Source organism: Duganella paludis (assembly GCF_054461335.1).
In genome coordinates this window covers 1868832-1926502 of record NZ_CM136922.1, presented here as the reverse complement: position 1 = coordinate 1926502, position 57671 = coordinate 1868832, and the positions used below count along the sequence as shown (strand labels likewise).

Here is a 57671-nt window from a genome sequence, read left to right as displayed (position 1 = left end):
CGCCCTGTTCCCGGACGAATACCGCATGCTGGGCAAGCACATGTTCGGCGGCGCCACCTTCTCGTCCAACTTCTTCCTGTGGAACGAAGTCGGCTATTTCGACACCAGCGCCGAGACCAAGCCGCTGCTGCACCTGTGGTCGCTGGCGGTGGAGGAACAGTTCTACCTGGTGTGGCCGGTGGTGCTGTGGCTGTCCTTCAAGCGCCGCTGGGCACCGTGGAAGCCGGCGCTGCTGCTGGGCGTGCTGTCCTTCATCGTCAACGTCTCCGGCGTCCACAACTACGCCAGCGCCACCTTCTACTCGCCGGCCAGCCGCATGTGGGAGCTGCTGCTGGGCGCCATGCTGGCCTATATGAGCGTCTACCAGCGCAGCGTGCTGTTGGGCGTGCGCCGCGCCGACGCCCCGACCTGGTTCGACCTCGACGGCGCGCGCGTGCGCCACTGGGCGGCCGCCACCGGCCTGCTGTTGATCGTGCTGGGGCTTGCCCTGGCCAACCCGGGCAAGCATTTCCCCGGCTGGTGGGCGCTGCTGCCGGCGCTGGGCGCGCTGCTGCTGCTGGCGGCCGGACCGGGCACCTGGATCAACCGCCATGTGCTGGGCAATCCGGTGATGGTGTGGGTCGGCCTGATCAGCTATCCGCTGTACCTGTGGCACTGGCCGCTGCTGTCCTTCATGGCCATCATCGAAGGCAAGATGCCGGGCGTGCCAGCCCGCGCCACGGCCTTGCTGCTGTCGGGCTTGCTGGCCTGGCTGACCTATTTGCTGCTGGAGCGGCCGCTGCGCAGTCCGCGCAACGGCGCGCGCAAGGTGGCCGTGCTGCTGGCGTTGCTGGTGGCGCTGGGCGGCTGGGGCGCCTGGATCTACCGGGGCGAGGGCTTGCCGCAGCGTGAAGCGGTGACCGAAAGCGCGGCGCAGATGCAGCAGCTCAAGGTGGTCGAGGACGTGCCCAAGGCGCAGGCCTGCAAGCGCCGCTACGGCTTCGATTCGGACTTCGAGTATTGCGTGCTGGACCGCCCGGACGGTGAGCCGACGGTGGCGCTGATCGGCGACAGCCATTCCTACCATATCCTGTTCGGCCTGACCCGCCATTACCGCGCCCAGGGCGAGAACCTGTGGCAGTTGGGCACGCGCCGTCCGTACTGGGATGTGCCGGTCGGCGACGATCCCTACCAGAAGATCACGCCGCGCATGCTGGACGCCGCCTTGAACACGCCGAGTGTCAAGATCGTGATCCTTGCCACCGTCGCCCGCCTGGGCGGCGGCACGCCCGAGGGCCTGGCGATGATGGACCTGTTCCGCAAGACGGTGCAGCGCTTCGTCGCCAGCGGCCGCAAGGTGATCTGGGTGAACGATACGCCGGCGTTGGACTTTGAGCCGCGCTCGTGCATCAAGCGCGCCGGCGTCGCCACCTCGCAGACGCGGCAGGATTGCAGCGTCGCGCGCGCCGACTACGAGCAGGGCATTGCCGACCACCAGAAGGCGGTGGCGACGGTGTTGAAGGACTTCCCGCCGTCACAGGTGCAGGTCATCGATACCTCGGTGCCGTTGTGCGACAAGCAGCGCTGCCACGCGATCATCGACGGCAAGCTGCTGTACCGCGACACCCACCACCTGAGCAACGCCGGCGACCTCTACGTCGGTGAAAGCCTTAGCCGCCAGTTGCAGCAGCTTGCACCGGCGCCGGCAGCGGCTGGCAAATAACCGGGCCGTTGACGTAGCGCCAGCCGTGGTTGACGTCCTGGACGTCGTTGCCGGCGGCCGGCGTCAAGCCGGCCCCGCACAGCATCCGCACCGATTCCGGCGTGGCCGGGTGGTACAGGCTCTTGGCGGCGCGGCCCTTGTAGACGAAGCTGTAGGCCTCGCGCTCGTCGATATAGCTGTCGATATGCCTGACGCGCTCGGCGAACAGTTCCGGGTCCGGGTTGTACCAGTGCGGCGCATGCACCATCACGCGGATCGCGAGCGGGCTGAACTCCACATAGCGGAAGCCCTGCAGCGCTTCGCTGACCGCGCATTGGACCACCAGCACCGGCAACACCGCCAGCAGCCAGCGGCGGCGCTCGCGCAGCAGCCACACCATGGCGGCCAGCAGCGGCATGGCGCCCCAGCTCGCGTAGCGCATCACGCCCTGCGCGCCGGAATTCCAGTTGATGACCGGCAGCGCCGGCAGCGCGATAACAAAGGTCAGCGCGGCGCAGAGTAGGGTGGTGCGCCAGCCCTGGCGCCAGGCCCAAGCCAGCAGCAGTATCAGCAGCGCCGGCACGCCGATTAGCATGCCCTGGCTGAGGTCGAGGAACAGCGAGTGCAGGCGCGCCGCCGTCGCCAGGTAGGGTCGCGTGAATTCCCGGCCGATGATGCTGGGCGTGCCGAACTGGATCAGGTTCCACAGCGGCGCGCTCAGCGCCAGCAGGGTGCCCAGCAGCAGGCCGGCCAGGTGGCGGGCGTCGGGTATGGCCACGCGCAGGCGTGCACGCCAGCCGCCGTTTACCGGCCAGTGCTGGGCCAGCCGCAGCAGCGGCAGGAAGCCGAAGGTCAGGATGATGGCGGGATTCTGCATGGCGCCGATGGCCACCATCAGGCCCGCGCGCAACGGCGCGCCGCTGCCGTACAACAGCAGTCCCATCAGCAGCGCGGCCGCGCTCACCACTTCCGGATTGCTCCAGCGCAGATAGCCCCACAGGCCGCAGGTCAGGAACAGGCCGAACGCGGCCAGCGCCTTGAAGTTATCGTCCAGCACCCGGCGCAGGGTCAGGCCCAGCAGCAGCACAAAGAACAGGTTCAGCGCCAGATAGCATTTGAACGGGTCCAGCCCGGCCAGCGGCAGCAGCTTGAACGGCACCACCGCCAGCGCCGAATAGGCGAAGTAGTGGATGGCGTACGCCGCGCCGCCTTGGCCCTGGGCGAACGGCAGGTGCACCACGCCGGGTTGATGGCGCAGGTCGTTGCCGATTTCCGCCAAGGCGTCCTTCATGAACGGCAGGCGGCGCAGGGTTTCGTCCAGGTCTCCCAAGCGCACCTCGGGCGTGGCGTGGTTGGCCAGCGCCACTGTGGTGACCGTGTATTCCGAAACGTCGCCGTTGTGGATGGCCGGCCAGGTCAGCAGCTTGTACACCAACAATGCCAGCAGCGCCAGCGCATACAGCCAGCGTGAGGTGCGCAGGAAGGTGGTGAGGCGCAGCATCAGTGGGCGTCGTCGTCGGTGATGGTGATGTATTCGAAGCCGATGCCGAACTGGCGCGTGTCCTGGCTCAGGCCCAGCATGGCCTGCGAGGTCGGCTGCGGAATCTTGAAGGTGATGACGCGGGTCTGGCCATCGGTCTCGAAATGCAGCGTGGCTTTGCCGTTCGCGGCCGGCATGCGCATCACCTGCTGCTGCGCGCCCACCGTCACGATCACATCCTTGTCGATATTCGGGCCGAAGGCGCGGCCTTCGAACTGCAGCGCCAGGCGCTTGGGCAGGGCGCGGCCGTACTCCATCGTCACCTGCGGTTCCTGCGACCAGGCGCCCCAGGTATCGGGCCAAGCCAGGCCGTCGATGCGGCCATAGTCGCCGAACGACTGGCTGAAGCCGATGCGCTGGCCGAGCGCGCTCTTGGCCGGTTTCTGGAACAGCAGCAGCTCATCCTTGCGGCCGATCACGCGGGCATCCGGCGGCGGCTGGAACTGGCCGATGGCCAGCACCCATTGGCGGTCCTCCGCCACCTGGTTCCAGTCCATCGGCTGGTTGGCCGGCACCGACAGTAACTCCGTCCTCGGATTTTCCACGAAGAAGCGCGCGCGGTGCAGCACGGCGATGTCGCTGCCGACGATCACCATGCGGTCGCTCTGCTCGCGGGTCAGGTAGTGGTGCGCGAACAGGCCGGCCTTGGAGGCCGGGTCGGCCCAGCGCGACAAGCGCACTTCGTGCGCCGTGCCCCAGGCGCAGATCAGGGTCGTGACCGGCAGCACCAGCAGCAGGAACAGGCGCAGGCCGAGCTGTTGGCGGTAGATCCAGGCCAGCAGCGACAGCAGCGACAGGCCGACGATGATGTTGAACAAGTCCTTGCGCATCGACAGCACGCGCAATTCCGGGGTATCGATCACGCCCGGCGTGAACCACAGCAGCAGGTGGGCGCGGCAATGCCAGAGCAGCAGCAGCACCACGGCGCCGATCAGCAGGCGCAGCGGCGTCTTCAGCGGACGCGCCGGCGCGTAGGCGGCGGCGGCCGCGCACAGCAGCAGCAGCGGCAGGGCGAAGTCGTAGTAGCGGGTGTGGATGCGGGCCGAGGTGTCGCTCACCGCCAGGCCGGTGATGGAGGCGGTGAACATGATGGTCAAGCCCAGCAGTGAGCCGAGCATCAGCACGCTGTACACGGTGATGGCTTGCAGCCGCTGTTCCTGGGCGTGGGCCGGCCGCAGGAAGTTGAAGGCGCCGCACAGCGCCGCCAGCGGCACCGCGAACAGGGCGGCCAGCAGCATCAGGTGGCCTTGCAGGTTGTGCCAGGCGAAGCCCAGCAGCTGGATGATCGGGTAGTGGCTCTTGGCGGTGTAGGCGGCCTGGCCGGCGTACAGGGTGCCGAACAGGTCGAGGCCGTTGGGGCCGGCCAGCAGGTAGCCGAGCGCGAAGCGCAGCGCCAGCGCGCCGGCCAGCATCACGCCGGCCCACAGCAGGCCGCGTCCCAGCCAGCCCTTGCCGCCCTGGGCGTGCGCCGCGTACAGCACGAACAGCGCCAGCGCCGGGATCAGGAACAACGCATGCAGCTTGACCAGGATGGTCGCGCCCAACAGCAGACCCAGCACTAGCGCGCGGCGCGCCGACGGCTGTTCGTACAGGTGGAGCGCGGCCCAGCTGAGGATCCAGAAAGCGCAGTAGTACATGGCTTCCGGCATGAAGAACGGGGTGTAGGCGTTGTTCGGCGCCAGCACGGCGGCCAGCGCGATCAGGGCCGACGGCCAGGCCGGCGCCACGCGCCGCGCCAGCAGGTAGATGCACGGCGAGGCCAGCACGTACAGCAGGGTGTTGAGCAGGCGGTTGCAATCGAGGTAGCTGTCGCCGCAGTAGTTGGTCAGCTTGAACAGCTGGAAGTACAGGTAGGACGGCACCGGCGCATCGGCCATCGGCAGCATGCGGGTGGCGCTGCTGTAGCTCCACTCGTCGATGAACACGATCGGATAAATGCCGGCGTTGCGGAAGAACAGGAAGATGAACACCAGCAGCAGCGCCCCCGCCAGGAGGGCGGGAACGCGACGCGGATCGGTCAGGTAGTCAGGTAATTTCATTGAAGGCAGTGGTTAATTGGTGGCAGGCGTAGGAGCGACCGCAGCGGCCTCGCCGATTTCAACGCTGATGAGGCCGATGCCGAGGCGGCGCTGGTCGTTGCCCGCGCCCACTTCCAGCGGCGTGGTCGGACGCGGCACGCGGATGCGCAGTTCGCGCTGCTGGCCGTCGGTCTCCAGGCGCAGGAACACTTCCTGCGGATTGGCCGGCAGGCGGAAGGTGGCGCCTTCGCCCTTGTCGTCGCCCGCGTGCAGCGTGAACGGCAGGCCGGCGTTGGGGCCGAAGGCGCGGCCGTTGATCAGCACCGCCAGGTGTGGCGGCAGCGGCTTGGCGAAACGCAGGGTGACCACGTCGGCGTTCGACCACACGCCCCACGGTTCGGCGTCGGCCAGGCCGGTCACGCCTTCCAGCGCGCCGTTGGCCAGCGGCTGCGACATCGGGATTTCAAACAGGCGGCGGCTGCCCTGGTTCAGGCGCACCAGCGCGTACTCGTTGGTGGCCACCAGCGGCGTCAGCTCCGGCGGCAGGCGGTGCGGGCCGACCACCAGCAGCCAGCGCTGGCGGGCCGGCGTCTGGGTCAGCTCGAACGGCGCGCCCGGCTGCAGCTCGATAGTGGTCGAGTGCGCGCTGTCGACATGGAACTGGGCGCGCATCATGCCGGCCAGGTCGGCGCCGGCGATGCTCAGGGCGTCGCGGTCGGCGGCATCGAGGAAGCTGTGCGCAAAGCGGCCGGCCTTGTCGTAGACGGACGGCTGCTGCAGGCGTTGCAACATCGTGACATTGACCGCCTCGCCGGCCAGCGCGGCCAGCGGCAGCAGCACCATCAGGTACAGCGGCGCGGCGCGGCGCGGTTGCGCCACCCACAGCGCGACCAGCGCCAGCGTCAGCGCGGCCATCAGGTACAGCGGCAGCGGGCTCTTGCCGGCCAGGCTGAACAGCTCGGGGCTGTCGATGGGCGAGGTCAGGTAGGCCGGCAGCAGGAAGCGAGCTGCCAGCGCCACCAGCAGCGCCAGCGGCGCGGCCAGCAGGGCGCGCGTGCGCAGGCTGGCGTGCGCGCCATGGCCGGCCACGGCCACGCCGGCGATCATCAGCAGCGGGAAGGTGAAGTCGTAGTAGCGCAGGTGCAGGCGGATGATTTCGTTGGGACCGGCGTCGGCGATGGAGGCGGTGTAGGCCACCGTCATGCCCAGCGCGCAGCCGAGCATGAGGAAGGTGTACAGCAGCAGGGCGCGGCCGTGGCGGCCCAGCGCGGTGCGCACGGCGGCGCTGGCGGCGGCGCTGGCGATCATCAGGATAGGGAAGCCGAACAGCACCAGCAGCGCCATCGCATGGCCCTGGAAGTTGCGCAGGAACGGCGCCAGCAGGCGGCCCAGGCCGTGCCCGCTATTGTTGACGTGGCCGCCGTAGAAGCTGCCGAACAGGTTCAGGCCTACCGGTCCGGCCAGCAGCCAGGCCAGCGCGGTCTTGACCGCCAGCGCGGCCACGGCGGCCAGCACGGCGGCGGCCAGGCCCGGAATCAGCCAGTCCTTGCGGCTGGCGCTGAAGCGCGCGTAGACGATGAACAGGCACAGCGCCGGCAACAGGAACAGCGCGTGCACTTTTACCAGGCACAGCAGGCCGAGCAGCACGCCGCCCAGCAGGCCGTAGGCCAGCGTCGCGCGCCATTGCGGGCGCAGCGCGCCGCTGCGCAGCAGGGTGTAGGTCAGCACCCAGAAGCCGAAGTAGTACATCGCTTCCGGCATGAAGTAGGCGGTGTAGCTGCTGATCGGCGACAGCAGCGCCAGCACGGCGATGGCGCCGGCGGCCAGGCGGCCGGTCAGCGGTCGCGCCACCAGGTAGATGAAGGGGGCGGCGGCCACGAACAGCACGGCGTTGAGCACGCGCGCGCATTGCAGGAAGCCTTCGCCGCAGGCGTTGGTCTGGCCGAACAGCTTGAGGTACAGATAGGACGGCACCAGCGAATCGCTCAAGGGCTGCAGACGGGCGAATTTGCTGTACAGCCATTCGTCGGCGAACACCACCGGATAGGCGCCGGTGTTGCGCAGGATCAGGTAAAGCAGCACGGTCAGCAGCGCCAGCGGCAGGCCGTAGCTGGCTGCGGCCTGCCGCTGGGTTGGGGTCAAGCGGAACACAGTCATATTATCTTTCTAGCATTTCGGGCCAAGGGCGGATGATAGCGTCAGCGGGACAAATGGGCAATCGTCGGCGCCGCCGCCTGCACCGGTTGCGACTGCGGCTGCGGCTTGGCCGGCACCAGGCGCAGCAGGGCATTGCGCACCAGGTTCGACAGGCCCTGCTCCAGCAAGTGGTGCGACAGCGCCGCCAGCGGCAGCGCGCAGGCGGTCGAGATGAAGATGAAGCCCCAGGTGTGCGACAGGTGGCCGAGGCCGTAAGCTTCCATCGCGCGCCGCACCAGGCCGTGCGCGATCAAATGGGTCAAGTACAGCGAATACGAGATCGCGCCCAGCCACAGGAAGAAGGGCGGCACCGGAATGCGCACGGTCTTGCTGGCCAGCGCCATCAGCGTCACCATCAGCGCCAGCGGCCAGCCCCACTGGGTCGGGCCATGGATCACGGTGGCGCCGGAATAGATGGCCCACAGCGCAAACGCCACGCCCAGGCCCAGCGCATGCCAGGCCAGCTGGCGGTTGCCGATGCGGAACCAAGGCTGCAGGTACAGCCAGCCGATCAGCACGCCGGCGACGAACTCCAGCACGAAGGGACTGGTGACGATGCTCAGGTAGCCGACCGAATAGCCGAAGTCGCGCGAAATGCTCATGTCGTAGGCGCCCAGTTGCGGGGCGATCACCGTCAGTGCCACCCAGGCGGCCAGGGCCACCCAGCGCAGGCGGCGGAACAGCATGCTGACCACGAACATCAGGTAGAAATACATCTCGAACAGCAGCGTCCAGCCCTGTTCCAGTGACAGCGAGAAGTACGGCATGTAGCGCGGATTGGCCGGCACCATGGCGATCGAGTGCCAGAAGGTGGCGCGCTTGGCGGGGTCGTGGAAGTACTCGACGCCGCCGCTGAGCGCGAAGATCGCCACCAGCGTCACCACCGCGTACACCGGCCACACACGGGCAAAGCGCTTGATGGCGAAGCGGGCCACCTCGGCCGGGCTGCCGTCCGAGCCGGCGGTGGAATAGCACATGATGAAACCGCTGATCAGGAAGAACAGGTCGACCCCGCTCGCGCCGGGCATGAGCAGTTGCTGGGCCAGCCCGAAGCCCTCGGTGTTGAGCAGGGCGTAGCGGGCGTGGCACAGCACCACCAGCAGGGCGGCGATGCCGCGCAACATCTGGATCCAATCCAGGTTTTTTTGGTTGTTCATTAAGGTATTCAGGATGGCAAGTTTAAGGCGACGCCAATTCTAACTGTATTTCAGCAGTGAAATATAGCCAAATGTCACGGCGGTCGTCGCTGCGGTTAAAAGGTGGCGGCTAGCACCAGGACCAGGCACAGCGCCAGCACCGCCAGGCTGACCTTGTCCCGGCTGACATACAGCACCGGGTCTTCGTTGACCTGGCCACGGAAGGCCAGCGTCCACAGCCGGCCCAGCCAGAACACCAGCAGCGGCACGATGCCGAGCAGGAAATACGGGTGGCGGTACATGGTCAGCACGGTCTGCGAATTAAAGTACAGCATGAAAATCAGCACCGACAGGAAAGCGCTGTTGATGCCCATGGTGCTGATCGGCGCCTTGTCGGCGACGGTGTAGCCGCGCCCGCTGCTCTTGTCCTGGCCCCGGCTGTGCAGGTTGAACAGTTCGCTGTAGCGCTTGAGCAGTGCCAGGCTGAGAAACACGAAGAACGAAAACGCCAGCAGCCAGAACGAGGGCGCGATCAGGGTGGCGGCGCAGCCGCCGAGGATGCGCACGGTGTACAGCAACGCCAGCGTGACGATGTCGATCATCAGCATGCGCTTGAGGCGCAGCGAGTACGCCAGCGTGGCCGCGAAGTAGATGCCGACCACCGCCAGCAGCAGCGGGTCGAACAGCGCGCACAGCGTGAACGCGGCCAGCGCCAGCAGCGGGCTGGCCGCCAGCGCCAGCGGCAGCGGCAGCGTGCCGGCCGCCAGCGGGCGGCGGCGCTTGTCCGGATGGCGGCGATCGTCGTGGGCGTCGAGCGCGTCGTTGAGCAGGTAGGCGCTGGAGGCGCACAGCGAAAACGCCGCGAAGGCCAGCAGCGACTGCGCCAGCGCGCCGGCGTTGAGCGCGTGCCCGGCCAGCATCGGCACGAACACCAGCAGGTTCTTGAGCCACTGGCGCGGCCGCATCGCCCGCCACAGCGCAGCCAGCGGCAGGGCGCGCATGCTGCCCATGTGCTGGGTTTGCCTGCCGTCGGCCAGCCGGAACGGGCTGCGTGTCACGGAATACGCGTGGCGACTGCTCTGCCAGACCGCCAGGTCGGCGCGGCTGTTGCCGATGTAGTCGTAGCCATGCGCGCCGTACAGCCGCACCAGCGCGTCGGCCTTGGCGCGCGATGTCAGGTTGACGCCGCCGGCCGAGGCCAGCACCTGTTCGAACGGGCCGAGGTGGGCGGCCAGGCGCTCGGCCCAGCGCTGGTCGGCGCCGGTGGCCAGCACCAGCCGGCGGCCTTGCGCGCGCTGGCGCTCCAGCTCGCGCTGCAGGGTCTGGTCATACGGCAGCGCGCCCGGTTCCAACGCGATGCGCTCGGCCAGCGCGGCCTTGAAGCCGGCCTTGCCGAGCAATAGCCAGAGCGGCAGGCGCCAGGCTTGCCAGAAGTGGTGCTTGAGGAATAGCAGCAGCGCTTCCCACAGGGTGTCGGAATAGCACAGCGTGCCGTCGAGGTCGACCACCAGCGGCGGTTCGCCGCGCAGCTCGGCCGATCCGGCAGCGGCGCCGGCGCTTGCATCAGCCGTCATTGCTGGTGGCCGCCGTTGGCGCGTTGGCGTTGCGCCGCCAGCCAGCCGGCCATGTCGCGCTGCATCGCGTCCCAGGTGTAGAAGCGGCGGTTCTCGTAGTACAGCGGGCCGTCGTGGGGGCGCTGGTCCAGGCGCGCCAACGCCACCGGCTGCAATTGCTGGCAGCCGTGCCGCAGGTAGTGCCACAGCACGAAGGGGAACAGGCCGAGCCAGGTTTTCCACTGGCTCGGGTAGCGTCCGAGCCGCGCCAGGTGGCGCAGCCGCGCCGGCCAGCCGATGGCGCTGCGCTCGACCGCGCCGTTGGCCGCCAGCGGCGCCAGCACGTTGAACCACGGGCCGCTGCGCTGGAAGGCGTTGTACAGCGAATACTGGCGCACGCGCTCGCCCAAGCCAAGGCCGGCGGCCGCGTGGGCGGTGAGGAAATGCAGGGCGTCGTGGTCGTGGTGGCCGCCTTCCCAGGCGGTCACGCAGATCAGCTCGACGCGCTGGAAGCCGCCCAGCCAGTCCGCCAGCCAGGCGCCGGCCGCGTCCATATTGCGCGGCAGGGTGCCGTCGACGATGCCGAGTTGGTCGCCGGCAAACACCACGTCATCCGCCGCCACGCCCATGGCGGTCAGCACCGCCAGCGATTCGGCGTTGCGGCGCGCGGCGCTGCCGTGGGCGCCGGCCGTCAGATAGGCGCAAGCGACCCGGCGGCCCTGCCGCAGGCTGGCCTCGATGGCCTGGAACACGCCGTATTCGTCGTCCTGGTGGGCGAACAGGAACAGCGCGGCCGGCTCGTTGATGGCGTTAGTAGGCATCGAAGTCGAGGAAGCTGAAGCGGATCGCGGCCGGATCGAGCTGCGCCACGCGGCCCGACAGCGAACGGTAGATCAGGTTCAGCGGCGAAGGGCGCAGCCGCGCCGGGATGGTCGGGTAGCCGGTGAAGCGGCGTTCGGCGTCCGGCACCAGGCCCAGGTACAAGCGGGCCGGCGCCCAGGCGCCGTCGGTGGCGGCGGCCGCCTGCGCCAGCGCAGGGTCGGCCGGCAGCGCCAGTTCGCCGTAGGCGCGCGTCAGTGGCAGGGCGGCGGCGTCGAAGCGCCACAGCGCGCCGTTGCGGCGCATGCGCACCGGATTGTCGGGATTGGCGCAGCGCCAGGCCAGCGCTGTCGGCGAGCGCACGCGTTCGAAGCTGGCGGCCACGCCCTGGCCGTGCGGCGGCGTGCCGACGCCGCCGACGCCCACGCGCGCTTCCAGCGGACGCACCAGCTGGAAGCCGAGCTTGCGGATGAAGCCGGGCGTGCTGTTGGCGTTGGCCACGCCGTACACGGCGTCGTAGCCCTGTTCGCGGGCGCTGTCGTAGGTCAGCGCGGCCAGCTTGGTGAACAGGCCCTTGCCCTGGTAGTCCGGGTGGGTCGCGGTATTCAGCGACAGCAGCACGCGCACTTCCTGGCCGCCGACGGTGGCCATGCCGGGCACGCACACGTAGTGCGCGGCCAGGCGTTCGCCGTCCCAGGCGTCATAGCCGGCCACGCCGCCGTCCGGATTGTCGGCGTACAGCCAGCGCAGATACGCGGGCGTGAACTTTTCCGTGCCGGGGAAGCAGGCGGCGAACAACTGGCCGTACAGCGCCAGCGCGGCGTCGTCGCAGCGCACCGGCGCGAAGGTCAGGGTCGGAGCAGCAGCGGCAGGAGCAGCGGCAGGAGCAGGAACGGCTTGCGTTTCTTGATTCATTTGAATACCCAGTATTTACTCAAAAGAAAACCGTTGGCGGCTACCAGCGGCAGCGAAAGGAGTTTGCCGACCAGCGGCATGCCCAGCAGCGATTGCGCCAGCGCCACCACGGCCAGCGTAATGGCGTAGTTGAGCGCCACCACGCAAGCGTAGCGTAACAGACTGTGACGCTGGGTCATGCGGCTGAAGGTGACGCGCGCATGGAAGGCGTAGTTGACCATCAGGCCGGCCGCGAAGCCGGCGCTGGTGGCCACCGCCAGCGGCGCGGCGCCGGTCGACAGCAGCAATTGCATCAGGCCGATATCGACCAGCGCCGACAGCACGCCGCCGGCGACGAAGACCATGAACTGGCGCTGCAGGAAGAACAGCCGCTCAGGCATGGGTCTTCCGGCCCAGGCCCAGGCCGGCGGCCAGGCGCAGGTGCACCGGGCGGCGCGGCACCGAGGCGATGTCGTAAGCCAGGAAGGCCAGGATCAGCTGCATGCCCATCAGCACCGGCAATGCCGACAGCATGACGGTGCCGGCCGAGGTCGAGACGTTGGCGCGCGCCGAAGCGATCCAATGGCTGAGGCCGTACACCGAGCCGGCCACCAGCATGACCAGGCCCAGCGGCAGTTCGATCGAGGCCAGCGACATATTGCGCAGGTAGTAGTTGTAGAAGATGCGCTTGCCGAAGTTGCGCACGTGCTTGAACAGGAATTCGGTGACGATCTTGGAGATCTTCAGGTTGCTGACCTCGTCGCCATAGTGGGCGTCCATCGGCACGTCGACCACCACCGCGTTGATGGTGTTGAGGCGGAACAGCATGTCGGTCTCGAAGAAGTAGCGGCGGCTGACCTTGGCGAACGGGATGTGGCGCGCGGCCCCGGCGTGGATGGCGGTGAAGCCGTTGGTCGGGTCGAACAAGTCCCAGTAGCCGGACGACAGCTTGGTCATCAGCGACAGCACGGCGTTGCCGAACAGGCGCATCGGCGGCATCTGGCTGATCTGCTCCAGGTCGAAGAAGCGGTTGCCCTTGGTGTAGTCGGCCTCGCCGTTGACGATGGGCGCGATGAAGCTGGGGATCAGGCGCGCGTCCATCTGGCCGTCGCCGTCGACCTTGACGATGATGTCCACGCCGTCGGCGATGGCGGCCTGGTAGCCGGTCATCACGGCGCCGCCGACACCCTGGTTCTCCTCATGCTGCAGCACCTTCACGCGCGGGTCGGTGCAGTGCTGGCGCACGAAGGCGCCGGACTGGTCCGGGCACTTGTCGTCGATCACGTAGATGTGGTCGACCTCGGGGCCGATGCCGGCGATCACGCCGATGATGTGGCGCGTGACCTTGTAGCTGGGGATGACGACGGCGACGGCCGGACGTGCGGGAAGAGTGGCGCTCATGCGGAAGGGCTTTCTGTGCTTTCGGTGTTAAGTGAGGGGCTGAACAGCAGGGTGCTCAGCTGGCGGGCGTTGTCGGCCCAGGTGCGGCCGGCGATACCGGTCGAGGCCGGGGCCTTGCCGTCGGCGTGCAGCGTCAGCCACAGGCGCACGGCCGCCGCCAGTTCGGCGCCGCCGCCCTGGTAGTAGTGGGCGTGCTGCTGCGCCACTTCGCGGAACACGGGGATGTCGCGCACCAGCAGCGGCCGGCGGTGGTGGGCCGCTTCGATCAGCGGCAGGCCGAAGCCTTCGCCTTCGCTCGGCACCAGCAGGCAGGCGCTGTGCTGGTACAGCTGTTCCAGGTAGGCGTCGCTGACGCCGTGCAGCCAGAGCAGGCGGCGTCCCAGTTCCGGATGGCCGCGCAGGCGCGCCATGATGGTCGGAATGGTGCGGCGCTGGTCGTCCGGCAGGCCGCGCCAGCCTTCGCCGCCGACGATCACCAGGCGCGCATCGACGCCCTCGGACCACAGCTGCTCGAAGGCGTCGAGCGCCTGCAGGTGGCCCTTGCGCGGCTCGATGGTGCCGACCATCAGGAAGCTTGGATGGGCGGCCAGGTCGGCCAGCACGGCGGCGGCGTCGTCCGGCAAGGCTGTCGCGGCGGCGTCCGAAGCGGCAGGGGCCGCAGCGCCGGCCGAGGCCGACAGGTCGGCGCCGTGGTGCAGCACGGCGAACTGCGGCAGCGGGCGTTGCGGCGCGTGCTGCGTCAGCCAGGTGCGCGTTTCGTCGGCCACTGCGCCGCTGATGCAGACCAGGCGGTCGGCGTCGGCGCTGATGGCGTGCAGCCATTCGCCGAACTCGGCGTCGGTGTTGGGCGGGAAGAATTCCGGACGCAGCACCGGCAGGATGTCGTGGATCAGGAAGTTGATCTGCACGCCGGCGGCGCGCCAGCGCGCGTACAGACCGGCGCGGCTCGCTTCGATCACGGCGCGCGGGAAGAAGTCCGGGCTGTAGAACACGTCGCCGGCGCCGATCACCACTTCGTCGTCGTGCACGCCGCCGCTGTCGGTGCCGGCCAGCTCGTGCTGGTAGCGGCGCGCGTGGCGGTAGTGCCAGCCGCCTTCGTCGCTCAGGTAGACCGGCAGCACCTGGAAGTCCTTGCCTTCGGCGCGCAGCAGTTCCAGCAGCTGCGCGCGCACCACGCGCTGGATGCCGGTTTTCAGGTCATGGCGGGCGATGGCCGAAACGTCGACCAGCAACTGCGGCGTCAGGCTGTCGGCGGCCAGGCTGCCGTGGCTGCCGCCGTGGATGGTGGCGTCCATCAGTTGCTGCGCGGCCTGCTGCCAGGTCAGCCAAGGCATGCCGGCCGATTGCGGCGCGCGGCCTTGCGCGTGCAGGTCCAGCCAGGCTTCGATGGCGTCGGCCAGGTCGGCCGGCGCGGAACCGTCGAAGTAGTAGGCGTGCTCGCCCGCCACTTCGCGGAACACCGGAATGCCGCGCGCGATGATCGGCAGGCGGTGCTGGGCCGCTTCGATCAGCGGCAGGCCGAAGCCTTCGCCTTCCGAAGCCGCCAGCAGCGCCGCGCAGTTTTCGTATAGCTTGAGCAGCATTTCGTCGGACAGGCCGGACAGCCAGAACAGGCGCTGCTCGCGCTGCGGATGATTTTCCAGTTTCTGCGCCAGGTTGTCGACCATCCAGCCGTTCTTGCCGACGATGACCAGGTTGACCGCCACGCCCTTGGCCCACAGCAGATCGCAGGCGGCCAGCGCCTGGGCCTGGCCCTTGCGCGGCTCCAGCGTGCCGACCATCAGCAGGGTCGGTGCTTCTTTCAGGGCTGCCATCACGCGCTCGGCGTTGGCCGGCAGGCCGCTGCTCGGGGCGCTGGCGTCGATGTCGGCGCCCAGGTGGAAGTGGCTCAGCTTGAGCGGGGCGACGCGGCGGTTCGGCCGCTGCGACAGCCAGGTGGCCAGCTCGTCGGACACGGCGCGCGAAATCGTGACGATGCCGTCCGAAGCCAGCGCGATGGTGTCGAGGAAGTCGCCATAGTATTTTTCAGCGCCGAAGGGGAAGCATTCCGGGCGCAGCATGGGCAGCAGGTCGTACACCACGAACCACACGGCCACGCCACGGCGACGCAGCGCCAGCAGTTGCGGCTGGTTTTGCGTGGTCATGTTGGTGGCCAGGTCGAGGCCGAGGAAGGTATCGCCGGCGCGCACTTCGATCGGCGCGTCTTCGGTCACCGGCGCGGTCCATGGCGCGCCCACGCCCAGCATCTGCTGGGTGAAGCGGCGCGCGTAGCGGTAGCTGCGGTTGCCGCCGTCGCTGTACACCGGTTCGACGCGGTAGCCGGCCGGCGGGGCGTTGAGCAATACCAGCAGGATGCTGCGCACCACGCGCTGGATGCCGGTCTTGGGATCATGCTGGACCAGCGCCGAGATATCGATCAGCAGCTGGCGCGGCGTGGTTGATGGCTGGTTGGCGGCCAGCGCCGTGGCCACCGACGCCAGTTGCACCTGGTCCGGATGGCCGGGCAGCGCGCCCAGCGCCGCCAGGGTGCGGCGGTAATGGGCTTGTGCGCTGCTGCGGGCGAAGTCTTCGATGGCGTCGTAGTACTGGCGGCCGACGGTGGCCGGCGCGTGGTGCACGCGCACGTGCTCGCGGCCGGCCGTGGCCAGCGCGGCGCGGCGCGCCGGATCGGCGTGCAGCTGCGCCAGCGCGGCGCTCAGCTGGGCGTCTTCGAACAGGTCCGGCAGCTGCACCAGCACCTCGGCTGGGATCGAGGCGGCGGCGCCGTGGGCGTTGATGATGGTCGGCACGCCGTGCAGCAGGCAGTCCAGCACCGAGGCCGAGGTTTCGCCGCGCGTCTGGGTGCGCAGCTGGACGGCGGTGTCGCTGGCGGCCAGGTAGTTGCGGTAGTCGTCGGCGCTGGCGAAGCCGGTGATGCGGATGCGGGCGGCGGCCGGGCTGGCGGCGATCTTGGCCAGCAGCTCGGCGCCGTATTGGCCGCCTTCGTTTTCACCGACGAACACCAGCTGGCAGTTCGGCTGCTGCGCCAGCGGCGAGGCCAGCCAGGCGTCCAGCAGGCGGTGATTGAGCTTGGTCGGGCCCAGCATGCCGAAGCTGCAGACCAGGAAGTCCTGGTCCTTCAGGCCCAGCGCGGCGCGGGCGGCGGCGCGCGCCTGCGCGGGCGCGTCGAGGTCGGCCTGGCCGCGCAGCAGCGGCAGTACCTGCCACTGGTCGGCGCTGCCGGGACCGTACCATTGTTCGGCCAGCGTGCGCGAGAACTCGGCGTGGACGATCACGCCCTCGGCCTGGTCCAGCACGGTCTTATTGCAGGGGAAGGTCCAGATCGACGGATTGCGGCCGTGCTCCTTGTGCGACAGCAGGCCGGTGTGGCCGTGCGAGGCGTACAGCGCCTGCAGGAAGGCTTGCTCCTGCACGCCGTCGCGCTCCATGTTGTCGAGCACGCCGCTGAGGAAGAAGTCGTGCAGCACCACCACGCCCGGATGGCGTTCCAGCAGCGGGAACATGTACTGGTGGGCGTTGGAGTTGCCGAAGTGGTAGAGCAGGCGCGTGAAGCGCTGCGCCTGCTGCTCGAACTGCGCCGGCGTCAGCAGCGGCAGGCGCTGGCCCAGCGGGGTGGCGGCGATCGCGGCGAGGCTGTCGTCGGCCACCACCAGTTCGATGTCGTAATACGCTTCCAGCTCGGCGATCACTTCGGCGCTGTAGTCGGCGATGCCGGATTTTTGCGGCGGCAGCGGCGAGATGTAGGCCAGGCGCGGACGGCCGGCGGCGGCGCCGTCGCGGTGTTCCACGGCGGCCTTGTGGGCGTTTTCAAATTGCTGCCACAGGCGCGCGGCCAGGGCCTCGGCCTGTGCTTCGGCGCCGTCCGGCAGCTCGACCACCAAGGCGGCGTGGCGCAGGCATTCCTGCTGGCGTTCGTCGCCGGCTTCGGCGCTGCTGTAGATCATCAGCGCGTGCTCCGGGCCGGGGCCGTAGACGGTGTCGCTGAGCGGGATGTCGAACAGGCCGGGCGCGAACACGGCGTCCGGATTCAGGCTGGCCAGGAAGCCGTCGCGCACCAGCACGGCGGCCTGCTGCGGCCAGCCGCCCAAGGCGGGCGTGGCGTAGCTGAGCAGCTGTGGCGGCGGCAGCAGGCCGTCGAAGGCCTGGCGCAGCGCGTCGATCTGTTGCTGCTGGCTGGCGGCGTAGGCGATCAGCACGGTGTGCGGGACGGGACGGGCGGCGGCGCCGCGCACCAGCGCTTGGGCCAGCGCCAGCACGGCGGCCGGCGAGCGGGCCGCGCCGTTCTGGCAGGATTGGAGGTCGATGACGAGACGCATATTCAGTTCTGTTGGGTTTGGCGTGCGCGCTGCAGATCGTCGAGCGCCTTGCGGGCCGACTGCGGCATTTCGCGCAACTGGTGCGGCACGTCGGCGGCGCCGGCGGCCGGCGCGGCGCCGATGTGCAGGGTGTGCAGGGTGCGGGCGACCAGCGTGCGCAGGATCTGCGAGCGGGCCACCACCGGCAGCAGCAGGCGGCGCAGCCACTGGCGCGAGGTCAGCCAGCGCACGCCGCTGCGGGTGGCGTTGTGCGCCTCGCGCTTGAACTGGTTCGGCAGGCTGTTTTCGCCGCGCTGCATGAGCGTGCGCAGCGGCGCCGTGATGCGCCACGAACTGCTGGCGTAGACGGCCAGCAGGCGTTGTTCCATCTCGGCGCCCCAGGCTGCGGCCTGGTGCATGGAGGCTTCGAATTGCTGGGACTGGGCTTCGGCCTGGCGCAAGTCCGCCTGCAGTTGCAGGATCTGGCCGAGGCGCTGGTGCAGGTCATGGTCGCGCTGCGCCAGTTGCAGGCCGTGCTGGTGCTGCTGCTGGGCGGTTTCCAGTTCGTGCAGATTGCGCTGCTGGGCCAGCAGCAGTTCGTGCGCGCGCTCCTGCTCGGCCTTTTGCAGCACGTGGTGGTGCGCCATGTCGGTCAGCTGTTGTTCGTGGTTCTGCACCACCTGCGCCAGTTGCTGTCCGTGCTGTTCCTGCAGGCGCGTCAACTGCTGCTCGTACTGGCGATGGTGCTGTGCTAGCTGCTGCGCCTGCTGTTCGATGTCCTGCGCATGCTTTGCGCGGTCCTGCTCGTGCCGCTGCAGTTCGCGCTGCAAGTCCAGCTCCAGTTCGGCGCGGCGCGCGGTGGCCTGCTCCAGGCTGGCGCCGTGCTGCTGCGCCAGCTGCCAGGCGGCGTCCACCTGCTGTTCCAGCGCGGCGCCACGGCTCCAGGCCTTGTCCAGGTGGTGCACGATGAATTCGTCGAACACGTTCGGCTGCAGCTGCAGGCCGGCCGCCAGTTCGGCATGCTCGTCGGCCACGTAGTAGCGGTTCAGGCCGTCGAACCAGGCATACTGGTAACCGTGCTCCGTGAGCATGGCTTCCCAGGTGCTGTGGTTGCTGTCGCGGCTGTTGGGCATGATGGCTTCCACCACCACGATCCACGGCCGCCAGGCGGCGAAGTCCATGCCGCGCAGGACGTCGGCTTCGAAGCCTTCGACGTCGATCTTGAGGAAGTGCACCGGGCCGCGCACGTGCTCGCGGCAGATTTCGGTCAGCGTCAGCAGCGGCACCGTGTGCTCGACCACCTTGTGGCCGTGGGCGCGGTGGGCTGCGGCCACGCCGGCGTCGGTCGAGGCCCAGCCGTTGACCTCGGGCAGGTCGAACAGGGTGATGCTGCCGCTGGCGGCGCCGGCCGCCACGTTCAGGTTGATGTCGCGCGGACGCTGCTCGAGGAAGGCGGCGCGGTAGGACGGCATCGGCTCGACGTTGATGCCGCGCCAGCCGTGGTCGTAAAAGGCCTTGGTGACCGAATGCAGTTCCGGGTCGTTGGCGCCGACGTCGATGTAGAAGCCGTTCGGCACGTGCTGGAGCACGCGCCACAGCAGCACGTCCTCGAAATTCTGGGCGTAGGAAATGAAGCTCATGTGCTTTGTATGGTGATGTCCGGGTCCAGCCAGGCGGAACCCTCGAAATGCGGCCGGCGCATGTTCACCACGGTGAACACCAGCGCCAGGTCGCGCCACTCGTAATTGTTGACCAGGTGGGTCGCGGTGCTGACGATGGCGGTGGCGATCGAATAGCTGCCGGCGCCCAGGTTCATGTCGAACGCGAAGCGGTAGGTCACCTGCTGGCCGGCCTGCATGTCTTCCAGCGGCAATTCCTTCAGGTGGGTGTTGGTGCCGTACATGGGCTGGCCCAGGCGGTCCTTGATCATGTAGCCGAGCACCATGCGCGGAATCGGCGCGTGCACCGCCACCGTCACTTCCAAGGTCACCGGCTCGCCGACGTCCACCACTTCGACCGCCTCGCCGGCGGCGTTGACCAGGGCGATGCGGGCCACGGTCGCTTCGCCGGTGCCGGAAATCACCTGCAGCTTGCCGGCGTCGGTCTCGGCCAGGCGCAGGGTGCTGTTCTCGCGCTCGGCGATCATGGCGTTGTAGTAGTCCATGATTTCTTCCGGCTTGCCCTGGCGCGCCAGGCGGCCGCCGTCGAGCAGGATGGCGCGGTCGCACACCGACTGGATCGCCTGCTTGTCGTGCGACACCAGCAGCAGCGTGGTGCCGAGGCGGCGGTACTGGCGGATGCGCTCGAAGCTCTTGTGCTGGAAGTAGGTGTCGCCGACCGACAGCGCTTCGTCGACGATCAGGATGTCGGGACGGCGCGCGGTGGCGACGGCGAACGCCACGCGCATCTGCATGCCGCTCGAATACACGCGCACCGGCTGGTCGAGGTAGTCGCCGATTTCGGCGAAGGCTTCGATGTCGGGCATCAGCGCCGTGATCTCGTCGACCGACAGGCCGATCAGCTGGCCGGCCATGTAGACGTTCTGGCGGCCGGTGAAGTCCGGGTGGAAGCCCATGCCCAGTTCCAGCAGGGCCGCCACCTTGCCCTCCATGTAGACGCTGCCGGTGGTCGGATGGGTGGTGCCGGTGATCAGCTTGAGCAGGGTGCTCTTGCCGGCGCCGTTGATGCCGATCAGGCCGACCGCCTCGCCGGGCGCCACTTCGAAGCTGACGTCCTGCAAGATCCATTTGAGCTGGTGGCGCGGGCCGTTGAACGGCGTCAGCCATTCACGCAGGCGGGCGCCGCGCGTCGCATATTGTTTGTAGGCTTTGCCGAGTTGGCTGACAACGATTTTACCCATCAGAGTTCATCCACCATTTCGCCGGCGCGGCGGCGGAACAAATGCATGCCCAGCGCGCACAGCAGCACCGCCAGCACGGCGGCCGGCAGCAGTTTTTCCCAATGCGGCGCCTGGCCGCTGACCAGGATCGCCTGGTAGGACTGGATCACGGCCGCCATCGGATTCCAGTCCAGCATGCCGTGTACCTTGGCCGGCAGGATGCTGGCCGGGTAGACGATGGGCGTGAGCCAGAACCAGAACTGGATGAAGATCTGGAAGAACTGGCCGACGTCGCGGAAGAACACGTTGAGCACGCCGAGCACCATGCCGAGGCCGATGGCCAGCAGGATCTGCAGCAGCAGCACCGGCAGCAGCAGCAGGAACACGGCGCCGGGGAACTGGCCGCTGGCCACCAGGAAGATGGTGAACAGGCCGAAGATGATGCCGAAGTTGAGCAGGGCGTTGAGCACCACGATCACCGGCAGGCAAATGCGCGGAAAACTGATCTTTTTGATCAGGTTGGCTTGTTCGAGGAACATGTTTTGCGCGCGCGAGGTGATTTCGGCAAACAAGCCCCAGGTCAGGATGCCGGCGCACAGGTAGACGCTGTAGCCGTATTCGCTGGTGTCGCCGGGCAGGCGGCTTTGCATCACCTGCGAGAAGATCAGGGTGTAGACCAGGATCATGGCGAGCGGGCTCAGCACCGTCCAGGCGGCGCCCAGCATGGTGTTGCGGTATTTGGCCTGGAATTCCCGTTGTACGCTGCCGAGCACGAAGCCGCGATAGCGCCACAATCCGCGCAACATGGCGCCCGCCATCATGCGGCCGGCGCCTGCGGCGCCGGAAGGAAAGAGGGGTGTCGGAAAGATACGGTAGTCATAACAAGCTGCGGGGCGGCCGGGCCGTCCGGGGATGGATCAGCCGGCAATTATAGCGCAGGCCTTGTTACACTGGTAACGTGTTACAGCTTGTCACACAGTAACTTCGGGCGCCTCGCTACTCGGCCTGGGCCAGTTTTTGCAGCGCTTCGGGGTTCTTGATCAGCAAGCGGTGTGGTTCTTTTTGCACGATACCTTGTTGGGCCAGGGTCAGCAGCGCGCGGGTCACGGTTTCGCGGCTGGTGTTGATCATATTGGCAATATCCTGGTGGGTGGGCAGGTTTTCCACCACCGCGCCGTTGGCATCGCGCTTCTGCATCAGGATGATGAAGTTGAAGATGCGCTTGGTCGTATTGTTGATGCTGAGCAGGGCGCGGAACTCGGAGTCGCGCTGGATCTTCTGCGCCAGGTGGCGCAGCATGTGCGCCGCCACCGACGGCGAGTGCGAGAACAGGCGCATCGCCACCGGCGCCGGCAGGAAGGCCACCAGCACATCGCTCATGGCCACCACCGAGGCGGAACGGGTGGTGCCGTTGATCAGGGCGATTTCGCCGAAGAAGTCGCCCGGCACCAGCATGCGCAGGCCGATCGCGCGGCCGTCCTCGGTGATGTCGATCACTTGCAGCTGGCCGGCCAGCAGGAACAGCAGGCCGTCCCCCTGGCCGCCCTTGTGCAGCACGACTTCCCGTTTGGCGTAGGTGCGTATCCGTAGCTCGCTTTTCAGCGGGATGATTTCTTCGTCCGAGAGCTCGGCCAGCAGCGGAATCTTGCGCAAATGGATCTGGATTTGCCGCTCTTCACTGGCAGTTTGCTCGGTCGCGGTATCTGGGGCGGGTGGGGACGTCATGGCGAGATTGTAGCGCGTTCGGGGTGGAGCGTCTCAGAATGGTAGCCACAGCCAGCCGATTAGGCCGGCGCTGGCCAGGCCGGCCGCGTTGGCGGCCAGGTCGCGCCAGCTGAAGTTGCGGTCGGGGACCAGTTGCTGCAGGCACTCGATGAGCCAGCTCAGCACCAGCAGCCCGGCCAGCAGCAGCGCGCCTTCGGCGGTGCTCGAGGCCAGCGGCAACGCCAGCAGGCCCAGCGCGCCGAAGCCGGCGAAGTGCATCAGTTTGTCGTTCGGCATCGACGCCGGCAGCCAGCGGTTGGGCACCAGGCAGCCGGCCGTCAGCACCAGCGCGCCTGCGATTAACATTCCGAGATTCCAGCCCATGGTCCTGCCCGCGACAAAGTTTAAAGGTCCAACAGCGGGCTTACATGCCTTGCCATTGCCAGCTCAACTGCAATTGGCGGTCATTGTACTGAAAGATCGAGATATTTTCCCGATTTCGCACATGCCGCGCCTCGAGCTGCAAGGACTGGGTGGTGGTCAGCGGATAGGTCAGGGTGGCGCGCAGCATCTGGGTGGTCTGCTGGCGCGTAACGTCGATGAAGCCGGGCGAGTAGGCGCTGCTGCCGCGCCAGTGCTGTTGGCTGTAGCCGAGTTCGGCGCTGGTCTGGTCCCACAACGGCGTGCGCCACTGGGCCGTGGCCAGCCAGCCGTGGCGGCTGCCGCCGGGGCGGGCGTCGGACGAGCGGTCGTCCAGCAGCGAGACGCTGGCGCTGGCGCTGGTGTCTTCCTGGCGGTAGCTGAACTGGCCGCGCAGCTCGCCCGTGTTGGCGTTGAAATTGCTCAGCGTCAGGTATTCGACCCGGCTCAGCGAGGTGCTCAGGCTGAACTGCATGCTGCCCGGCAGCGGCAGCGGCGGGCCGATGCGCGCCTGCAGCTGGGCCTGGCGCTGGTAGAGCTGGCTGCCCAGCGTGATCAGGCCGAACGAGGCGCTGCCGTGCAGGGTCCAGCTGCCGTAGCGCCACGGCGTGTCGACCCCGGCGAACAGCGAGGACGAGTTGTAGGCGCCCAGGCGGTCGTAGCGGCGGTTCTGGAATTGCGCGAAGCCGGTGGTGCCGTTCGGCGACAGGTCGCGCAGGTAGTCGGCGGTGACGCTGGTGTACTGGTCGTGCTTGGGCAGGAAGTCGTCGGTCAGCGGCAGCTCGACCGCGATCCCGGCCGCGCTGGTGTTGTAGCTGGTGGTGCGGGTGCCCTGGTTGACGTTCTGGTCGATGCCGCGGCCGATGCTGACCGAGCCCTGGCCCTGCGCGTGCCAGCTGGCGCAGCCGGCCACGCGCGCTTCGGCGATCAGGTCGAGGATGCCGGGCGGCGGGTTGAAGCGCTCGCGGATATTGTCGAACAGGCGCTCGGCCTCGTCGGCGTGGCCCAGCGCGCACTGGATCAGCGCCAGGTCGAGCCAGGCGCCGGCGTGCAGCGGCTCGCGCTCGATCACGCGCATCAGGGTGGTGCTGGCGTCGCTCTTGCGGCCTTCGGCGATCGACTGCAGGGCCTGGCGGTACAGCTGCTGGGTGTCGTCGGACTCGTCGAGCGCGCGCGCGGCCGGCGCCAGCACGCACAGCAGTGCGGCCAGCACGGGCAGCCAGGCGCGGCGCCAATTCAAGAGCGTCGCTCCGTGGCGCCGGCCGGTGCGGGAATTGCCTGCTTGTCTGCGGTCATGGCTGTGTCAAAAGTATAGAGTACCGTGGGCTTTTCCTTGCCCCTTAATAAGCGTTCGCCCAGGCGCTGGAACTGGTGGCGGCGCGCCCGTTCCACCGTGCCGGCGCCGACGATCACGTCGTGCGGATAATCGCGCGCGGCCTGCTCCAGGCGCGACGCGGTGTTGACGCTGTCGCCTACCGCAGTATAGATGCTGCGGAAGGCGGTGCCAAAATCGCCGGTCATGGCCAGGCCGCTGTCGATGCCGATGCGCACGCGCAGCGGCGGATAGCCGCGCGCTTGTTGCTCCAGGCTAAATTTTTGCACGCGCCGCACAATAGCATGGGCGGCGTCCAAAGCCAAATCCGCATGTTGTAAATTTGGTAATGGTGCGCCGAAGAAGGCCACCAGGCCATCGCCGGTGTACTTGTCCAGCGTGCCCTGGTGGTCGATCACCGGCCCGGTCAGGCATTCGAGGAAATCGCGGGTGAGCTGGGCGGCGGCGTCCACGCCCATCGATTCGACCTGGGTGGTATAGCCCTCCATGTCGGCGATCAGGGTGGTGATGTCGAGCTGGCGCGGCGCCAGCGGATCGAGCAGGTCGCTGCGCAGCAATTCGGTGACCACGGCCGGCGCCACGTACTGGCGCAGGGTGTCGAGCAGGTGGCGCGAGCGGTGCTGGGCCTGTTGCCACTGGTAGGGCACGGCCACCGCCAGCAGGAAGAGCAGCGAGGCCAGCGGCGCGGTGGGCGAGAAATCGGCGTCGTGGCGGCACACGGCGTAGGCGACCAGCAGCCACAGCGCGCCGGCGCAGGCCAGCAGCAGCACGTTGCGCGCGGCCGACAGGCGCGGCAGGGTGTAGCCGGCCACGCCGGCCACCAGCAACATATAGAGCGCGGCGATCCAGCGGCCCGGCCACGGCGCCGGCGCCAGGCCGTCGCGCCGGTCCAGCAGGGTCGACAGCATGGTGGCCTGCACCCCGAGGCCGGGGCGACTGGCCGCCAGCGGCGTGGCGACGCGGTCGGACAGGGTCAGCGAGGAGGAGCCGACCAGCACCAGCCGGCCGCTGGCGCCGGCCGGGTCGATGCGGCGTTGCAGGATGTCGGCGGCGCTGACCACGGTGTAGGCGGTCCAGTCGCGGCGGTAGGCCACGCGCGCCGCCGCGCTGTCGCCGTCCGCCGCCAGGGGCAGGGCCGGGCCGCCGCCGCAGCAATTCAACAGCGCCAGGCTGAGCGCGGGATAGGTGCGGCCCTGGTAGCTGGTCAGCAGCGGCAGGCGGCGCAGGGCGCCGTCGGCGTCCGGAATGAAGCCGATGTTGCCAATGTGGCGGGCGCTGGCGGCCAGCAGGGCGTGATTGGCCAGGTAGCCGGTGGCCGGCGCGGCCGGCGCCGGCGCGCGGATTGCCCCGCCCAGCACCCCCTCGCGCAGCAAGTCCGGCCGGGTCTGGCTATAGTCGAGCGCCTGGGCCAGCACCAGCGGGCCGTGGCTGGCCAGCGCCGCCAGGCGGGCGTCGCCTTCCGGGGCACCGGCCTTGGGCAGCAGGATGTCCAGCGCCACGCCCCTGGATTGGTAATCGGTCAGCAGGATTTCCACCAGGTCGGCCAGGCGCGCGCTGGGCCAGGGCCAGGGGCCGAGCGTGGCCAGGCTGGTTTCGTCGACGTCCACCACCAGGATGCGCGGTTCCTCGGCCTCGGTGGTTTGCAGGCGTACATAGCGGTCGCGCAGCCATTCGGCCGCCAGGTCGCCGTCGCCGGGCGGCATCAGCCATTCAAAGCCGAGCGTCAGCAGCAGCGCGAGCAGCGGCAGCAGCCAGCGCAACGGGCGTAGGGTGGGCGTGGAGTGTGAGCGTTTGGCCGGGAAAATGATCATTAACGTCTTGCAATGGCCAAGCGCGGTAAGAAAGATTTGAAGTGCGCTCAGGGTACAATGCTTTCCCTTTGCGGGCAATGCTTTTGCTACAAAGTGTAACGTTTCAGGCGGCTTGCAGGCGGTACAGTAGAATGTGACCATCATCACGGAATGTTCCGTTGGATCAAGGATAATCCAGGCTGTACTGGAGAAAAATATGATGCGTAAATTCCTGTTTATGGCCGGCGCCCTGTTGCTGGCCCAAGCCGCTTATGCCGCCGAGGCAGGGAAAGTCATATTCGTCGCTGGTAGCGCCAAGGTGGCCGAGCGCCAGGCCGCGCTCAACACGTCGGTGGGCGAGGGCGAGCTGCTGGTGACCGGCGCCGACGGCTATATTTATATCAAGACCATCGACAACGGCCTGTTCATCCTGCGGCCGAACAGCCAGGCGCGCATCGCCAGTTACCATGTCGATAACGCCAACCCCGCCAACACCCGCATCAAGCTGGAACTGCTGAGCGGCGTGGCGCGCAGCCAGTCGGGCCAGGCGGTCAAGCAGGCGCGCCAGAATTTCCGCTTCAACACCCCGGTGGCCGCCATCGGCGTGCGCGGCACCGACTTCACCGTCTTTACCGACCAGAACACGTCGCGCGTGACCGTGTTGTCGGGCGGCATCACCATGAGCGGCTTTGCCGCCGGTTGCAGCCCGGACGGCAGCGGCCCGTGCGAGGGCAGCGCCACGCGCGACCTGTACGCCGCGCAAAAAGGCCAGCTGCTGCAAGTGCAGCGCGGCCAATCGGCGCCGCAGTTGCTTCAGGGGAATAGCTCGCTGGCGCCGGACGTGGTGGCGCCGCCGCGCATCGACGAGCCGGGCAAGGGCGCCAGCAATGCCGCACTGGATCTGAGCCTGGACGCGAAAAAGAATGTCGCCCTGCATAATCAGGTGCAGGCGCTGAACAACCCGCCGGCGCCGGATAGGCCGGGGGTGTCGGTGCCGCCGGAATCCGTCACGCCGCCGCCGGTGGTGGTGACGCCGCCGGAAGTGACGCCGCCGGAAGTGGTGACGCCGCCGGTGGTGGTGACGCCGCCGGTGGTGACGCCGCCGGTGGTGGTGACGCCGCCAGTGGAGACGCCGGCCGAAGTGACGCCGCCGGTGGTGACGCCGCCGGTGGTCACGCCGCCGGTGGTTGAAACCCCGCCGCCGCCCTTGAAGGAAGTGAGCTGGGGCCGCTGGACGGCGGTCGCCAGCAAGCCCGCCACGAGCGGCGTGGTATTGGATGGTTCCGACCGTCTCGCGCTGAACAGTAACTATGTACTGTTCCGTTCCAAGACGGGTAGTAATTATGTAGTGCCGGAAAAGGGTGGCGTGAGTTTTGCATTGCTCGATGGGGAAGCCACCGTAAAAGACCTGACGCTCAAAACATATTCGCGCGCGCTGGTGGAGAATGGGCAATTGTCGTTTAACTTTGATAAAGCCACCTTCAGCACCCAGCTCGACGTGGTGACCGGTAACGATCGTTTTACGCTGGCCAATGGCGGCCGGATAAACAAGGATGGCATGTTCACGTCTTCTAATAAGTACACGCCTGCCGCGAACATGGGGGTGACCGGCATTCTCGACAGCGAGAAGAGCGCCACCTATCTGTTCGACGCCTTGCTCGACGCGCGCCGGTCGGCCACCGGGGTGGCGCTGTGGGGTAAGAAATAAGCTTGTTCTGGAATCAGTTAAAACGCCGGCATACCATGCCGGCGTTTTTTATTTCGGCGCTCATTTAATAAGCAAAGTCGGTTTTTGAATATGCGGGGCCGGCGCGATTACCGGGTATTTGCCGTAGTTTTTAAAATGATAATATGCGGTTGGCGGTAGCTGAGTGGAAGCATTGCTTTATGGGTGACCATCTCTCATAATGGCCGCTTGGTTGACTTTGATGTAGTAAAAAGACCAAAAAAAGGAGGAAATCGGTGTTTTTTGTGACGACCGTCACATTGTGCGCCGGGGAACTTCTGCCATGATTCGGTACGCGAGCTTGCAACCGCAAGCTGTGGTGGACCGATCAGTTCATCTTTTAAACCCTAGGAGTTTTTTAATGGCTACTAATACCGAATTGGTACAACAACTGTACGTTGCTTACTTCAACCGCCCTGCAGACGTAGATGGCCTGGCCTACTACGTTGGCGTTCTGGAAGCATCCGCTGACCCAGTTGCCACCGCAGCTGCTATCAGCGCTGACTTCGCTAACGCAACCGAATACAAGACTGCCTACGCCAACATGTCGGCAAAACAGATCATCAACACGATCTACCACAACATCTTCGGTCACGAAGCTGACATCCCAGGCCTGAACTACTGGGCAGACCTGTACTCGGCCGGCTCAGTCACCCTGGCTAACGTTGTTACCGCTGTTGCTGGTGGCGCCCAAGGCACCGACGCAGTTGCTTACGACAGCAAAGTAGCAGCCGCTACCGAATTCACCGCCACCATCGCTTTGAGCGCTGACCAGCAAATCGCTTACGCGACCAGCCCAGCTGCCCTGGCAGCCGGCCAGACCTTCCTGGCAGGTGTTACCGATGCTGCAACCCTGGCTACCGCCATCGGCAGCGTAGACAGCATCGCTGGCGGCCTGGTACCTAGCGTGACCTCCGCTCTGACCGTTGGCGCTGACACCATCGTTGGCAAAACCGGCAACGACGTGTTCAACGCACTGACCATCGACGCCGCTGGCGCCAATGCTTCGACCCTGACCTCGTTTGACTCGGTCGACGGCGGTGCGGGCAACGACACCCTGAACATCTACAGCAACAACACCGGCGCTTTCAACAAGTTCCTGGCGACCTCGACCACCGTGAAAAATGTTGAAACCATCAACATCATCAACACCGACGGCACCGCTAACGGCTTCTACACCGAAACCGCTGGCGCAGGCACCCTGGATGCATCGAAATTCGCAGGCGTGACCGTTCTGTCGCAGACCGGCGCAGCTTCGGACATCATCAACCTGGCAGCTACCACCACCGCCGTGTACAAAAACCTGGCAAACACCGACCTGAACGTTGGCGCAGCTGATGCGGCCAAATCGGTTGCTGTTTCGCTGAACAACTTCGACGACGCTGGTTCGCTGACCATCGCCACCAGCGGTGCAGGCAAAGGCGTTCTGAACGCAGTGACCGTAAGCGGCGCAGTGGTTGACTCGGCTTCGAACGGCGTTGACGCTATCGATCTGGACATCACCGTTGGTAAAGACGTTCAGTCGCTGACCGTGAACACCGCTGCTGACGTGACCCTGACCGTGAACGACAACGGCACCAAAGTTGTTACCACCGTTGACGCATCGGCTTCGGCTGGCGCGATCGCCTTCGCGGCTGCCGACACCGTTGCCACCATCAAAACCGGCGCTGGCGCTGATGATGTTGAACTGAACACCGCGCTGACCGCAACCGTTAAGGCTGCTTCGGTAAGCACCGGTGCAGGCAACGACACCATCACCGTAGCCATCGACGACGCAGCAGCTGCTGCTGGTGTTGTCAGCACCGTGAGTGTTGACGCTGGCGACGGCAAAGACGTCATCAACGTCGAGATCTCGGCTAAAGCTGCCTACACCGTACTGGCTGGCGCTGGCGACGACAAAGTCGTGATCACCAGCGGCGTCATCAAAACCGACGACAAGATCGACGGCGGCGCAGGTGTTGACTCGATCACCCTGGCCAACGGCGCGACCCTGACTGCCGATGACTACATCGTCTTCAACAAAGTGCTGCTGAACTTCGAAACCCTGAAGCTGACCACCGCTGCGACCAACGTTGATGGTTCCCTGCTGGGCGCCAGCTACACCACCCTGGATCTGGCTGACACTTCGGTTATCACCAAAGTCACCGCTACCCAAGCTCTGGTGGCTAATGGCGATCTGGACGCTACCGCGGCCGGCCAAGACAGCGGCGCTTCGCCAGTTGTCTACGCAGGCACCCTGAACGTGACCGAAAAAGCAACCGGCACCATTACCGCAGAAGCTTCGGTACTGAACCTGGCTGTAGTAGGCGGCAAAGCTAGCGCTGTTGCTGCGGTGGAAGCGGTTGTGGAAGGCGATGTTAAGACTGCAAACATCACCCTGAGCGCCGGTACCGATACCGACACCGACGCACTGGTGGAAACCACCCTGGCCCTGGACGTCACCACCACCGCTCTGAAAGGTCTGGCTTCGCTGACCCTGTCGGGCAACGGTGCTGCCACCGTGACCAACACCGGCGGCACCAAGCTGGTGACCATCGATGCTTCGGGCCTGACCAACGTTGATGCCGACGGCGCCCTGTCCGGTACCGCACTGGACTACACCTCGACCTCGACCAAAGCTGAAACCATCAAGCTGGGCGCAGGCCTGGATGTGATCTCGATCGGTTCGTCGCTGTACGGTGGTCCAGACGCTGGTCACACCTTCGACAGCATCCAGGGTCTGACCCTGGTGTTGGATGCTGGTGGCGCAATCGATGCCGCCAAGTCGGACGCGCTGACTATCGTTGGTCAAGCTGGCACCATCCAGAAGTTCACCACCACCAAGACCGATATCGATCTGGCGCTGAAAGACGCGACTGCCTTCGCTCTGTCGAAAACCGCGACCGATGTTGTGTTCCAGATGGGTGGCAACACCTACTTCGTACACGATGGCGGTACGACGGCTGGCAGCATCGACGCAGGTGACATCGTCGTCAAACTGGTTGGTAACATCAACCTGGACGCTCTGATCCTGGCAGTGGGTTAATACCAAGCTTAGGGGAGTCTTGAAGCGCAAGCCGAGAGCTCTCAGAGTCTAAAAAGCCCCGCCTCGCAAGAGGCGGGGCTTTTTTTATCTGGATGTCGTAAATGCGTTACAAAGAAGCACTGGTGGGGCCTATTTCTGTGTGCTAAGATTCTGAAATGTGATCTACGTCACATTTTTTTGGTCAGGCTGCCGTTAAGGTAGCGACCATCCCGCTGCAGCGGTCCTGCTGCGCCGTCCCTCCTGTTTCAACGTTCTTATGACAAATAAACAACAGAATCCTAAAACCGAGATCGCCAAGGTCTTGCTGACGTTCAAACGGGCCTTCATGACCGTCGGCGCCTTCAGCGCGATCAGCAACCTGCTGATGCTGGTGCCGTCGCTGTACATGCTGCAGGTCTACGACCGCGTGCTGGGCAGCCGCAACGAGCTGACCCTGCTGATGCTGACGCTGATGATGCTGGTGGCCTACCTGATGACCAGCGGTCTCGACCTGATCCGCTCGTTCGTGCTGGTGCGCATCGGCGCCCGCTTCGACATGCAGCTCAACAAGCGGGTCTACACCGCCGCGTTCGAACAGAATCTGAAGGCGTCCGGCGTCAGCGCCGGCCAGTCCCTGATGGATTTGACCAATCTGCGTCAGTTCCTCACCGGCAATGCGCTGTTCGCCTTCTTCGACGCACCATGGTTCCCGTTCTACCTGATCGTCATTTTCATTTTCGAGCCGTCGCTGGGCCTGTTCGCGCTGTGCGGCACCGCCGTGCTGGTCATCCTGGCCGTCGTCAACGAGCGCGTGACCCGCGACCCGCTGAAGGAAGCCAACAGCATGGCCATCGTCTCGAGCCAGCTGGCCACCAATAACTTGCGCAATGCCGAAGTCATCGAGTCGATGGGCATGCTGCCCAACATCATGGAGCGCTGGTTCAAGCTGCATTCGCGTTTCCTGTCCCTGCAAGCGAGCGCTAGCGACAAGGCCGGCGTGGTGAGCGCCCTGACCAAGTTCGTGCAAACCTCGCTGCAGTCGCTGGTGCTGGGCTTCGGCGCGCTGCTGGTCCTGGAAAACAAGATTTCTCCCGGCATGATGATTGCCGCCTCGATCCTGGTCGGCCGCGCCCTGGCGCCGGTGCAACAGCTGATCGGCGTGTGGAAAAGCTGGAGCAGCACCCGCAGCGCCTACGAGCGCCTGAACCAGTTGTTGGGCGAAAACCCGGCACGCGTGGCCGGCATGGAGTTGCCGAAGCCGACCGGCGCCTTGTCGGTCGAAGGCGTCACCGCGATGACGCCCGGCGGCAAGAGCATGGTGCTGAAAGGCGTGAGTTTCGCCATCGTTCCCGGCGACGTGCTCGGGATCGTCGGCCCTAGCGGTTGCGGCAAGTCCACGCTGGCCCGCCTGCTGGTCGGCGTGTGGCCGGCGGCGATGGGCAAGGTGCGTCTCGATGGCGCCGACATCTATCAATGGAACAAGGACCAACTCGGCCCACACCTCGGTTATCTGCCGCAGGACATCGAGCTGTTCGCCGGCACCATCAGCGAGAACATCGCCCGCTTCGGCGAGCTCAATGCCGAGCTGGTGGTGGAGGCGGCCAAGCGCGCCGGCGTGCACGACATGATTTTGCAGATGCCGAAAGGCTACGACACCCCGCTGGGCGACGGCGGCGCCGGCCTCTCCGGCGGCCAGAAGCAGCGCCTGGGCCTGGCCCGCGCCATGTATGGCGACCCGGCGCTGCTGGTGCTCGACGAACCCAATTCGAACCTGGACGATGTCGGTGAAATGGCGCTGATCCAGGCGATCAAGGACTTGCGCGCACGCGGCAAAACCATCGTGCTGATCACGCACCGCACCAGCGCGATTGCCGTCACCAACAAGCTGCTGGTGATACGCGATGGCCAGGTCTCGATGTTCGGCCCGACCAATCAGGTATTGGCCGCGCTGCAGGAAAACAACCAGAAGCAAGTGGTCGCGCAGCAGGCCGCCGCGCAACAGGCTGCGGCGCAACAAGCCGCCGCACAGCAGGCCGCCGCGACCGGACAGGAGTAAATGATGAAACTAGCTAAATTCAACAACGAGAAGGCCACCGACGTCGTATCGCATCAGGTTACCCCGGTGACGGTCGATACCGACCCAACGAACTACGCCCGCCTGGGCTGGGTGATTGTGCTGGTGGGGGTGATCGGCTTCCTGGTGTGGGCCTCGTTAGCCCCGCTGGACAAGGGCGTGCCGATGCAGGGCGTGGTGGTCAAGGAAAGCAACCGCAAGACGATCCAGTATCCACAGATCGGCATGGTACAGGACATCCTGGTCAAGGACGGCGACATCGTGAAGGCGGGCCAGGTGCTGGTGCGCATGAACGACGTGGTGGTCAAATCGGCCGAGGAAGTCTCGCGCGGCCAGTATTTCATTGCCCGCGCCGCCGAAGCGCGCCTGCAGGCCGAGCTCAAGGGGCAGTCCGCCTTGACCTTCCCGCCGGCGCTGGCCGAGTTCAAGGATGATCCGCGCGTGCAGGACACCGTGGCGCTGCAAAACCAGCTGATGCAATCGCGCCAGATGGCCTTGCGCAGCGAGCTGGCCGGCGCCGAGGAAAACATCGCCGGCCTGAACGCCCAGGCCCAGGGCCTGGAGGAATCGCGCGAATCGAAGAAGCAGCAGCAGGCGATCCTCAAGGAACAGTTGGAAAACAACCGCGAGCTGGCCAAGGATGGCTATATTCCGCGCGCGCGCCTGCTGGACCTGGAGCGCACCTATGCGCAGGTCAACGGTGCGATCTCCGAGGACATCGGCAACATCGCCCGCGCGCGCCGCCAGGTGGCCGAGCTGAAACTGCGTACCGTTCAGCGCACCCAGGAATATCAGAAGGAAGTGCGCAGCCAACTGTCGGATGTGCAGAAGGAAGCGGAGGCTTTGCAAAGCCGCATCGTCGCCCAGTCCTTCGAAAGCGGCAACGTCGAAGTCAAGTCGCCGGTCGATGGCGTGGTGGTCGGCAGCACCGTGTTTACCAAGGGCGGCGTGGTGGGCGCCGGCGCCAAGTTGATGGACATCGTGCCGACCGACGACGCCTTGGCGGTCGAAGGCCAGTTGCCGGTCAACCTGGTCGACCGCGTGCACGTGGGCTTGCCGGTGGACCTGGTGTTCTCGGCCTTTAACAGCAACCGCACGCCGCATATCCCGGGCAGCTTGGTGGTCATCGCCGCCGATCGCACGGTCGATGAAAAAACCGGTGCGCCTTTCTACAAGGTGCGCGCGAAAGTCACGCCGGAAGGGCTGAAACTGATCCAGCACAAGAAGCTCGACGTCGTGCCCGGCATGCCGGTGGAGCTGTTCGTCAAGACCGGCGAACGCACCATGATGAGCTACCTCCTCAAACCGTTGTTTGACCGTTCCAAGTCGGCACTGTCGGAGGATTAACGTGAGCACTGTCATCAAGAAAAGCCGCCTGGCCGCGCTGCTGGCGCTGGGCCTGGCGCTGTATGGCGGCAACGCCGCCGCCATCGGGCTGCTGGACGCTTACCAGGCGGCGCTGCAGAACGATCCGCAGTACCGCTCCGCCTATTATGCCGGCGAGGCGGGCAAGGAGAACCGCATCCTCGGGCGCTCCAACCTGCTGCCGAGCATTTCCGGCAGCTTTAGCGGCAGCCAGAACCGGACCACCATCACCGATACCGGCCTCAAGCCGCGCGCCAGCGACTACATCAGCCGTTCGTCCAATGTGCAGCTGCGCCAGCCCTTGCTGAACCTGGACGGCTGGGCGCGCTACAAGCAGGGTGCGGCGCAAAGCGAGTACGCCGCCGCCCAGTTCGAGAGCCAGCAGCAGGAAGTGATCGTGCGCGTGGTGAACGCCTATCTGGACGTGTTGTTCAAAGGCGATTTGGTGCAGCTGGCCGAGTCGCAGCGCGACACGCTGGTCGAGCAGCGCAAGGTCAACGACCGCCTGTTCAAGGGCGGCGAGGGCACCGCCACCGACATGCTGGAAACCCAGGCTCGCCTGGATGCCGCCGAAGCGGCCGTGCTGGAAGCCAAGGATGCGCTGCTGGTCGCACGCGATACGCTGACCAGCGTGATCGGCACCGACCCCGGCGTGCTGGATGGCCTGAACCCGGAGTTCCGCTTGCGTCCGGCCGACACCGTCAGCTTTGAAGCGTGGAAGAATATCGCGGTCGAACGCAATCCGGACCTCAAGGCCTTGACCGCCGGCGTGGAGATCGCCCGCCAGGAAGTGAACAAGGCGCGCTCCGGCCATGCGCCGCGGGTCGACTTTGTCGCCGTGTACGCCCGCAATGCGTCCGACTCGATCCAGACCATCAACCAGGAGTCGGTGGTGCGCAGCCTGGGCGTGCAGGTCAACATTCCGCTGTATTCGGGCGGTGCGGTCAACGCCCAGAGCCGCCAGGCGGCGGCCAACAAGGAAAAGGCCAGGTACGACCTGGACGCGGAAACCAACAAGGTGTTGCTGGAACTGCGCAAGGACTACGACGCGTTGATGAGCAGCGGTGCGCGCATCGATGCGCTGCTCAAGTCGGTCGCCTCGTCCGAACTGCTGATCAAGGCCACCGAGAAAAGCGTGCAGGGCGGCGTGCGCATCAACCTCGACGTGCTCAACGCCAAGCAGCAATTGTTTACCGCCAAGCGCGACCTGGCGCAGGCGCGCTACAACTACTTGTTGAACACCTTGCGCATGCGCGCGTCGGTGGGCACGCTGTCGGCCGACGATGTGCGCGAGATGGCGCCGTACTTCCGTTAAATGAGACAGGGACGGCGGCAAAAAGTTGCACGGCCGCCTCCCTGACCGCATACTTCGGGGATGAAATCACTCAACCTCCCCTACAATCCCCGTATCGACCAGTTGCGCTGGCTGGCAGCCACCCTGGTTTTCCTGTTCCACTCCTACCTTGAATACCGCGGCCACGGCGGCGTGCCGGTGGACCACCTGTGGCTGGCGCTGATCACGGAAGGCCATACCGGCGTTGGCCTGTTCTTCACCCTGTCGGGCTTCCTGTTCATGCGCATCGCGCTGCACCAGGGCTCGCTGGCCTACGGAGAATTCCTGCGCAACCGCATCCTGCGCATCTTCCCGCTGTACTTTACGGTGTTCCTGCTGGCCACCTCGATCGGCCGCGACAAGTTCGTGCCGCAGGACATACTGTATCTGCTGGTGAGCAACCTGGGTATGGCGCCCACTTCCAGCAATCCGATCACCGGCGCGGCCTGGTGCATCTCGCTTGAATTCCTGTTCTACATGGTGTTCCCGTTCCTGGCGCGCTTCGCCATCGAGCGCGGCCCGCGCTACCTGGTCAGCCTGCTGGCGCTGATGGCCTTCTTCAAGCTGGCCTCGTTCGCGGTCAATCCGAACAGCACGCTGATGTACTTCAGCACCTTTGTCGGCCGCTTCGACCAGTTTCTGATCGGCATGCTGGCCGGCCTGCTGTTCCAGCAATACGGGCCGGCGTTGCGGCGCCATGCCGGCTGGCTGCTGCCGCTGGCCTTGCTGCTGGTGGTGGGCAACAGCGCCTTGCAGGCGCACGTGGCGCGCTTCAACGCGGTGCCGCATTCGACCTTCTGGATCTACTGGTCGATGCTGGAAAGCGCCGGCTGGGCGGTGCTGATCGTGGCGTGGGTGGCGTGGGAGCGCAAGCTGCCCGATTGGCTGGAACGGCTGCTGTGCCATGGCGGCAAGATCAGCTTCTCGTTCTACCTGCTGCACATGATGGTGATCAATATGGTGGGCCAGCTGCAGCCGACGTTGCCGGTGATCACCGGCCACGTGCGCATCGACGCCGGTCTGGCGACGCTGATCGTGTATGGCCTGGTGTGGGGACTGGCGACGCTGAGCTACGCCACCATTGAAGAACCGTTCCTGCGCCTGCGCCGCAACTACGGCGCAGACCGCAAGGGTGACGCCGTTTAATCCGGCTTAAAGCACTGCGGGCAGGACTGCTCGTACACATACTCCGGCGCCAGTTGTTGGCGCGGAGTGACCACCGCGCGGCAGACGAAGCATTGCACGGTCTCGGTCGGTTCCAGTTTCGGATTGAGCGCGGTACGGTAGTCGAACACGAAGCAGTCGCCCGTGTAGTGGGCGCCGCCGACTTCCTCGAAGTATTTCAGGATGCCGCCTTCGAGCTGGTAGACGTTGTCGTAGCCGATGTTCTGCATGTGGATCGCGGCTTTTTCGCAGCGGATGCCGCCGGTGCAGAACGTCACCACGGTCTTGCCTTCAAAGTCGTCCTTGTGCGCGGCGATCACTTCCGGGAACTCGGTGAACTTGCTGATGCGGTAGTCGACCGTGTTGTCGAAGGTGCCGACGTCCACTTCGAAATCGTTGCGGGTGTCGACCATCACCACCGGCTTGCCGTTGTCGTCGACGCCGTTGTCGAGCCAGCGCTTGAGCGTGTGGGCTTCGACGAACGGCGCACGGCCTTCTTCCGGCTTGATCAGCGGCATGCGCATGGTGATGATTTCTTTTTTGATCTTGACCAGCATGCGCTTGTGCGACTGCTCGTTGGACAGGCTTTCCTTCACTTCCAGGTCGGCGAAGCGGGCGTCGCTGCGGACCCAGGCCATGAATTCGTCGATATGGCCGCGCGGGCCGGACAAGAACATATTGATGCCCTCCGGCGTCAGCAGGATGGTGCCTTTCAGGCCCAGGCGGGCGCAGATTTCCTGGTACTGGGGACGCATCGCCTCGGTGTCGTCGAAGGTGACGAACTTGTAGGCGGCGATGTTGACGTGAGCGGCAGCGGCGGCAATGGCGCCAGCATGCGCTTCAGCTTGTAAAGCAGTATTAGCGGACATGGTGGAAAGATCAAAACGATCAAAAAAGGGAAAGGCGAGATTATAAAGCTTATACGGCGTAGAATCGAACTAGCTTGTGAACCAGATCGGGGCTTGCCATGTATAAAGAAATTGGAGCTTTTGACGCAAAGGCCAAATTATCCGAATTGCTGCGCGAGGTGCGCCAAGGGCAGCGGTATACGATTACCGTGCGCGGGGAGCCGGTCGCCGACCTGGTCCCATTTGGGAGCGTTGCAGTCGGGAGTTCGCAGGCCGCCGTCGAGGCGATGCGTGGTTTTCATAAAATTGAAGGCGTGACCGGGCAGCAAGTGCTTGAGTGGATCGCGGAAGGCAGGCGCTAATGCTTGTCCTCGATGCCTCCATGACACTGGCTTGGGCTTTCGCGCGGCAAGCGCCAAGCGAGCGGGACTGCGCCGACCGAGTATTGCAGGCTTTGCAAGGCACGGCCGCTCGGGTGCCCGCCATCTGGTCGATCGAGGTTGCGAATGGTTTGCTGGTGGGCGAGCGCCGGCATGTCATCACCAGCGCGCTGAGTGCGGAATATCTGCGCCGCCTTGATTTGTTGGGCGTTCTTGTCGATCGCTCCGAGGGGGCTGCGCATCGTGATGCAGTCCTGTTGGTCGCGCGCAAATATGATCTGACGGCTTACGACGCCTGTTATCTGGAATTGACATTGAGGCTGTCCGCTACGCTTGCCACTTTCGATCGCAAACTTGCTAGCGCTGCTCGCGCAGCGGGCGGCGCCGTCTTTGCGTAGTCCTGAACGCTCATGCGCGGTAAAATAGGGGGTTATTGAATCCGCATTGAACCCACCTATGAACATCGTAGCAAACGAACAAGAAATGAGCGGCACTGCAGTCGTCCCGGTAGGCCCGTCTTTCGTCCATTTGCGCGTGCATTCGGAATACTCCATCGTCGATGGCCTGGTGCGCATCGACGATCTGGTCAAGCAGGCCGCCAAGGACCAGCAGGGCGCGCTGGCCGTGACCGACCTCGGCAACATGTTCGGCATGGTCAAGTTCTACAAGGCCGCGCGCGGCAAGGGCATCAAGCCGGTGGTGGGCGTCGATGTGTGGATCACCAATGACGACAACCGCGAGAAGCCGTCGCGCCTGATGCTGCTGGCGAAGAACCGCATGGGCTACCTGCAGCTGTGCGAACTGCTGTCGCAAGCCTGGCTCACCAACCAGTACAAGGGCCGCGCCGAGATCCGCACCGAGTGGCTGGCCGAGCTGACCAGCAAAACCTATGCGCTGCTGCCCGACGATAATCCGGCCAACGGCCTGATCGTGCTGTCCGGCGCCCATTTCGGCGACATCGGCACGGCCATCGAAAATGGCAACCCGGCGCTGGCCGAAGCCAACGCGCAAAAATGGGCCGCCCTGTTCCCCGGCCACTTCTATATCGAGATCCAGCGCGCCGGCCAGGCCAACCAGGAAACCCAGGTGCGCCATTCGGTGGCGCTGGCCGCCAAGCTGGGCCTGCCCGTTGTGGCGACCCATCCGGTGCAGTTCATCTCCAAGGACGAATTCATCGCCCACGAGGCGCGCATCTGTATCGCCGAAGGCGAGATGCTGGCCAACGCCAAGCGCGTGCGCAAGTTCAACGAGCAGATGCGCTTCCTGACGCAGGCCGAGATGGGCCAGTTGTTCCACGACCTGCCGGCCGCGTTGCAAAACTCGGTGGAAATCGCCAAGCGCTGCAACCTGACGCTGGTGCTGGGCAAGCCGCAACTGCCGAACTTCCCGACGCCGGGCATGACCATCGACGAGTTCCTGCGCGCGGAAACCCGCAAGGGCCTGGAAGAGCGCCTGGAGCAGCTGTATCCGGACCCGGTCAAGCGCGAGGCCAACCGCCAGCGCTACGAAGAGCGCCTGGAGTTCGAGAACAACACCATCATCAACATGAAGTTCCCCGGCTACTTCCTGATCGTGGCCGAGTTTATCCAATGGGGCAAGAACAACGACGTGCCGATCGGCCCAGGCCGGGGTTCGGGCGCGGGCTCGCTGGTGGCGTACGCGCTGAAGATCACCGATCTGGACCCGCTGAAATACAACCTGCTGTTCGAACGTTTCCTCAACCCGGAACGGGTATCGATGCCCGACTTCGATATTGACTTCTGCCAGGAAAAACGAGAGCTGGTGATCCAGCACGTGAAGGACCTGTACGGGCGCGACGCGGTGTCGCAGATCGCCACCTTCGGTACCATGGCGGCCAAGGGCGCGATCCGCGACGTCGGCCGCGTGATGGACTTCGGCTACAACTTCTGCGACGGCGTCTCCAAGCTGATTCCGTTCAAGCCGGGCAAGCCGGTGTCGATCGCCGAGGCGATCGAGGAAGAACCGATGCTGAAAGAGCGCCAGCAGAACGAGGAAGAAGTCTCGCAGCTGCTGGACCTGGCGCAGCAGGTCGAAGGCATCACCCGCAACATCGGCATGCACGCCGGTGGCGTGCTGATCGCGCCGGGCAAGCTGACCGACTTCTGCCCGCTGTACACCCAGGGCGGCGACGGCGGCGTGGTGTCGCAGTACGACAAGGACGACGTCGAAGCCGTGGGCCTGGTGAAGTTCGACTTCTTGGGTCTGACGACCCTGACCATCCTGGACCGCGCGGTACGCTACATCAAGGCCCTCGATCCGGAGGAAGCCAACTTCGACCTGGCCAAGCTGCCGCTGAACGACCGTCCTTCCTACGACCTGCTGACCAAGGCCAAGACCGTGGCCGTGTTCCAGCTGGAGTCGCGCGGCATGCAGGGCATGTTGAAAGACGCGCGTCCCGACCGCTTCGAGGACATTATCGCGCTGGTGGCGCTGTACCGTCCGGGCCCGATGGACCTGATCCCGGACTTCTGCAAGCGCAAGCACGGCGAAAAGTTCGACTATCCCGATCCGCGCACCGAATCGATTCTGTCCGAAACCTACGGCATCATGGTGTATCAGGAGCAGGTGATGCAGATGGCGCAGATCGTCGGCGGCTACTCGCTGGGCGGCGCCGACATGTTGCGCCGCGCGATGGGTAAGAAAAAAGCCGAAGAGATGGCCGAGCACCGCGAGATCTTCCGCGCCGGCGCCGCCAAGGACGGCCTGACCGCGCAGAAGGCCGACGAGATCTTCGACTTGATGGAAAAGTTCGCGGGCTACGGCTTCAACAAGTCGCACGCCGCCGCCTATGCGCTGCTGTCGTACCACACGGCCTACCTGAAGGCGCACCATCCGGCCGCGTTCATGGCGGCGAATATGTCGCTGGCCATGGAGGACACCGAGAAGGTGAAGATCCTGGTCGAGGATGCGATCGATATCTGCGGCCTGACCATCCTGCCGCCGGACATCAACAAGTCCGACTTCCGCTTCATGCCGGACGGCCCGCCGCCGTCGGTCACGGGCAAGAAGGTCACGCAGATCCGCTACGGCCTGGGCGCCTGCAAGGGCGCGGGCCAGAACGCGATCGAAGCCATCATCGCCGCGCGCACCGCCGACGGCCCGTTCACCAGCCTGTTCGATTTCTGCAAGCGCGTGGACAAGAAGCAGATCAACCGCCGCACCATCGAATCGCTGATCCGCGCCGGCGCTTTCGACTGCCTGAGCATCGACCGTGCGATCCTGCTGGCCTCGGTCAGCTTCGCCATGGAATACGCCGACCAGCAGGCCAAGTCGGCCAACCAGGTCAGCCTGTTCGGCGGCGACGACAGCGATCTGGAACCGCCACCTGATTATGTGAAGGCGACGCCGTTCACCGACCGCCAGAAGCTGGCGGAAGAAAAGATCGCGCTCGGCTTCTACCTGTCGGGCCATATGTTCGACTCGTTCGCGCCGGAAGCGCGGCGTTTCTCGCGCACCAAGCTGGCCGACCTGGAGCCGTCGCGCGATCCGCGCATGCTGTGCGGCGTGATCACCGGCATCCGTCCGCAGATGACCCAGCGCGGCAAGATCCTGATCGTCACGCTGGACGACAAGAGCGCGGTGGTCGAGGTGACCGTGTACGCCGAGGTGTTCGAAGAGCACAAGCACATGTTCAAGGAAGACGAGTTCCTGGCGGTGATCGGCAAGGTGTCGGAAGACCGCTTCTCGGGCGGGCTGCGGATTTCGGCGGAGAAGGTGTTCGACATCATCAGCTCGCGCGTCAAGCACGGCAAGCAGCTGATCATGGCGCTGCCGACCACGGTCGATGCGAAAAAGGTGGCCGAGGTATTGGCGCCGCACCGGCAGGCCGACGGCCTGCCGGTCTCGGCACGGGTGACGCCGCAAGGGGTCAGCTGCGTGCTGCAGTTTGGCGAAGGCTGGCGCGTGGCGCCGTCGGACGAGCTGCAGCTGGCGCTCCAGCAGGTGCTGGGCGCCAGGGAAGTCGCGGTCGAGTATTAAGGTCTAGAACTGTCCGGATACGCCAGTGATGGCGTATCCCTTGGCGCCGATCTGCGCCAGGGTATGTTCGATATGGTATTTGGGGAGTTCGTCGTGGTCGTCGTCGACTTCCACATGCTGGGCTTCGGCGTGCCAGTCGGTATTGGTGGCTTCTTCAGGGATCGGTTTGCCTTCCGGCACCGCCAGGTAACTGTGTTTGCCCTGTGCTTCATCTCGGCAATAAATATCCACACGCATGGTATTTCTCCTTGGACGAAAATCCCATGGTACCGGATTTTTTTAAGCCAGTGCGTACTTATCCCCGTCCTCGGCCATAGGAGTGAAGAGTTGGCCGGCCGGCGCCGGGGCCAGGGCGGTGACCGCCTCCATGCGCGGTGCGTGCAGGCTGACCGCGATGGCCTGCGCCAGCTCGCACAGGGTTTCATGGCGCTTGCGCGCCTCCGAGCGTTTCTTGGACGCGATCGCCGCCAGGTCCGGCGCGCTGATCGCGGTATCGTCGAGCTGATAGTCGCCATCGGCGCGCAGCACCGCGCCCGCCTCCTGCCACAGGCCGTCGTAGTCCGCATGCACCTTGCCCTGGCGGGTGGCGCCGCACACCACGCGGTTGGCGTTGCTCACCAGCCGCAGCGCCACGCAGCCGTGGTCGTGGGCGATCTGCCCCAGCAGCTTGAGCATCAGGTTCTTCGGACGCAGGCCGTGCAGCTCGCGCGTGGCGTCCTTGATCAGTTGCAGGCCGTGCGCGCCGCGCGGGCCCTGCATGCAGCCTATGCCCAGCAGCATGCCCTGCGCGCTGTGGACGAAGGAAAACGCGCTGCTGTATACCAGGTCGCCACCCTGCATCAGTTGCAGCACCAGTTCGCCCTCGCGCTCCATCGGCTCGATGGCGCGCAGCTGCAGATGGTAGGGCAGGCCGCCCTTGCCCTCGATGCTGGCCAGCACCACGGCGTCGCGCGCGGCGCGCAGCGTCAGCGGTCCCAAGCCCTGGCGCACGATGTGGCGATAATGCTCGCGCAGCAAGGCGATGCGTTCGGCCTTGCCCATGGTGTTGCTCAGGTAGGGGCGATAAATCTTGTAGATCAGGCGCGGGCGGGCCTGGACCAGCTCGGCAAACATCGGATGGGAGTTCAGCAGTTGCAGCCAGCCGTAGGTGGCGCGGCGGTGCAGGGCGGCGCGCAAGCTCAGCTTGAAGTTCTCGCGCAGCTGTTTCAGGCCGGTAAAGCCTGCCGAACCGGCGTGGATGGTAATGGGCTGCGACATCTGAACTCTTCCAAAAGGCCTGTTCGGCGAGTCGCGAGTGTAGTGTTCATGTAACGCAATGTAAATTGGGGTAAAGATCTAAGGAATACCCGTAATAATTGCCGCTTCGATAATCGAACTGTTGTATAGAGGAGAGGCTGTGGCGCTAAGGGTTACTCGTATCGCGAAAAGCAATGCACGATGAGATGGAGCAACGCATAATGATACATTGCGATACACGCCCGTGCGTATGACAGCCGCCCCCTTGCCCCGCTACCTGGTGTTCCCGATCTTCATCGGCTTGTACCTGTTGTTCGACTGGGCCACCTACATCGATCCGCTGTACGGACTGAACATCACCCCCTGGAATCCGGACCCGGCGCTGGGGCTGGTGTGCTGGCTGGTGTACGGCTGGCGCGCGGCGCTGCCGTGGTGGATCGCGCTGGTGCTGAGCGAGATCGTGGTGCGCGGCATGCCGGCCGGGCTGGTGCTGACCTTGCTGCTGTCGCTGTGGCTGACCTTCGGCTATGGCATGATCGGCGTGGTGCTCAAGCGCAGCTTCGGCACCAGCGGCCTGTTCGACAGCCGCAACCGGCTGTTCCGCTGGGTGCTGATCCTGCTGGTCGGCGCGCTGCTGAACGACGTGGTGTACATGTCGCTGCTGTCGCTGGCGGGGCTGATCCCGCCGGGCGAATGGGTGGCGGTGGTGCTGCGCTTCGGCATCGGCGACATGGTGGGGATGCTGGTGTCGATGCCGCTGGTGTGGATGCTGTCGAGCGCGCAGGGACGGCAGCGCCTGCGGGCGACGGTGTGGAATGTCGACACCCTGGGTTACCTGACGCTGGCGATCTGCGTGTTGACCCTGGTGTTCGGCAGCATCGCCACCTCGGAATTCAAGCACTTCTATTTCCTGTTCCTGCCGGTGCTGTGGGCGGCCTCGCGCCAGGGCGTGTACGGCACGGCGCTGATGGTGTTCGTGCTGCAGTTGGGGATCGGGGCGCTGGTCAAATGGAACAACTCGGTCAACATCGAGGTGCCGGAGCTGCAGATGCTGGACGCGATGCTGGCGCTGGTGGGCTTCTCGATCGGCATCGTGGTCGATGAAGTGCGCCAGGTGTCGAACGACCTCAAGCAATCGCTGCGGCTGGCGGCGGCGGGCGAGATGGCGGCCGCGTTGGCGCACGAGCTGAACCAGCCGTTGACGGCGCTGGGCGCCTACGGCAAGGCCTGCGAATTCCTGGTCGAGCGCGGCGACGGCGGGCCGGACAGTGAGCTGTTGAAGACCACCATCCAGCGCATGATCGCCGAATCGGGGCGGGCGGCCGAGGTGGTGCGGCGCCTGCGCGACTTCTTCCGCACCGGCGCCATGAAGCTGGAGGCGGTCGACGCCGCGCGGCTGGTGTCGAACGTCAGCCAGCAGTTTTTCATGCCGCTGCGCGAGCACGGCGTGGTGCTGGAGGTGGCGGAGATGCCGGAGCTGGCGGTGCTGGTGGACCGCCTGCAGATCGAACTGGTGCTGCGCAACCTGCTGGCCAATGCGCTGGACGCGGTGCAGGAGCGGCCGGCCGGTGAGCGCCGCATCACGGTGTCGCAGCAGCGGCTCGACAGCAAGGGCGGCTGCCTGCAATTGACGGTGGAAGACAGCGGCAAGGGCGTGTCGGAGGAACTGGCGGGACGGTTATTCGAACCGTTCGTCTCATCGAAGGCGAGCGGCATGGGACTGGGCCTGGTGTTGAGCCGGGCCATCATGGAAGCACACGGCGGCTCGCTCTGGGCCGAAGTGGGCGATCACGGCATATTCAAGATGGCGCTGCCGTTGGCGCGCCGTGGAGTGGAAGGGCAGGAAAACTATGTTGCAGCATGATTTAACGGTATTCATCGTCGACGACGACCCCGGCGTGCGCGACGCGCTGGGCTTGCTGCTGGGCGTGCGCGGCTATCGCACGGCGGTGTTTTCCAGCGCCGAAGCGTTCCTGCAGGGCTGGCAGAGCGGCTGGAGCGGCTGTCTGCTGGTCGACATCCGCATGTCGGGCATGGACGGGCTGACCTTGCAGCGCGAGCTGTTGGCGCGCGATAGCAAGATGCCGGTGGTGATCATGAGCGGCCATGGCGACGTCAGCATGGCGCGCGCGGCGTTCAAGGCGGACGCGGTGGACTTCCTGGAAAAGCCGTTCGACGACGCCAAGCTGATCGCGGCGATCGACGAAGCGCTGACGCGCGCGCGCGCCAAGCAGAGCGAGCAGCAGCGGCGCAAGCTCAGCGCCAACCTGCTGAGCGAGCTGACGCCGCGCGAGCGCGAGGTGATGCAGCTGGTGGTGCTGGGCCGCCACAACCGCGACATCGGCCCGGAGCTGGGCATCAGCGTGCGCACGGTGGAAGTGCACAAGGCGCGCCTGATGAGCAAGCTCGGCGTCGACAACGTGGCCGACCTGGTCCGTATCAGCCTGCTGTAATCCGGGGTCAGGTCCTCCATTGCTACACGGCCTCTGCTGTAGCGTACGCTACAGCAGAGGCCGTGTAGCAATGGAGGACCTGACCCCGGATTAACGCTGGGCGGCGCGGGTGCGTTCCAGGCGTTGCCACAGCTTGAGCTTGCGCACCGCCGTTTGCTGGAAGTGGAACCAGCGGCAGTCGTCCAGCGCGCGCTGCACCTGGCGCGCGGTGCGGGCGTCGCGGCGGTCGCCGGCGCCGTTCATGCCGGCCAGGACTTGTTGCGGCGAACCGAACAGGCTGTCGAGGAAGATGCCGCGCACTTTGCCGCGTACCGTCTTGCCGGCGCCCGACGGCAACTGGTAGGAGTTCTTGATCATGCCGATGTAAAAGTGGCACACCGCCACGTCGAAGCGCGCCCGCACCGCCTTGCTGACGCCGCCACGCTCGAAGTGCGGCTTGACCGCCGCCAGCGCCGAGGCGAAGTCGATGCACCATTGCTCGCTGATCACGCGCGTGATGCTGACCGGGTGCTGCCGGTAGGCCAGCAACACGTGCGGCAGGTACACCAGGCTGCGGCAGCGCTGCAGCAGGCGCGGCACCACCGCCACGTCCTCGAACAGGCGCCGCGATGGGAACAGCGGCATCGCTTCCTGGGCGTAGATTTCGCGCCGGAATACCTTGCACCAGACGTACATGTGGCGGTCGTTGAAGAACGAGGTGAGGATGGCTTCCTGGCAGGTGATGGTCTGCCCGGGCGCGTAGCTCATGTAGACGTCGCGGTCCTTGTCCGGCGCGTCCGGGTGCCACATGCGCAGCGCCGTGGCGATCACGTCCGGCCGCTGCGCGGCGATCACCCGCTCCAGCGCATCGAGCGAGCCCGGCAGCAGGCGGTCGTCGCTGTCGACGAACAGGATGTATTCGCCGTGCGCCTCCAACAGCGCGCGGTTGCGGGCGTCGGCGATGCCCTGGTTCGGTTGCACCACCAGCCGGATCTGCAACTGCGGATGGGCCGCCTGCACCGCCTGCACCCGCGCCACCGTCTGGTCGGTGGAGCCGTCGTCCACCACGATCAGCTCGTGGCGCGCGTGCATCTGCGCCACGATGTGCTCGAGGCAGTCGGCGATGAAGCGATCGACGTTGTAGCCGGGCACCAGGATGCTCAGCAGCGGCGCGTCGTCCAGTTGCGGTTTCATGCACGCAGTCCTTTCACGGCCAGTACGGTGCGGTCGGCCGCGCGCTGCAGCACGATGGCGCGGTTGCTGGTTTCCTGGTCGCGCGCCGCTTCCTTGTGCCACAGGTGGAAGACTTCGGTGGCGTAGGCGCCGTCCTTGCGCATTACGCCGGCGTTGAACAGGCGCACCACCAGGTCGGAATCCTCATGGCCCCAGCCGAGGAAGCTTTCGTCGAAGCCGTTGACCTTATCCAGGTCGGCGCGCCACACCGCCAGGTTGCAGCTTTTGATGCGGCGCCAGGTGAAGCGGCGGCTGGTGCGGCCCACGTCCGGCAAGGTCAGCAGCAGCGGCAGCACCTTGTTCAGGGCGCCGCAGCGGCGCCAGGCCAGCTTGTCGGCCGTGCCCAGCGCCTGCAGGTCGAGGTGCTGGCCCAGCACGCGCGCCGTGGCTTGTTCATTGAGCAAGATGCGGCTGCCCTGCACCAGATGGCCGGCCTGCGCCAGCTTTCGGTGTTGGCTGATAAAATCCCGCTGCGGCACGCAGTCGCCGTCGAGGAAGATGATGTAGTCGCCGTGGGCGTCGAGCGTGCCGAGGTTGCGCGCGCGGGCGGCGCGGAAGCCCAGGTCTTCCTGCCAGACATGGCGCAGCGGCACCGGCGCGCGCGCCTGCAGCGCGGCCACGGCCTGCTGCGTGTTGTGGCCGGAGCCGTCATCAGCGATAATGATTTCGAACCCGAGGTCATCTTGGGTGAAGCAGGCTTCGACGACCGCTGTGAGCGCATCCGGCCGGTTGTAAGTGGTGATGACGACGGAAATAAGCACGGATGACATGATGTGACTGAAGCGAGTTGCTTCTGTGTAATAAAAAATAAGATGAATGAATAATACCTCAGCCCGGTCTACCGCCAGCACTGTCTTTATCCACAGCCTGATCTTTGCGTTTCCCTTCCTGCTGCTGATCACCAACGTCGGTGTCGGCCTGTGCAGTTTCGCCTTCCTGATCACCGCCGTGGTGTACCGCCGACTAGGGTGGCCGACCTTGCTGCGCCATCTTACTGAGATTCGCGGCGTATTGGTAGCGTTCGCGTCGGTGCTGGTGCTGGCGCTGGTGCTCGGCCTGGTCAGCGGCGACGGCCGCCTGCGCGACCTGGAAAAACCGTTCCGCATGCTGGCCGCCGTCACCGTCACGCTGACCGTGCTGGCCTGCCGTCCCAGCCGCAAGGCGCTGTGGTGGGGCTTGATCGCCGGCGCCTTCGCCGGCTGCCTGTTCATCGCCTACCAGCGCTGGGGCATGGGCGTCGAGCGCCCGGGCGGCTTGATCAATTCCATCACCTTCGGCGACATCATGCTGTGCATGGGCCTGATGTGCCTGGCCGCCACCCTCGATTTCGCCGGCCGCAGCGCGGTCTGGCCCGCGCTCGGCGCCCTGGCCGGGCTGACCGGCTCGATCGCCACCGGCACCCGGGGCGGCTGGGTCGCCATCGGTTTTGCCGTACTGTTGTTGATCCGCTACGGTCACGTGCTGCACGGCCGCTGGCGCAAGGCGCTGGCGCTGCTGGCGCTGGCGCTGATCGTGAGCACCTACTTCATTCCACAGACCGGCGCCCGCGAGCGCATCGACGAGGGTATCAGCGACGTCCAGCAGTATTTCAACGGCGGCCCCAGCTACACCAGCGTCGGCATCCGCCTGGAACTGTGGCGCAGCGCGCTGCAGCTGATCGAGCGCCACCCGCTGTTCGGCGCCAGCATTCCCACCGTGCGCGCCGAGCTGGAGCAACTGGTGGCCGACGGCCGCGCCTCGCCCTATGTGCTGGAGTTCGAGCATTTCCATAACGATCTGCTGCAGGCCACCGTGTTCGGCGGCGTCGCCGGCCTGCTGGCCTGGGGCTCCACGCTGATGGCGCCGTTCCTGTTCTTCCGCCGCCAGCTGCAATGCGGCGACCATCTGAACGCGCCGGCGCTGGCCGGCATGCTGCTGGTGCTGTGCTATTTCAGCTTCGGCCTGACGGAAGTGATCTTCTGGTCGGTGCGCAGCAATATGTTTTACGCGATGATGTTGTTCCTGCTGGCGGGACTGTGCCTGAACGCGAAGGAGGAAGTCCTGTGAGCGAATTGCGTACCCTGATTATTTCCCCGAACTGGATCGGCGACGCCGTGATGGCGCAGCCGCTGCTGCAACTGCTGCGCGCGGCCCATCCGGAACGGCCGATCGACGTGCTGGCGCCGCCGGCCGTGGCGGCCGTGTGGCGCCAGGCGGCCGAGGTGGACGAGGTGCTGGAAACGCCGTTCCGTCACGGCGCGCTGCAGCTGCGCCAGCGCTGGAAGTTCGCCCGCCTGCTGCGCAAGCGCGGCTACGCCGACGCCTACGTGCTGCCCAACACCATCAAGTACGCGCTGATCCCCTGGCTGGCCGGCATCAAGCGCCGCGTCGGCTACAAGGGCGAAAGCCGCCACGGCCTGATCAACGTGATGCACCACGACGAAATGCCGCCGCGCCCGATGGTGGCGTTCTACGCGGCGCTGGCCAGGCCGCCGGTGACGGTGCAGGGGCCGGGCCTGCGCGCGGCGCTGCCGCGTCCACGCCTGGGCGCCAGCGCGGCGCAGATCGCCGCCGTGTTCGAGCGCAACGCCATCGACCCGGCGCGGCCGGTGGTGGCGATGGCGCCGGGCGCCGAGTTCGGCGGTGCCAAGCGCTGGCCGGCGCGTCACTTCGCCGGCCTGGCGCAGGCGGTGCTGACGCGCGAGCCGGCGACCCAGATCGTGCTGCTCGGCTCGCCCAAGGACCAGGAGGCGTGCGCCGAGGTCGCGGCGGCGCTGCAAGGCGGGGCAAATGCGGGCGCGGCCGTGTTCAACCTGGCCGGCGTCACCAGCCTGCCGGAGGCGATCGCCCTGATTGCGCGCGCGGCGGCGGTGGTAGCCAACGATTCGGGCCTGCTGCATATCGCCTCGGCCCTGAACCGCCCGGTGCTGGCGCTGTACGGCCCCACCGATCCCGACCACGCGCCGCCGTTTTCCGACCTGGCGGCGTCGTTGTCGCTGCGGCTTGATTGTTCGCCGTGCAAGCAGCGCGAGTGCCCGCTGGGCCACCAGGATTGCATGGTCAAGCTGACGCCGGACCTGGCGTGGCAAAAACTGCAGCCGATGTTAGTTGCCGGCTGAACAGACAGGTCGGCTTTTTTGGGGTATAAAGCAGGGAGTGCCCATGTCCTGAGCGCAACCATGATCAAGCGATATTCCATCACTTTCTGGGCCACGGTGTTTGTCAGCGTGGTGTGCCTGTCGCTGGTCGTGGTCGACGTCTGGCGCAGCCTGAACGCGCGCGCCGGCCAATTGCAGGAGATGGAGCGGCTCGGCGCCAACGTGGCGCGCGCCATGGCGCAGCAGGCCGACGACACCATCAAGGCGGCCGACACGGCGCTGGCCGATATCGTCGAGCGCATCGAGACCGAGGGCCTGCAGCCGGCCGCCACGGCGCGGCTGCAAAAGCAGATGGCGGCCCAGGTGGCCAACCTGTCGCAGCTGGCCGGGCTGTTCGTGTACGACGAGCAGGGTCGCTGGATCGTCAATTCGCGCGCCCTGTTGAACCAGGCCTACAACAACGCCGACCGCGAATACTTCAACTACCACCGCACCCATGCCGACCGCAGCCCGCACGTGGGCGACCCGGTGATCAGCCGCTCCAGCGGCAACTGGGTGATGCCGGTGTCGCGCCGCATCAACAAGCCGGACGGCAGTTTCGGCGGCGTGGCGCTGGCCACCCTCGACATCGATTACTTCCGCCGCTTCTACCAGAGCTTCGACGTCGGCGCGCGCGGCGCGGTGGGGCTGATTTCCGATACCGGTGTGTTGATGCTGCGCCAGCCGTTCGACAACACGCGCGTCGGCGGCAGCATGCGCGACAGCGACCTGTACCGCCACTACGCGCGCCAGCAGGGCGCGGCGCGCGCCGGCAGCCTGTTCTTCCATTCCTCCCACGACGGCGAGTTGCGGCTCAACAGCTTCCGCCCGCTGACCCACTACCCGCTATTCGTGACGGCGGCGCTGTCGCGCGAGGAGATGCTGGAGCGCTGGCGGCGCGATACCTTCACCCGCTCGATCGGGGTGGTGGTGCTGGCGGCGTTGATCGGTTTTTTCGGCAAGCGGCTGGTGGGGCAGATCAAGCTGCGCGAGCAGGCCGAGGCCGAGTTGCGCCAGGCGCGCGACGCGCTTGAAAGCGCCAACCGCACGCTGGAGCGCCAGGCCATGCAGGACGGCCTGACCGGGCTGGCCAACCGGCGCCAGCTCGACGTCACGCTGGGCAACGAGTTCAGCCGCGCTACCCGCAACGCCGACACCTTGGCCTTCATCATGATCGATGTCGACTACTTCAAGCAGTACAACGATCTGTACGGCCACAGCGCCGGCGACGAGGTGCTGCGCGCCATCAGCAAGTTGATCCGCGCGCTCACGCCCAAGCGCCCCGGCGACCTGAGCGCGCGTTACGGCGGCGAGGAGATCGGCATCCTGCTGCCGAACACCGACCTCCACGGCGCGCAGGCGGTGGCCGAGCGCATCCGCGCGGCGGTGGAGAGTGCGCAAATGCCGCACAGCGGCAGCAGCTTCGGCCACGTCACGCTGAGCGCGGGCGTGGCCACCCTCTCGCCCAAGCGCGGCGAGCATGTGGCCGGCATGCTGGTGGAGGCGGCCGACAAGGCGCTGTACCTCGCCAAGTCGGCAGGGCGCAACCGCGTCTGCCTGGCTCCGGACTGAGTTTATTCTTCCAGCCGGTGCAGGGCTGCGCGCGCGATAGCCGGCGACACCAGATGGGCGCCGTCGAACTCCGCATACGTGACGTCATAGCCTTCGCGCGCCAGCCGCTCGGCGATGGCGTGGCCGCGCTGCACCGGCAGCACGCGGTCGTCCTTGCCGTGCGCGACGAACACGCGCGGCAAGCCCTCGCGCCGCAGCGGCGCCATGAAGCCCGGCGAAAACGCCAGGATGTCGCTGAACAGATGACCGTTCATCAGCCCCACCGACAGCGCGTAGGAAGCGCCGTCGGAAAAGCCGGCGATTGCCATGGCCTGCTCGTCGACGTCGTAGCGCTGCATGGTCCACAGCAGCGCACGGTCGATGAAGGCGAGGTCGGGGCCGTAGCCGCCGCGCAGGAAGTCCCAGCTGGTGTCTTGTGCTTCGGGGATCAGGAGCAGCGCGCCGTGGCGCACCGCGTGCGCCAGCGCGATGTGGTCGCCGCCACCATGCTGGCCGGCGGCGCCGTGCAGCAGCAACACCAGATGCAGCAGGCGATCCTGCTGACCGGCGTGCGGCGGCACGTGCAGCACGGCCTTGCGGCCGTCGGCGAAGGACAACTGGTGGGTGCCCGCCTCTAGCGGCCGCTGGCGCTGGTGCGCCACCTGCCGCAGCACGTCGGGCCGCGCGTGCAGGCGGCCGTCGGCGTAGGGGGAGGGCTGCCTGTCCACATCAGTCGGTGACCGGGAAGCTGGCCATGGTGCTGACGCCGTTGGGCGTGGTGACGGTGATGGTCAGCGCGCCGGTGCTGACGGCATTGGCGCAGCGCAGGGTATCGGTGAACTGGGTGGCGTCGCTGGCCAGTTGCACAGTGTAGACCCAGGTGCTGGAATCGACCGCCGCCGTGTTCGGCACGGCGTAGGTGGTGGTGCCGCCGAGGACGCCGTTCGTGGTGCTGAACGTGATCACGGTGCCGGCCGGCAGCGGATTGCCCGGACGGTCGAACAGCCACAGCGGATCGCCGGGGTGGGCGGCCATGCGGTTGTTGGCAAACACGGTCGGATTGCTGTCGCGGATGGCGAAGTGGAAAGTCCGGTTGTCGTTGACGAACGGGGTACCCGAGGTGCAGCGCGGCAGCGCCAGCCCGGTCACCGGCGACTGCTCCAGCAGCGAGATGGCGGCCGCGCTGTTCGACAGCACCATCACCATGCTCTGGCGCACATGCACGGTGTTGACGTTGCTGATGTTGGGCACGGTCTGCAGCACGCCGTTGTAGAGGCCGTTGCCGGTGGCGTTCCAGCTGCCGCCGCCGTTGGAGTCGATGTACTGCTCGCCGGCTACCCGTGCCGCGTTGCCGGCGGCCCAGATGTCGTCGCCGCCGTTGGCGTTGAAGTCGGTGACGGCGCGGTCGTTGCGGAATGGCTCGCCCAGGTCGGTAAACGGCTCGCCCGCGTCGTAGCGGTTGTTGCCGTTGCTGTCGACGAAGCTTTCCTCGCCCAAGGCATAGGCCAGCACGGTGATGCGGCCGTCGGCCGGACGCGGATTGCCGGCGCAGTAGCGTACCGTGCATTCGCCCGGCGTGCCTTTTTGCGTGATGACGGTGCCGTCGGTCAGCGTGGTCAAGGTCAGTCCGGTCAGGCAGGAGGCGTCGATGCTGCCGCCCTCGGCGGTGAAGCTGACGGCGGTGCCGTCCGGCGCCGGATTATGGAAGTGGTCGGCCAGGCGCGCGGTGACGATGGTGCCCATCGGCGCCGGGCAGCCATTGTATTGACCGCCTTCGACGTTGCGGATCACGGCGCTCAGCGAGAAACTGTTCTGTTCCGCCACGCCGGTGGACACCACCAGCTGGTCGGACAGCGAACTCAACACAGTTCCCTGCAGCGTGGCCGTCACCCGCACCGGGGTGTTGACGGTGCCGGAGGCCACCGTGGTGGTGACCAGGCCGTTGGCGCCGGAGGTGGCGCTGGCCGGATTGAGGGTCAGGCCGCCGACGTTGGTGTCGAGCGCGAAGTTGACCGATTGGCCGGACACTGGATTGCCGCTGCGATCCATGACCTTGAAGGTCACGGTCGCGCTTTCCTGGCGTCCAGCGCCGCCGGTGCCCTTGAGGGCGATGTTCTGCGGCAGCGCGGAAACAAACACCAATTGGCCGGCGGCGGCCAACTGCACCGTCAGATTGGCGCTGCTGGTGCTGACCATGCCGTTGTAGGTGGTCGAGGCGGTGATCTGGTCGATGCCGCCGCAGCCGAGGTCGGTGTACGAGGTGCTGGCCACGCCGTTGACGGTGGTGACCGGCGAGCCGATGCGCGCCTTGCCGTTCGCCACGCAAGGGGAGCTGAAGCTGACCTGCTGGGCCGGGCTGTACGGCACGCCGCCGCTGAGCACCGTGACGGCCAGGCTGGCGGTGCCGCCTGCGGCCAGCGTGGTCGGGTTGACCACCGGCGTGCCCAGCGTCAGTGTCGGCAGGGTGACGGCGTAGTTGAGCGCCGCGCCAACGGCGGCGCCGCCGACGGTGGAGCTGGCGCTGACGGTGTAGCCGCTGGTGGTGGCGCCCGCGTTCAGGATGGCGGTGGCCTGGCCGCTGGCGTTGGTCAGCACGCTGCCGGTGATCGGCGTCAAGGTACCGCTCTTGTCGTTGGTGACGAAGGAGACCAGGGCGTTTTGCACCGGTGCGCCGGCGCTATCCTTGACCACGGCCAGCAGGGTGCCCGGACGATCGGGCGCGATATCGTTGGTGCTGGCGCCGCCGGCGGTGGTGAGCGCCAGCGTCAGGGTCGGCACTGGAACCGTCGGGCCGGGAGGCAAAGTCACCAGATAGCTGGTGCTGGCGGTGGTCGCCTTGCCGCCTATCGTAGCGCTGGCGGTGGCGGTAAAGCCGCCGGCTTGGGTGCCGGCCGGCAAAGCGACCTGGGCCACACCTTCGGCGTTGCTGAGCGCGGTGCCGACAGCCGGCACCAGCACCGTACTACGGTCGGTGGTGGTGAAGGTCACCAGGGTGTTGGCGACCACCGCGCCGGTGCCGTCGCGCACGGTGGCGGCCAGGCTGCCCGGCTTGGTCGGGGTGATGTTGGTGGTCTGCGCGCCGTTCTGGTCGTTCAGCACCAGCGTCAGGCCGTTGCTCGGCGCCGGCGGCAAGTTGATGACGTAATTCACGCTGGCCGAGGCGGTCTTGCCGTCCAGGGTGGCGCTGGCGGTGACGGTGTAGGCGCCCGAGACGGTGCCTACCGGCAGCGTGATGCGCGCGACGCCGGCGCCGTCGGTCAGGGCGGTCGCGGCGGCGGGGACAAAGGTCGCGCTGCGGTCGCTGGTGATGAAGCTGACCAGGGTATTGGCGGCGATGGCGTTGGCGGCGGTCTTCACGGTCACCAGCAGCGTGGCGGGACGATCGACGGCAACCACGTTGGTGGCGATGCCGCCAGGGTCGAGCATCTGCAGTGTCAGGCTCGGCGAGCCGGTGACCGGTGTGCTGGTGCTGCAGCCGGGCAGGTTGGGGTCGCGCGAAGGATCGATGACGGTGCACGCGCCGGATGAGCCGCCGCCACCGCCGCCACAGGCGGCCAGCACTGCCGCGAACACGGCTGCCAGGATCACGTTGGCGATCTGATGAACCCATCCCTGGGGCTGCTTGTTTCTGAACATGGTTACTCCTGGTTGAAATGAGGTACGGCCGCACCGTCCAGCGCCGCCAGCAGCGCGGCAGGCGCCTGCGCATCGCTGAGGGCGGTCAGGCGGGTGGCGTTGTCGCGGCCTAGCACCAGCCGCAGCGTCAGGCCGTCGGGCAGGGTGCGCGCCGGCAGCAGGGTGGCGTGGCCTTGCAGCGCAAGCAGCATGGCGTCGGCGCGCGCTTGCTGGGCGGGCAGGTATTCAATGATGGTGGTGCGCTGGTAGTGGCCGCGCTGGTTGACCACGCGGGCCTCGCCCATGCCGTGGCGTGCCAGCAGGCGACGTACGCGCTCGCCCATGCCGCGCACGCCGTTGCCGTTGACGATCTGGATGCGCTCGGCCGCCGCTGCGACATCGGCGGCAGGCTGGCGGTATTGCAGGCGGAATTCGTTCGGACCCAGCTGGACGATTTCCATGCGCGACGGCGTAACCGGCAGCGTGGCTGCCACGGGCGCCGGAGCCGGCTGCTGCTGCTGCTGCTGCTGCTGCGACAGCGGTGGTGGCGGGGCGGGCGGCCGCGCGGCGCGGGCATCGTCGATGCGCAGCAGCGGCGTTACCGCCAGCGGTGCCAGTGGCGTATGGCTGCACGCTTGCAGCAGGCAGGCGGCCAGCAGGACTGGCGTGGCGGTCAGGCGGTACATTTGTTCATCCTCCCGGCGCGGTGGCCAGCACGTTGCGATACAGGCTCAGCGCCGCTGGCCCCAGCAGCACCACGAACAAGCTGGGGAAAATGAAGAAGATCAGCGGGAACAGCAACTTCAGCGAGACCTTGGCGGCCTGCTCCTCGGCACGCTGGCGGCGTTTCACGCGCAGCTGGTCGGACTGCACCCGCAGCGAATCGGCAATGCTGGTGCCGAAGCGGTCGGCCTGGATCAGCAGCGTGACCAGCGCATCGACGTCCTCCACCCCGGTGCGCAGCGCCAGGTTGCGCAGGGCCTTGTCCTTGGCGCTGCCGGCGCGCAGTTCCAGCGTCACCAGTTGCAGCTCCTCGGCCAGCACCAGGCTTTTCAGGCCGATCTCGTTGGCCACGCGCGCCAGTGCCGCGTCCATCGCCAGCCCGGCCTCGACACAGACCGTCATCAGGTCCAGCGCGTCGGGGAAACTTTCAAAGATGTCGCGCTGGCGCTGCTTGACCACATGGTTCAGCACCAGGTTGGGCAGGTAGTAGCCGAGGCTGGCGGCGATGATCATCCAGAGTATCTTGTTCTCACCTTCGCTCACCGGACGGCTGCTGATGTACAGGAACACCAGCAGGGGCAGCAGCAGCGCCAGCACGGTCTTGCCGGCGTAGAACAGGCCAGGCGCCGAGGTGTTGCGCCAGCCGGCGTTGATGAAGCGCATGCGCACCGGCGAGCCTTCCCAGCCCTCGGTCGGCACCGACAGCTTGGCCAGCGGCGCGGCCAGGTTGACCACGGTGTCCACCCACGCCATGCTGTTGCGCGTGACCATGCTGCGTTCTTCGAGCGCCTCCAGGCGGTCCTTGAGCGGATTGGCGGTCAGCAGCCGTATCGCCAGCAGCACGCCGCCGAACACCATCACGAACAGCACCACGAGGAACAGGATTTGTATGGTTGACATATGCGCTCCCTAGACCCGGACCTGGGTGATGTTGCGGATCGCGAAGAAGCCGACCACCATCAAACCGCCCGATACGTACAGCATCATGCGGCCCATCGGATCGGTGAACAGGGGCATCAGCGATTCCGGCGCGAACACCGCGATGGCGCCGCCCACCAGGAACGGCAGCGAGCCCAGCACCCAGGCCGACATGCGGCCTTCGGCGCTCATCACCTTGACCTGGCCGAGCAGCTTGAGGCGGTCGCGGATGATGGCGCTGATCGAGGTCAGCAGGTCGGTCAGGTTGCCGCCGGTCTCGCGCTGGATCAGCACGGCGATGACGAAGTAGCGCAAGTCGGTGCTGGGCACGCGCGTGGCCAGGTTGGACAGCGCATCGGGCATCGACACGCCGAAGTTGACCTCGTCGAACACGGCGCGGAACTCGCCGCCCAGCGGATCGGGCAACTCATCGCCGACCATCTTCAACGCCGTGGGGAAGGCATGGCCGGCGCGCATGGCGCGGCTCATCATGTCGAGCGCATCGGGCAGCATCGACTCGATCTTGATCAGGCGCTTTTGCTTGGCGCGGCTGGCTTCCAGCAGCGGCAGCGTGGCGCAGGACAGCGCCAGCAGCATGCGGCCCAGGAAGGGCAGCGGCACGCCGGCAAACACCACCATGCCGCCCAGCCAGCAGCCCAGCATCAACGCGCTCAGCTGGGAGGCGTTCATGCCGCGCCCGGTCTGCAGCAGCAGCCGGTCCAGGCGCATGATGCCGGGCACCCGCAGCAGCAGCTTTTGCAGGCCGGGGTCGCGGCTCAGCAGGCGTTCCTTGGTGATCGACACCGCCAGTTCGCTGCCGCTGTCGCCGATGGCGTTGCGCAGGCGGCGCGCCACCCGTTCCGCCTCGGGGCCACGGGTATTGTTCCAGCCGCTGTAGACGCCCCACACCAGCAGCGCGACGGCGCCGAAGATCAGCAGGCCGAACAGGATCAGTCGGATATCCATGATGGCTTACCGGGTGACCGGATCGAACACAGTGGCCGATACCGTGATGCCGAAATTGCGCAGGCGCTCGATGAAGCGCGGCCGCACGCCGCTCGAGGTGTGGTGGCCCAGCACAGTGCCGTCGTCGCCCAGCCCGGTCTGCTTGAAGGTAAAGATTTCCTGCATGGTGATCATTTCGCCCTCCATGCCCGTCACTTCCTGGATCGACATCACCTTGCGCTTGCCGTCGGTCAGGCGCGAGACCTGCACCACCACGCCGACCGCCGAACTGATTTGCTGGCGCATGGCCTTGGTCGGCAGGTTGGCGGCCGCCATGCTGATCATGTTTTCCAGGCGGGTCAGCGCATCGCGCGGGGTGTTGGCGTGGAT

43 protein-coding genes (2 of these 43 cut by a window edge) are annotated in these 57671 nt (G+C 66.3%); 15 read left to right on the top strand and 28 right to left on the bottom strand.

The genetic code is table 11. The features are described 5' to 3' along the window. Positions 1 to 1702: the 3' portion of an acyltransferase family protein gene (locus ACXZ1M_RS08645; RefSeq protein ID WP_459052765.1), read on the top strand. 332 nt of this gene lie to the left of the window's left edge; only the last 1702 of its 2034 coding nucleotides appear in the window; its start codon lies off the left edge, out of view; the stop codon is at positions 1700 to 1702. Here the strand turns inward: ACXZ1M_RS08645 and ACXZ1M_RS08640 are convergent. From ACXZ1M_RS08640 to ACXZ1M_RS08560, 17 genes are all read right to left on the bottom strand, one after another. After that, positions 1650 to 3182, bottom strand: a complete 1533-nt coding sequence (locus tag ACXZ1M_RS08640) for a hypothetical protein (RefSeq protein ID WP_459052764.1) — start codon at positions 3180 to 3182, stop codon at positions 1650 to 1652. The genes ACXZ1M_RS08645 and ACXZ1M_RS08640 overlap by 53 nt on opposite strands. Further along, positions 3182 to 5260 (bottom strand): DUF7024 domain-containing protein, encoded by a 2079-nt coding sequence (locus ACXZ1M_RS08635; RefSeq protein WP_459052763.1) that lies wholly within the window; start codon positions 5258 to 5260, stop codon positions 3182 to 3184. Before ACXZ1M_RS08635 ends, ACXZ1M_RS08640 begins: the two co-directional genes overlap by 1 nt. 12 nt (positions 5261 to 5272) lie before the next feature. Next, complete coding sequence (locus tag ACXZ1M_RS08630) at positions 5273 to 7396, bottom strand: DUF7024 domain-containing protein (RefSeq protein WP_459052762.1); 2124 nt, start codon at positions 7394 to 7396, stop codon at positions 5273 to 5275. Between the two features lie 41 nt (positions 7397 to 7437). After that, positions 7438 to 8592 (bottom strand): acyltransferase family protein, encoded by a 1155-nt coding sequence (locus ACXZ1M_RS08625; protein WP_459052761.1) that lies wholly within the window; start codon positions 8590 to 8592, stop codon positions 7438 to 7440. A gap of 95 nt (positions 8593 to 8687) precedes the next feature. Further along, positions 8688 to 10145: a UbiA family prenyltransferase gene (locus tag ACXZ1M_RS08620; protein WP_459052760.1), complete on the bottom strand. Its 1458-nt coding sequence runs from the start codon at positions 10143 to 10145 to the stop codon at positions 8688 to 8690. Continuing rightward, complete coding sequence (locus ACXZ1M_RS08615; RefSeq protein WP_459052759.1) at positions 10142 to 10945, bottom strand: PIG-L deacetylase family protein; 804 nt, start codon at positions 10943 to 10945, stop codon at positions 10142 to 10144. The genes ACXZ1M_RS08620 and ACXZ1M_RS08615 overlap by 4 nt, the downstream gene beginning before the upstream one ends. Continuing rightward, positions 10935 to 11858 (bottom strand): GNAT family N-acetyltransferase, encoded by a 924-nt coding sequence (locus ACXZ1M_RS08610; RefSeq protein ID WP_459052758.1) that lies wholly within the window; start codon positions 11856 to 11858, stop codon positions 10935 to 10937. Before ACXZ1M_RS08610 ends, ACXZ1M_RS08615 begins: the two co-directional genes overlap by 11 nt. Beyond that, positions 11855 to 12238 (bottom strand): GtrA family protein, encoded by a 384-nt coding sequence (locus tag ACXZ1M_RS08605; RefSeq protein WP_459052757.1) that lies wholly within the window; start codon positions 12236 to 12238, stop codon positions 11855 to 11857. Before ACXZ1M_RS08605 ends, ACXZ1M_RS08610 begins: the two co-directional genes overlap by 4 nt. Further along, positions 12231 to 13238, bottom strand: coding sequence for a glycosyltransferase family 2 protein (locus ACXZ1M_RS08600; RefSeq protein WP_459052756.1), 1008 nt, complete (start codon positions 13236 to 13238; stop codon positions 12231 to 12233). The genes ACXZ1M_RS08605 and ACXZ1M_RS08600 overlap by 8 nt, the downstream gene beginning before the upstream one ends. After that, on the bottom strand, positions 13235 to 17554 hold the full coding sequence (locus ACXZ1M_RS08595) for a glycosyltransferase (protein WP_459052755.1): 4320 nt from the start codon (positions 17552 to 17554) through the stop codon (positions 13235 to 13237). Before ACXZ1M_RS08595 ends, ACXZ1M_RS08600 begins: the two co-directional genes overlap by 4 nt. A gap of 2 nt (positions 17555 to 17556) precedes the next feature. Next, on the bottom strand, positions 17557 to 19173 hold the full coding sequence (locus ACXZ1M_RS08590; RefSeq protein WP_459052754.1) for an FkbM family methyltransferase: 1617 nt from the start codon (positions 19171 to 19173) through the stop codon (positions 17557 to 17559). Then, positions 19170 to 20393, bottom strand: a complete 1224-nt coding sequence (locus tag ACXZ1M_RS08585) for an ABC transporter ATP-binding protein (protein ID WP_459052753.1) — start codon at positions 20391 to 20393, stop codon at positions 19170 to 19172. Before ACXZ1M_RS08585 ends, ACXZ1M_RS08590 begins: the two co-directional genes overlap by 4 nt. Beyond that, positions 20393 to 21193, bottom strand: a complete 801-nt coding sequence (locus ACXZ1M_RS08580) for an ABC transporter permease (RefSeq protein WP_459052752.1) — start codon at positions 21191 to 21193, stop codon at positions 20393 to 20395. Before ACXZ1M_RS08580 ends, ACXZ1M_RS08585 begins: the two co-directional genes overlap by 1 nt. Before the next feature lie 175 nt (positions 21194 to 21368). Further along, complete coding sequence (locus tag ACXZ1M_RS08575) at positions 21369 to 22097, bottom strand: Crp/Fnr family transcriptional regulator (protein ID WP_459052751.1); 729 nt, start codon at positions 22095 to 22097, stop codon at positions 21369 to 21371. Positions 22098 to 22130: 33 nt separating this feature from the next. Continuing rightward, positions 22131 to 22442 (bottom strand): VanZ family protein, encoded by a 312-nt coding sequence (locus tag ACXZ1M_RS08570; protein ID WP_459052750.1) that lies wholly within the window; start codon positions 22440 to 22442, stop codon positions 22131 to 22133. A 58-nt stretch (positions 22443 to 22500) separates the two neighbouring features. After that, entirely contained in the window at positions 22501 to 23736 is a 1236-nt protein-coding gene (locus ACXZ1M_RS08565) for a tetratricopeptide repeat protein (RefSeq protein WP_459052749.1), read from the bottom strand. After that, positions 23733 to 25640: a CHASE2 domain-containing protein gene (locus ACXZ1M_RS08560; RefSeq protein WP_459052748.1), complete on the bottom strand. Its 1908-nt coding sequence runs from the start codon at positions 25638 to 25640 to the stop codon at positions 23733 to 23735. The genes ACXZ1M_RS08565 and ACXZ1M_RS08560 overlap by 4 nt, the downstream gene beginning before the upstream one ends. Before the next feature lie 196 nt (positions 25641 to 25836). On the opposite strand from ACXZ1M_RS08560, the gene ACXZ1M_RS08555 reads away from it, so the two are divergent. The 6 genes from ACXZ1M_RS08555 to ACXZ1M_RS08530 all read left to right on the top strand — a co-directional run bounded on the left by ACXZ1M_RS08555 (position 25837) and on the right by ACXZ1M_RS08530 (position 36267). Then, the gene (locus ACXZ1M_RS08555) at positions 25837 to 27327 is read left to right on the top strand and encodes a FecR family protein (RefSeq protein ID WP_459052747.1); all 1491 of its coding nucleotides are present in this window, start codon (positions 25837 to 25839) and stop codon (positions 27325 to 27327) included. A gap of 379 nt (positions 27328 to 27706) precedes the next feature. Next, positions 27707 to 30370, top strand: coding sequence for a DUF4214 domain-containing protein (locus tag ACXZ1M_RS08550; RefSeq protein ID WP_459052746.1), 2664 nt, complete (start codon positions 27707 to 27709; stop codon positions 30368 to 30370). A gap of 256 nt (positions 30371 to 30626) precedes the next feature. Continuing rightward, positions 30627 to 32405 carry a type I secretion system permease/ATPase gene (locus tag ACXZ1M_RS08545; protein WP_459052745.1) on the top strand — a complete coding sequence of 593 codons (1779 nt, stop codon included), beginning with the start codon at positions 30627 to 30629 and terminating at the stop codon, positions 32403 to 32405. Then, positions 32406 to 33770, top strand: a complete 1365-nt coding sequence (locus ACXZ1M_RS08540; protein ID WP_459052744.1) for an HlyD family type I secretion periplasmic adaptor subunit — start codon at positions 32406 to 32408, stop codon at positions 33768 to 33770. 1 nt (position 33771) lies between these two features. Beyond that, a complete protein-coding gene (locus ACXZ1M_RS08535; protein ID WP_459052743.1) occupies positions 33772 to 35103 on the top strand; it encodes a TolC family outer membrane protein in 1332 nt (443 codons plus the stop codon). A 60-nt stretch (positions 35104 to 35163) separates the two neighbouring features. Next, positions 35164 to 36267, top strand: coding sequence for an acyltransferase family protein (locus ACXZ1M_RS08530; RefSeq protein ID WP_459052742.1), 1104 nt, complete (start codon positions 35164 to 35166; stop codon positions 36265 to 36267). On the opposite strand, the gene ACXZ1M_RS08525 is transcribed toward ACXZ1M_RS08530, so the two are convergent. Further along, the gene (locus tag ACXZ1M_RS08525; RefSeq protein WP_459052741.1) at positions 36264 to 37154 is read right to left on the bottom strand and encodes a sulfurtransferase; all 891 of its coding nucleotides are present in this window, start codon (positions 37152 to 37154) and stop codon (positions 36264 to 36266) included. The genes ACXZ1M_RS08530 and ACXZ1M_RS08525 overlap by 4 nt on opposite strands. A gap of 98 nt (positions 37155 to 37252) precedes the next feature. Between ACXZ1M_RS08525 and ACXZ1M_RS08520 the strand changes: the two genes are divergently transcribed. The 3 genes from ACXZ1M_RS08520 to dnaE are packed head-to-tail and all read left to right on the top strand — an operon-like array spanning position 37253 to position 41512. After that, entirely contained in the window at positions 37253 to 37495 is a 243-nt protein-coding gene (locus ACXZ1M_RS08520) for a type II toxin-antitoxin system Phd/YefM family antitoxin (RefSeq protein WP_459052740.1), read from the top strand. Next, positions 37495 to 37911: a type II toxin-antitoxin system VapC family toxin gene (locus ACXZ1M_RS08515; protein ID WP_459052739.1), complete on the top strand. Its 417-nt coding sequence runs from the start codon at positions 37495 to 37497 to the stop codon at positions 37909 to 37911. Before ACXZ1M_RS08520 ends, ACXZ1M_RS08515 begins: the two co-directional genes overlap by 1 nt. Positions 37912 to 37969: 58 nt before the next feature. Then, entirely contained in the window at positions 37970 to 41512 is a 3543-nt protein-coding gene (gene dnaE, locus ACXZ1M_RS08510) for a DNA polymerase III subunit alpha (protein ID WP_459052738.1), read from the top strand. Positions 41513 to 41515: 3 nt separating this feature from the next. Here dnaE and ACXZ1M_RS08505 read toward each other — a convergent pair whose 3' ends face one another. Next, positions 41516 to 41749: a DUF6139 family protein gene (locus tag ACXZ1M_RS08505; RefSeq protein ID WP_459052737.1), complete on the bottom strand. Its 234-nt coding sequence runs from the start codon at positions 41747 to 41749 to the stop codon at positions 41516 to 41518. Positions 41750 to 41791: 42 nt separating this feature from the next. Next, complete coding sequence (locus ACXZ1M_RS08500; protein WP_459052736.1) at positions 41792 to 42769, bottom strand: VirK/YbjX family protein; 978 nt, start codon at positions 42767 to 42769, stop codon at positions 41792 to 41794. A 229-nt stretch (positions 42770 to 42998) separates the two neighbouring features. Here ACXZ1M_RS08500 and ACXZ1M_RS08495 point away from each other — a divergent pair, with 229 nt between their 5' ends. Together ACXZ1M_RS08495 and ACXZ1M_RS08490 are read left to right on the top strand one after the other, a co-directional pair. After that, positions 42999 to 44612 (top strand): ATP-binding protein, encoded by a 1614-nt coding sequence (locus ACXZ1M_RS08495; RefSeq protein WP_459052735.1) that lies wholly within the window; start codon positions 42999 to 43001, stop codon positions 44610 to 44612. Continuing rightward, the gene (locus ACXZ1M_RS08490) at positions 44599 to 45201 is read left to right on the top strand and encodes a response regulator transcription factor (RefSeq protein WP_459052734.1); all 603 of its coding nucleotides are present in this window, start codon (positions 44599 to 44601) and stop codon (positions 45199 to 45201) included. The genes ACXZ1M_RS08495 and ACXZ1M_RS08490 overlap by 14 nt, the downstream gene beginning before the upstream one ends. A gap of 90 nt (positions 45202 to 45291) precedes the next feature. Here ACXZ1M_RS08490 and ACXZ1M_RS08485 read toward each other — a convergent pair whose 3' ends face one another. Together ACXZ1M_RS08485 and ACXZ1M_RS08480 are read right to left on the bottom strand one after the other, a co-directional pair. Continuing rightward, complete coding sequence (locus ACXZ1M_RS08485) at positions 45292 to 46374, bottom strand: glycosyltransferase family 2 protein (RefSeq protein WP_459052733.1); 1083 nt, start codon at positions 46372 to 46374, stop codon at positions 45292 to 45294. Then, complete coding sequence (locus tag ACXZ1M_RS08480) at positions 46371 to 47183, bottom strand: glycosyltransferase family 2 protein (RefSeq protein ID WP_459052732.1); 813 nt, start codon at positions 47181 to 47183, stop codon at positions 46371 to 46373. Before ACXZ1M_RS08480 ends, ACXZ1M_RS08485 begins: the two co-directional genes overlap by 4 nt. Before the next feature lie 46 nt (positions 47184 to 47229). Between ACXZ1M_RS08480 and ACXZ1M_RS08475 the strand changes: the two genes are divergently transcribed. From ACXZ1M_RS08475 to ACXZ1M_RS08465, 3 genes are read left to right on the top strand one after another with little or no spacing between them, the layout of a single operon-like run. After that, positions 47230 to 48459, top strand: a complete 1230-nt coding sequence (locus ACXZ1M_RS08475) for an O-antigen ligase family protein (protein WP_459052731.1) — start codon at positions 47230 to 47232, stop codon at positions 48457 to 48459. Next, a complete protein-coding gene (waaF, locus tag ACXZ1M_RS08470; RefSeq protein ID WP_459052730.1) occupies positions 48456 to 49511 on the top strand; it encodes a lipopolysaccharide heptosyltransferase II in 1056 nt (351 codons plus the stop codon). The genes ACXZ1M_RS08475 and waaF overlap by 4 nt, the downstream gene beginning before the upstream one ends. Positions 49512 to 49571: 60 nt before the next feature. After that, positions 49572 to 51101, top strand: coding sequence for a sensor domain-containing diguanylate cyclase (locus tag ACXZ1M_RS08465; protein WP_459052729.1), 1530 nt, complete (start codon positions 49572 to 49574; stop codon positions 51099 to 51101). A 2-nt stretch (positions 51102 to 51103) separates the two neighbouring features. On the opposite strand, the gene ACXZ1M_RS08460 is transcribed toward ACXZ1M_RS08465, so the two are convergent. The 6 genes in view from ACXZ1M_RS08460 to ACXZ1M_RS08435 are tightly spaced (at most 9 nt apart) and all read right to left on the bottom strand, a layout consistent with a single transcriptional unit that may run on beyond the window. Continuing rightward, the gene (locus ACXZ1M_RS08460) at positions 51104 to 51808 is read right to left on the bottom strand and encodes an alpha/beta hydrolase (RefSeq protein WP_459052728.1); all 705 of its coding nucleotides are present in this window, start codon (positions 51806 to 51808) and stop codon (positions 51104 to 51106) included. A gap of 1 nt (position 51809) precedes the next feature. Then, a complete protein-coding gene (locus tag ACXZ1M_RS08455) occupies positions 51810 to 54716 on the bottom strand; it encodes a beta strand repeat-containing protein (protein WP_459052727.1) in 2907 nt (968 codons plus the stop codon). A gap of 2 nt (positions 54717 to 54718) precedes the next feature. Then, positions 54719 to 55381 (bottom strand): LytR C-terminal domain-containing protein, encoded by a 663-nt coding sequence (locus ACXZ1M_RS08450; RefSeq protein ID WP_459052726.1) that lies wholly within the window; start codon positions 55379 to 55381, stop codon positions 54719 to 54721. Positions 55382 to 55385: 4 nt separating this feature from the next. Continuing rightward, positions 55386 to 56318: a type II secretion system F family protein gene (locus ACXZ1M_RS08445; protein WP_459052725.1), complete on the bottom strand. Its 933-nt coding sequence runs from the start codon at positions 56316 to 56318 to the stop codon at positions 55386 to 55388. 9 nt (positions 56319 to 56327) lie between these two features. After that, positions 56328 to 57302, bottom strand: a complete 975-nt coding sequence (locus ACXZ1M_RS08440; RefSeq protein ID WP_459052724.1) for a type II secretion system F family protein — start codon at positions 57300 to 57302, stop codon at positions 56328 to 56330. A gap of 6 nt (positions 57303 to 57308) precedes the next feature. Further along, a protein-coding gene (locus ACXZ1M_RS08435) for a CpaF family protein (protein WP_459052723.1) crosses the window boundary here: on the bottom strand, positions 57309 to 57671 show its 3' portion. The gene runs 987 nt beyond the window's last position; the window shows 363 of its 1350 coding nt (coding positions 988-1350); the start codon falls outside the window, past its right edge; the stop codon is at positions 57309 to 57311.

Bases quoted from the DNA above. Each gene is read 5' to 3' on its own strand.
- ACXZ1M_RS08640 (WP_459052764.1), bottom strand. From the start codon at position 3,182: ATGCTGCGCCTCACCACCTTCCTGCGCACCTCACGCTGGCTGTATGCG.
- ACXZ1M_RS08635 (WP_459052763.1), bottom strand. From the start codon at position 5,260: ATGAAATTACCTGACTACCTGACCGATCCGCGTCGCGTTCCCGCCCTC.
- ACXZ1M_RS08630 (WP_459052762.1), bottom strand. From the start codon at position 7,396: ATGACTGTGTTCCGCTTGACCCCAACCCAGCGGCAGGCCGCAGCCAGC.
- ACXZ1M_RS08625 (WP_459052761.1), bottom strand. From the start codon at position 8,592: ATGAACAACCAAAAAAACCTGGATTGGATCCAGATGTTGCGCGGCATC.
- ACXZ1M_RS08620 (WP_459052760.1), bottom strand. From the start codon at position 10,145: ATGACGGCTGATGCAAGCGCCGGCGCCGCTGCCGGATCGGCCGAGCTG.
- ACXZ1M_RS08615 (WP_459052759.1), bottom strand. From the start codon at position 10,945: ATGCCTACTAACGCCATCAACGAGCCGGCCGCGCTGTTCCTGTTCGCC.
- ACXZ1M_RS08610 (WP_459052758.1), bottom strand. From the start codon at position 11,858: ATGAATCAAGAAACGCAAGCCGTTCCTGCTCCTGCCGCTGCTCCTGCC.
- ACXZ1M_RS08605 (WP_459052757.1), bottom strand. From the start codon at position 12,238: ATGCCTGAGCGGCTGTTCTTCCTGCAGCGCCAGTTCATGGTCTTCGTC.
- ACXZ1M_RS08600 (WP_459052756.1), bottom strand. From the start codon at position 13,238: ATGAGCGCCACTCTTCCCGCACGTCCGGCCGTCGCCGTCGTCATCCCC.
- ACXZ1M_RS08595 (WP_459052755.1), bottom strand. From the start codon at position 17,554: ATGCGTCTCGTCATCGACCTCCAATCCTGCCAGAACGGCGCGGCCCGC.
- ACXZ1M_RS08590 (WP_459052754.1), bottom strand. From the start codon at position 19,173: ATGAGCTTCATTTCCTACGCCCAGAATTTCGAGGACGTGCTGCTGTGG.
- ACXZ1M_RS08585 (WP_459052753.1), bottom strand. From the start codon at position 20,393: ATGGGTAAAATCGTTGTCAGCCAACTCGGCAAAGCCTACAAACAATAT.
- ACXZ1M_RS08580 (WP_459052752.1), bottom strand. From the start codon at position 21,193: ATGATGGCGGGCGCCATGTTGCGCGGATTGTGGCGCTATCGCGGCTTC.
- ACXZ1M_RS08575 (WP_459052751.1), bottom strand. From the start codon at position 22,097: ATGACGTCCCCACCCGCCCCAGATACCGCGACCGAGCAAACTGCCAGT.
- ACXZ1M_RS08570 (WP_459052750.1), bottom strand. From the start codon at position 22,442: ATGTTAATCGCAGGCGCGCTGGTGCTGACGGCCGGCTGCCTGGTGCCC.
- ACXZ1M_RS08560 (WP_459052748.1), bottom strand. From the start codon at position 25,640: ATGATCATTTTCCCGGCCAAACGCTCACACTCCACGCCCACCCTACGC.
- ACXZ1M_RS08555 (WP_459052747.1), top strand. From the start codon at position 25,837: ATGATGCGTAAATTCCTGTTTATGGCCGGCGCCCTGTTGCTGGCCCAA.
- ACXZ1M_RS08550 (WP_459052746.1), top strand. From the start codon at position 27,707: ATGGCTACTAATACCGAATTGGTACAACAACTGTACGTTGCTTACTTC.
- ACXZ1M_RS08545 (WP_459052745.1), top strand. From the start codon at position 30,627: ATGACAAATAAACAACAGAATCCTAAAACCGAGATCGCCAAGGTCTTG.
- ACXZ1M_RS08540 (WP_459052744.1), top strand. From the start codon at position 32,406: ATGATGAAACTAGCTAAATTCAACAACGAGAAGGCCACCGACGTCGTA.
- ACXZ1M_RS08530 (WP_459052742.1), top strand. From the start codon at position 35,164: ATGAAATCACTCAACCTCCCCTACAATCCCCGTATCGACCAGTTGCGC.
- ACXZ1M_RS08525 (WP_459052741.1), bottom strand. From the start codon at position 37,154: ATGTCCGCTAATACTGCTTTACAAGCTGAAGCGCATGCTGGCGCCATT.
- ACXZ1M_RS08520 (WP_459052740.1), top strand. From the start codon at position 37,253: ATGTATAAAGAAATTGGAGCTTTTGACGCAAAGGCCAAATTATCCGAA.
- ACXZ1M_RS08515 (WP_459052739.1), top strand. From the start codon at position 37,495: ATGCTTGTCCTCGATGCCTCCATGACACTGGCTTGGGCTTTCGCGCGG.
- dnaE (WP_459052738.1), top strand. From the start codon at position 37,970: ATGAACATCGTAGCAAACGAACAAGAAATGAGCGGCACTGCAGTCGTC.
- ACXZ1M_RS08505 (WP_459052737.1), bottom strand. From the start codon at position 41,749: ATGCGTGTGGATATTTATTGCCGAGATGAAGCACAGGGCAAACACAGT.
- ACXZ1M_RS08500 (WP_459052736.1), bottom strand. From the start codon at position 42,769: ATGTCGCAGCCCATTACCATCCACGCCGGTTCGGCAGGCTTTACCGGC.
- ACXZ1M_RS08495 (WP_459052735.1), top strand. From the start codon at position 42,999: ATGACAGCCGCCCCCTTGCCCCGCTACCTGGTGTTCCCGATCTTCATC.
- ACXZ1M_RS08490 (WP_459052734.1), top strand. From the start codon at position 44,599: ATGTTGCAGCATGATTTAACGGTATTCATCGTCGACGACGACCCCGGC.
- ACXZ1M_RS08485 (WP_459052733.1), bottom strand. From the start codon at position 46,374: ATGAAACCGCAACTGGACGACGCGCCGCTGCTGAGCATCCTGGTGCCC.
- ACXZ1M_RS08480 (WP_459052732.1), bottom strand. From the start codon at position 47,183: ATGTCATCCGTGCTTATTTCCGTCGTCATCACCACTTACAACCGGCCG.
- ACXZ1M_RS08475 (WP_459052731.1), top strand. From the start codon at position 47,230: ATGAATAATACCTCAGCCCGGTCTACCGCCAGCACTGTCTTTATCCAC.
- ACXZ1M_RS08465 (WP_459052729.1), top strand. From the start codon at position 49,572: ATGATCAAGCGATATTCCATCACTTTCTGGGCCACGGTGTTTGTCAGC.
- ACXZ1M_RS08455 (WP_459052727.1), bottom strand. From the start codon at position 54,716: ATGTTCAGAAACAAGCAGCCCCAGGGATGGGTTCATCAGATCGCCAAC.
- ACXZ1M_RS08450 (WP_459052726.1), bottom strand. From the start codon at position 55,381: ATGTACCGCCTGACCGCCACGCCAGTCCTGCTGGCCGCCTGCCTGCTG.
- ACXZ1M_RS08445 (WP_459052725.1), bottom strand. From the start codon at position 56,318: ATGTCAACCATACAAATCCTGTTCCTCGTGGTGCTGTTCGTGATGGTG.
- ACXZ1M_RS08440 (WP_459052724.1), bottom strand. From the start codon at position 57,302: ATGGATATCCGACTGATCCTGTTCGGCCTGCTGATCTTCGGCGCCGTC.